We start from the raw sequence: 41,424 nt of genomic DNA, 5'->3' as shown, positions 1-41,424 counted from the left end.
ACCAGGTCGTCGGCCAGCACCACGGTCAGCGGCCAGCCGCGCGGATCGCATGCATCCAGCAGCGCACGCAGGCCCTTGCCCAGCGCATCCGGGGCGCCGGCTTCGACCGCCTGCAGGGCCAGCACTTCAGCGCCCGCGCGCGGCCAGCCGCCAACGCGCAGCAGCGCCAGGCCGTCGGCGGCCACCCCCAAGCGCAGGGACTGTCCGAACTTCCTACGCATGGATGGTCACCCGCTTGATCTCGTCGATGGTGGTGGCGCCGCGCTTGACCAGGTCGAGTGCGGCCAGGCGCAGGCTGCGGGTACCGTTGGCGTGGGCCGCGGCCTTGATGCGGCGGATCGGCTGCTTGTCGACGATCAGCTCGCGGATCTCGTCGTTCAGGGTCAGGATCTCGGCGATCGAACGGCGCCCGCGGTAGCCGGTGCCGCGGCAGTCGCCGCAGCCCTTGCCGCGCATGAAGACGTAATCCTGGGCGTCCTCGCGCGCCAGGTGTACCGAGGCGAGCTCGGCCTCGTCGGGTTCGTAGCGCGCCGCGCAGTGCGGGCAGTTCATGCGGATCAGGCGCTGGGCCCAGATGCCGTTCAGGGCCGACACGAAGGCGTAAGGATCGATGCCCATGTGGGTAAAACGGCCGAACACGTCGAACACATTGTTGGCGTGGACGGTCGTGAGCACCAGGTGGCCGGTCAGCGCCGACTGCACCGCGATCTCGGCGGTCTCGCGGTCGCGGATCTCGCCGACCATGATCTTGTCCGGGTCGTGGCGCAGGATCGAGCGCAGGCCCTTGGCAAAAGTCAGGCCTTTCTTTTCGTTGACCGGAATCTGCAGGATGCCCGGCAACTGGTACTCGACCGGGTCTTCGATGGTGATGATCTTTTCGCGGCCGTTGTGGATTTCGGTGAGCGCCGCATACAGGGTCGTGGTCTTGCCGGAGCCGGTCGGCCCGGTCACCAGGAGCATGCCGTAGGCTTCCTGGGCCAGCGTGCGCAGGGTGGCCAGCGAGGGCGCGTCGAAGCCCAGCGCCTCCAGCGTGAGCGCGCCATAGGACTCGATCATGGCGCGCTTGTCGAGGATACGGATCACCGCGTCCTCCCCGTGGATGCTGGGCATGATCGACACGCGCAGGTCGATGTCGCGTCCGCCGGATTCGACCCGGAAGCTGCCGTCCTGGGGGATGCGGCGTTCGGCGATGTCGAGTTCGGCCAGCACCTTCAGGCGCGAGATGATGTGCTCGGCCAGCTCGATGCCGCCCACCGTGGCCGCATGATCGAGCACCCCGTCCACACGGTACTTCACCGCCAGTCCCCCGGCCGTGCTCTCGAGGTGGATGTCGGAGGCGCCGGCTTTCAGAGCGTCGTACAGGGTCGAATTGACCAGCTTGACAGCCGGGCTGCCGCTTTCCGATACCGAGGCAAACGAGAGCACCTGGTTGACCTTGCCGTCGCGCCGCCCTTCCCCGTCGGCGCCCACCAGGCTGTCCACCGCGCGCGCCGATTCCTCCTGCTTGGACAGGTAGGCCTGGATGTCGGACTGCAGCGCCAGGCACAGGTCGAGCGGGCGCCTGGCGGTGGCGCGCGCCTGCGCGCCCAGCCAGGTCTGCAGGTCGAGGTCGAAGGGATCGGACAATACGCCGGTCAGCTGGCCGGATGCATCGCGCAGCAGCACGCAATGGCGCGACATGGCGCCGGCCAGCGGCAGCAGGTCGAATGCGGGAGCCTGCGCCAGCATGGCGGCGGTTTCCATCACCGGCAGGCCGAAGGGGGCCGCCAGCTCGCGGATGATCCGGCGCGGCTCCAGGCCGCTCAGGCCTTCGAGTTCGGCCACCAGGCCGCGGCGCGACTGCAGTGCCAGTGCCCGGGCGCGCGCCAGCAGCGCCGGATCGAGGGGGGCCTGGGTCACGGCATCGTCTTTCATCCCATGTCTCCGGCCAGGTCGAAGATCGGCATGTAGAGCAGCACCACGATGGCGCCCACCACCAGGCCGATGGCCGCCATCAAGAGCGGCTCGAACGTGCGGGTGAAGCGGTCGATCCAGCGCGTGATCTCGCCGTCATAGAAGGCGGCCGACTGGGTCAGCATCGGTCCCATGTCGCCGGTGCGCTCGCCCACGCGCAGCATGCGCAGCGAAATCGGCGTGGTCAGCCCGTTGGCTTCGAAGGCAGTCGACAGCGGCTGCCCCGATTCGACCGCGACGCGCGCATGCAGCAGGCCTTTGCGCACGGTGCCGGACACCATCGGCTGCACGGTCTCGATGGCGCCGACGATGGTGATGCCGCCTTCGGTGAGCATGCCGAGCGTCAGGTACAGGCGCGACAGTTCATAGATGCGGGCACGCTCGCCGATGCCCGGCAGGCGCACCAGCAGGCGGTTGATGCCGCCACTGCGCAGCAAATGGCGCACCCCGGCCACCGCGCCGACGATGGCCAGCAGTGCGGCCACCCCGATGGCGCCGCCGTGCTTCGATGCGAACTGGCCCCAGTCGAGCAGCAGCTGCGACATCCAGGGCAGCGAGCGCCCCGCGCCCTGGTAGACCTCGGCGAACTTCGGCACCACGTAGCCGATCAGGAAGCCGCTCACGCCGCCGCCCACCAGCAGCAGGATCACGGGATAGATCGAGGCGCTGACGATCTTGCTGCGCACGGTATCGATGCGCTGCTGGTAGTCGATGTAGCGCATTAGCGCGCGCGGCAGGTCGCTGGTGCCCTCGGCGGCGCGCACGATGCCGACATACAGCGGCGGGAACAGGTCGGGCTGGCTTGCTAACACGCTGGAGAAGCGCTTGCCTTCGCGCAGTCCTCCCAGCAGGCGTTCGAGCACGCTGCGCGCGCCCGGGCTGGCCTCCTTCTCGAGCAGTGCTTCCAGGCCTTCGACGATGCCCAGGCCCGCGTTGAGCAGGGCCAGCAGTTCTTGGCTGAACAGGACGATGGACAGCTTGCCGCCCTGCTTGCGTCCTTTGCCGGAGAACAACGCGGCGCGCGCCGGCTCGACCGCGCTGACGAACAAGCCGCGCGCCTCGACCTGGCGGCGGGCATCGAGAGCGTCGGCGGCATCCACGACGACGCTGGAGATCGACATGTCGGGCGCAAGGGTACGAACGGCAAACTGCATGGAGGCTGCCCTGCTTGGTACTGGGACGAGAGACCGAAGAATGGTTTATTGCGAGGAGATGTCGGCGTTATCGCCGGTGCCGCCCGGCTGGCCGTCCTTGCCGAGCGAAAGGATCTCGTAGTCGGCCTTGCTGCCCGGCGCACGGTACTGGTAGACGTGGCCCCACGGGTCCTGCGGCACGCCCTTCTTCAGGTAGGGACCGTTCCACTTCGCGCCCGCGCTCGGCGGTGCCACCATCAGCGCGTTCAGGCCCTCTTCGGTGCTGGGATAGCGGCCGACGTCAAGGCGATAGGTGTCGAGCGACTTGTCGAAGGCGTCGATCTGGGCCTTGGCCACTGTGACTTCGGACTTGCCGAGCTGCGAGAAATACTTGGGGCCGACATAGGCGGCAAGCAGGCCGATGATGACGATCACCACCAGGAGTTCGAGCAGCGTGAAACCATGGGCGCGCCGGCCCTTGATCTGGAAATCTTTCATTGCTGCATACATCTGACTGACTCCTCGATTGCCCCATCAATAAGACCTTGCGCGCCGATCGCACCGTGCGCGGCCGGTGCTGCGTACTTGCCGCCTGCGTGTCACGACGCGCTGCGCCGAGCAGGCTACCACGGGCCCATCAGTTGAGACAACTTTTCTTTCATGGCCGTCAAGCCTGACATCAAACAGGGCAGTCACGTGTAAAAAGCTCTGCCATAAAACAAAAAAGTGCGCCAGTGATGCACGCAAGGGCTGTCGCAATTTTCTTACATGTTCGCAATCTATTTCACATCCCACTTTATTAGGAGAAACAGAATTTAGTTGTGAAAGATTGCCTAACTAAAAAATTTTCCACGTTAAAATATTTTACTTTTTTGTTGTTTCCATTGATATATTTCATGACAACCCGCAACGGAAAATGTGGGCAATGTATGTTCAATTAGCAACAATCCAGCAACAACGGCACAGCATTTCGGCATTACCACATAACCCTAACGATAAAGGTAACTCGACTGATGAAACGCGATATCCGATCCACCGCGCCCTCCCTCCCCCTCGCCCTGAAAAAACTGCTGTGCGCATCCGCCATCGGCGCACTCGGCGCATTCGCTCCCGCGCACGCCGGCGTAATCACGTTCGAGGACGTGCAGAACATCGTGTCGGACCAGCTGAATGCGGGCGACACTGCCTACAACACGGGCGACGCCTTCATGAGCGACAACTACCGCCTGGAGGTCAGCAACAGCGCCACTGCGGAGCCTGACGAATGGGGCGGCGTCGGCGCCCGGATCGATTCGGAGAACGCGTTTGCCTGCCTGATCACGTCCTGCCCGGTCGGCGCCGACGGCAATTATTACGCCGGCCTCAACGATGGGCGGCTGAGCATCTTCAACACTACCGGCACGCAGACCTTCAGGTTCGAGGGCCTGGACTTCGGCTTCGTCGCCCCGGTCGGCGGCCTCCCCAACTTCAGCTATGGCCGGCTGATCCTGAGCGGCACCATCGCCGCAGGCGGTTCGATCGTCGCCGGCGCCGATTTCGCCGGCCAGAACAGCGCCGGCCGTTTCGTGTTCGACCGCTTCGACGTCGATGCCGCCTTCCGCTCGGCGGTGCTGAGCAGCCTGACCATCAGCGCCTGCCTGTTCGACGGTAACGGCGACTGCATCAGCGACCGCGCCTTCACCCAGAACCAGGCCCAGTTCGGCATCGACAACGTGCGCCTGGCCGACGTTCCGGAACCGGGTTCGATCGCCCTGCTGCTGCTCGGCATGGCCGGCCTGACCGCCACCTCGCGCCGCCGCGCCAAATAAACCGCGCCCCCGACAAGAACAAGGAACAAGAATGAAACTGCGTCCAGTATCCCTCGCCGTCCTCGCACTGCTGTCGAGCGTGGCAATGCAGGCGTCCGCCGATGAGGTGCGCCGCTCCTATATCGTCCAGCTGGCCGACAAGCCCGTCGCCACCTACACCGGCGACATCGCCGGCCTGCCGGCCACCAAGCCGGCCGCCGGCCAGCAGCTCAATGTCAACGCCGGCGACGTCCAGGCCTACATCAGCTACCTCGACCAGAAGCAGAACACCGTGCTGGCGAACGTCAACCAGGCCAACGTCACCCACAAGTACAACGTGGTCTTCAACGGCTTTGCGGCCCTGATGACCGACGACGAAGTCCGGGCCCTGAAGCGCGACCCGGCCGTCGCCGCCATCACCGCCGACGAAGAGCGCACCCTCGACACCAACTTCACCCCGACCTTCCTGGGCCTGGACAAGGCGCAAGGCCTGTGGAACCAGCAGCAGGGCGGCGTGGGCAAGGCCGGCGACGGCGTCGTGATCGGCATCGTCGACGGCGGCATCTGGCCGGAGCATCCTTCGTTCGCCGACCGCGTCGACGCCAACGGCAACCCGACCTTCGACGCTTCCGGGGAACTGGCCTTCGGTGCGCCCCCGAGCAGCTGGAAAGGCATTTGCCAGACCGGCGAAGGCTTCAGCGCATCGAACTGCAACAACAAGCTGATCGGCGCACGCTACTTCAACACCACCTTCAAGCAGAGCGGCCGGGTCCAGCACTGGTCCGACTTCACCTCGCCGCGCGACTCGGTGGACGGCCCGTCCGGCCACGGCGGCCACGGCACCCACACCGCCACCACCGCCGGCGGCAACCACGGCGCCCCGGTCACGCTGAACGGCGTGGCGATGGGCCGCGCCAGCGGCATGGCCCCGGCCGCACGCATCGCGGCGTACAAGGTCTGCTGGACCTTCATCGACCCGACCAACCCGGACGGCAGCGGCACCCGCAACTCCTGCTACAACTCGGACAGCGTCGCGGCGATCGACCAGGCCGTCAAGGATGGCGTCAACGTCATCAACTTCTCGATCAGCGGCTCGCAGACCAGCGTCACCGACCCGGTCGAACTGGCCTTCTTCGGCGCCTCCAATGCCAACGTGTTCGTCGCCGCGTCGGCCGGCAACAGCGGTCCAAACAACGCCGTGGCCCACCTGAGCCCGTGGGTGACCACGGTCGCCGCCTCGACCCACAACCGCTTGAACGGCGCCACCGCCATCACCGGCGCCAACATCAAGTACGTGGGCGCGTCGCTCAACACGACCGCGCTGCCGGCCACCCCGGCGATCTCGGCGCGCGATGCCGGCGTGGTGCCGTATGCCAGCCTGAACGCCGCCGACAAGGAGGCGCGCCGCCTGTGCTACACGGCGGCCGACCGCGTCAGCTTCGGTGGCGGCGCTGCGGCAGCGCTCGACGCCAGCCTGGTGGCGGGCAAGGTCGTCCTGTGCGAACGCGGCAACAGCGCGCGCGTCGACAAGAGCCGCGCCGTGGCAGAGACCGGCGGCGCCGGCATGGTGCTGATCGATACCGCCAATGCCCTCGTCTCGGAAGTGCACGCCGTGCCGACGGTCCACATCAGCCTGGCCGACGGCACCGCACTGCGCAGCTACGTGCAGGGCAACAGCAGCGCTACCGTCGCGATCTCGGCCTGGAGCCCGCAGGTTGGCAGCACCCCGGCGCCGGTCATGGCCAGCTTCTCGTCGCGCGGCCCGAACCAGGGTTACACCAGCATCCTCAAGCCGGACCTGACCGCGCCGGGCGTCGACGTGATCGCCGGCGTCACCCCGGTCAAGACCCAGTCCGAACGCGACGAGATCGCCAACGGCAGCGTCGTGCCGAACGTGGCATGGGCGTCCTACCAGGGCACCTCGATGTCGAGCCCGCACGTGGCAGGCCTGGCGGCGCTGCTCAAGCAGTTGCACCCGGACTGGTCGCCGGCGGCCATCAAGTCGGCGCTGATGACCACCGCCGCCGCGACCTTCCCCGACGGCCGCACCGGCGCATCCGCCGGCCAGCTGCCTTGGGGCCAGGGCGCCGGCCACGTGGTGCCGAACATGGCCACCGATCCGGGCCTGGTGTACGACTCGGGCGTGACCGACCATGTGCGTTTCGGGTGCGGCATCGGCGGCATGTTCACCGCTGCCACCTGCAGCGCGTTCGGCAGCATCCCGGCCTACAACCTGAACCTGCCGTCGCTGACCGCGGGCAGCGTGCTGGGCAAGATCACGCTGACCCGTACCGTCACCAACGTGTCGGACAAGTCCTCGACCTACAACGCCACCGCATCGCTGCCGGGCTTCACCGTGTCGGTGGTGCCGGCATCGCTGACGCTGGCGCCGGGCGCCAAGGGCACGTTCAGCGTCAATCTGACCCGCACCACCGCGGCGATGAACGCGTACAGCTTCGGCGCGCTGGAATGGCGTGACGGCGTCCACGTGGTGCGCAGCCCGCTGACCGCCCGTCCGCAGGCCTTCACCAACCCTGCACTGCTGCACAGCGAACAGGTGACCGGCAACCAGGTCTTCACCATCGGCAGCGGCTTCACCGGCAAGCTGACCTCGCTCAAGGGTGGTTTGAAGCCGGCGACCCTGGCGGAGCAGTCGGTCGGCCGCACCCTGGCGGCAGACGGCGGCGTGGCCGAGTGCAAGGCCGGCGGCTCGGCAGGCGTGACGGCAACCAGCGTCACGATCCCGGCCGGCACCATGGTGGCCCGCTTCTCGCTGCGCGACATCGACACCAGCGGCTTCAAGGCCGGCGGTGCGGATGACCTCGACCTGCTGGTCTACAACTCGGCGAACGCCGAAGTCGGCTACAGCGGCACCGCCACCTCGAACGAGATGGTGACGCTGATGGCGCCGGCGGCCGGCACCTACCGTGTCTGCGTGGCAGGCTACGCACCACGCGGCGGCAGCGCCACCTACACCCTGGCATCGTGGGTGGTCGGCAGCGCCGACACCGGCGGCAACCTGAAGGTCACCCTGCCAAGCAGCGTGTTCGTGGGCGGCACCTCGTCGGCAGTGGCAAGCTGGTCCGACCTGACCCCGGGCACCCGCTACCTCGGCGCGATCCGCTACCTGGACGGCAGCACCACGCTCGGCACCTCGCTGCTGGAAGTGGACGCGACCAACCCGGTCCCGACCCCGGCCCCGGCCGCCAAGCAGGTCAGGGAGGAAGGCTCGGCACTGGTCGCCGCAGCCGACTGAGTCGGCAAGGGCCGGCTCCTGGCCGGCCCGCAAATGAAAACACCCTGCAAGTTTCGGCTTGCAGGGTGTTTTTTCATGGCGCTGTCACCACTACGTGTTGGAGATCTTGAACTGTTGAGCTGGGCCGATGTCGAACCGCTGTCCGATCGACAGTGGAGGCGGCAATGCAGGCGGCAAGCTTCAAACCCTGGCTGGCACGTGTCGCGCAGCTGACGCGGCGCCAACGCGAACAATTGTTCGCGCTTTTGCGCCCGGCAGTTGGACTGGACCGTGTCTGTGCGGCGATCGAGGAGGCCAGGAGCCCATCTTCATGTCCGGCCTGTAAGGGGCGGCGGCTGCATCGCCACGGGCACGACCGCGGGGTGCAGCGCTATCGCTGCTGCGCCTGCGGCAAAACCTTCAGTGCCTTGACGGGTACGCCGCTTGCCCGGCTGCGCCACCGCGGCAAATGGCTGGACTACCTGGACGGAATGCTCGAGGGCCAGTCGGTGCGCAAGACGGCGGATCGGCTCGGCGTGCACCGCAACACCAGCTTCCGCTGGCGCCACCGTTTCCTGCACCTGGCCAAGGATGACCGACCTGCAGCACTGGTCGGCATCGCCGAGGCCGATGAACTGTTCCTGCTCGAATCCCGGAAGGGCTCGCGCAAGCTCGACCGGCCGCCGCGCAAGCGCGCAGGTGTGGCCAGCCGGCGCGGCATCAACAGTGAACACGTCTGCGTGCTGGTCGCCCGCGACCGCACCGGCGCCACCTTCGATTTCGTTACCGGCCGGGGCGCCGTCACCACGGCCCAGCTGCACCGCTACCTGCTTCCGGTGCTGGACAGGGATGTGCTGCTGGTCACCGATTCCCATCCTGCCTACAAGGCGTTCGCTCGCACGGCCGCCATCTCGCACGAAGCGGTGAACCTGCGGGCTGGCGAACGCGTGCGCGGCGCCGTCCATGTCCAGAACGTCAACGCCTACCACCGGCGCTTCCGCCAATGGCTGGCCCGCTTCAATGGCGTGGCCTCACGCTATCTGCCCAATTATCTCGGCTGGCAGTGGGCGGTCGACGGACGTCGTATCGGAACGGCGGAGGCGATGCTGCGAATAGCGCTGGGTACGTCCAACATCGAACGGTGACAGCGCCTGTTTCATGTCGGGTCGCCGTGTCCGCGCCTAGCGCGCCAGCGCCTCTCCGGTGCCCAGCTGGCAGCGCCCGGCCTGGCAGACCGCGCCCGGATCGGGCATGAACTGGCAAGTGGACATCATTCCGGATGCCTTGTTGGCTGCCCTGCGCTCGGCCTGGTAACGCTCGGCCAGGCTACGCAACTGGGCTTCGGATCCCTTTGCGGTCGAATACGCCAGGTAGGCCTCCGGCCCGCCACAGGCACGCGCGCCGAGCGGGAGCGTACGGCACTGGGCGCTGTCTCTGCAGGCGGCGTCGCCGGCCAATGCGCGCAGGCTGCCGAGGGTATCCGACGGGGCCGTGGCCGATGGGGCATTCGGGGAAGGTGCCGGTTGACGCAGCGGGTCCTGGGCCTGGGTGGTGCAGGCGGCGCAGCCGAGCAAGAAGACAAGGATGAGTTTTCGCATAGCTCCATCTTCCCTTCTTGCCAACATGTGGTCAAGTGAATCCCGTATGCACGGCTGGGCTTGCCAGGACGACAGCAAAACCGAGGTGACATCGTTATACGCTCACGCTTAATTGTTGCCGCAGAACATCAATTTCTTTGAAGAATTTTTTATTTCATTAAAAGCAGATGTGCTAACTGCGCTCAACGGCCACCAACTTCGCGCATTTTTCTTTCTAAATCTTAATATTTGCTGTTCACTAACGAAAATAATTGAGCACTGGAAAAATTTACTCACTACAATAGACCACGTTACAGACGAGTTCGCTCAACAGCACGATCATGAACATCTCCTTCCATACTTTCGCCGCCATTGCCCTGACCACCCTCCTGACCGCTTGCGGCGCAGGCCAGCACGAGACCCAGGCTCCGATGACGCTCGGCTCGGCAGTCCAGAGCGACCTGGGTGTCGCCGCAACCGCCACCGCGGTAGCCTCGTCCGCTGCCGTGTCGACCGGCCCGGCCGTCGCCGCCGCCGCCGGCCCGAACAACCCGACTCCGGACTGCGCCGCCGAAGGCTGCCGCAGCCTGCGCATCATCGACGGCAATGCCGAAGCCTACCGCATCGATGCGATGCGCCGCGCCGCTGCCGAAGGCAACGGTCCTACCCAGTCCTGATCTTTCCTGCTCCATCGCGGTGCTCCTGCACCGCTGCCCTTCCCCTTCTACAAATAAAAACACCTGCCCGTAGGCAGGTGCTTTGACACGCAGGAACAGATCAGCGGCGCGATTGCAGGCGGCGCATGCTGCCGATCAGGACCAGGCCGGTCAGGACCAGCGCCCAGTCCGAGGGTTCCGGCACGTCGTTGACGATCTGTACCGACGCCAGTTCGGCCCCGACGAATGTCACGCCGCCGCCCGGTGTGACGGTGAACGTCAACGCAGTATCGCCCCAGGTCAGCGGGTTCAGGTTTTCGTCCAGCAGCCCGATGCCGAAGTCCGAGGCCAGCCCGGCGGCGGCGATGTCGAACTGCAGGTCGAAGCTGAAGCTGTCGCCGAAGCTCACTGCCTGGCTGACCAGCGCCAGCGTATCGCCGGCCACCAGGGTAAAGCCCCCGGCGCGGCTGCCGTTGGCGCGCTCGCTGCCCTGGCCGCTGCCGTCGTCCGGCTCGAAGTACGGGTCGACCGTGGTGTCGAAGTCGCCCTGGAACCCGGTAACGCGCGCGACCGAACTGCCGGCGCCGATCAGGCCGCCGAAACTCAGGTCGAGGAATCCGCTCTGCCCGGCCCACCCGGTATTGAGCGTGACGCGGTAGATCGGACCCGCCAATGCGGCCGGGGCCGCTGCCAGGATGGAGAGCGCCAGCACGGCGCGCAGGAAGAAATTCTTGAAGTTCATGGTTGATTTCCCGATGGAGTGATTAGAACGTGCCCGAGAACAGCTTCGGCGTGTAGCCGATCGCTTTCTTGGCGGGATTGCTGAATGTCGTGGTCAGCGTCACGCTGGCGCCCGGCGCAAGCGCATCCGGCAGCGTCACATAGGGCGCGCCATTGAACGAGCCATCCGCACCGTCGAGGCTCACGCCATCGGTCAGGCCCTGCAGCACGAACTGCAGGGGCCCGGCCAGCGGGGTGGATCCGGTATTGGTAAAGATGATCTTGCCGGTGTACTTCAGGGTGGCGCGGTTCATCGTCAGGCCGCTCTGCGCCACCTTGACCGCGGCGGTTACGTCGGTGAAGCTGGGGGTCAGGTTCAGGCTGACCACCACCGGGTCATGGTCCGACGCGCGGTAGGCGTTCTTGACGTACGGATCCACGGCGTTGTCCCCCAGGTTGTAGTCGATCGCTTCCGGCTCGTCGGCATTGTTGTGCCACTCGGCCACGTCGGCCACCTGCGGGTCGAGCGAGGTGCTGGTCAATGCGTGGTCGAGGTAGCCGCTGAGGCCACCGAAGATGTACGAATAGGCGATGCCTTTCGGGCGCACGAAGCGTTCGATCTGGTTGACCAGGCCGTTCGAGGTCAGGTAGGTGATCGGGTTTTCGAAACCGTACGAGTTCAGGTCGCCCATCACCAGCACGTCGGGGTCGCCGGAAGCGGCAAGCACTTGCGGGATGAAGTAGCTGACCAGGCGCTGCGCTTGCTCGATGCGGGTCTGGTTCCAGCAACCCTGGCCATCGCCGCTATCGGTGTCGCCCGGCTGGGCGCCGCCGCAGCCGCCCTTCGACTTCAGGTGGTTGACGATCATCGAGAACTTCGCGCCATTGGCGGCCTTGAAGGTCTGGGCCAACGGTGGGCGGTTGTTGACGTCGTGGCCGTCCGACAGCGCGCCGCCGACCAGCGAGACCGCCGCCGGCTTGTAGATCATCGCCACGCGGATGGCGTCGGTCCCTAGGGCGGCCGGCTTGGGCACCACCGCATAGGTCGGCTTGCCATAGGCTGCGTTGAGCTGGTCGACCAGGTAGCCGACTGCGACATCGCCGTTGTTCTGGATCTCGTTGAGGCCCACGACATCGGCGTCGATCGCTTTCAGCGAGGCGACGATCTTGTCGCGCTGGCGCTCGAACTCGGCCATGTTGTCGGCGCCGCGGCAGTTGCTGGCGCGGGTAGTCGTGCCGACCGTACAGCCCTTCCCGGTGCCGCCCCAGGCATCGCCGCCGTTGGTGAAGGTGGTGAAGAAGTTCAGCACGTTGGCATTCGTCACCTTGACGTTGCCGGCTGCGAGCACCGGAGCCTCGGTGCGCGGATTGGTACGCGAGAACACCGGTGCTTCGGTCGGCTGCACCTTGAACGCCGCGCCGCCGCCGCCGATGGCGCCGAAATCGAGCACGCCGGTCAGGTCGCTGACGGTGTCGCCGGCGCGCACGGTGCCGTCGGCGAACAGGTAGGGAACCTGGGCCGGCGTGGTGAAGATGCCGTCGTCGAGCACGACCATATTGCGTGCATTCGCCGCTTCCAGAGCGATCGCATCGCTCGAGCCCGGTACGTAGCGGTTGGTCGGCAGTTCGCGGCGGCCATTGGACAGCGTCAGTTCGCCGCGCTCGCCGAGGTAGGCTGTCTGGTTGACGGTGAGGCCGCCCACGAAGCGCACCAGCATGCCTTCGTAACGTGCCAGGTCGGCGTTGGGGAGCTCGATGTTGGTGGGAGCCACGCTGCCGCCGGCACCGACGCGGGTCACGGAAGTAACGTTGCTCAGTTCGGTGTACGAGCGGGTCGCACCGTTTGGCGTGTATTCGAGGACGGTGCCGGTCACGCGCACCAGGTCGCCGACGGCGGCGGCGGTGGTGGCGCCGAACACGAACAGGCCGTCGGACGTTTCCGGGTTGCCGTCGCCGCCGGCGTCCTGGATGAAGAAGCCGCCGCCTGGGAGTTTGTGGGTGATCACGCCGCTCGTGGTCTGGACCGTGTTCCGATACTGGCTGGTGGCGCCGCTGCCCTGGATCTGCGGGATCGTCAGCGTGCCGCTCACGCTCACGCTCACGGTGCAGCTGGCTTCCTGCGCGTCGTTATTGGTGAACTTGACGGCGACCTGGTGGATGCCGCTGGCGACCGAGGCATCGGCCACCAGGCTGACGCTGGCGCTGGCGCCATTCGCGCCGGCCGCGCTGAAGTTGGCCAGCGAGATACCGGCAACGGCGCTGGAACTGATGCTGGCGGCGTTGACGATGCTGTCGGCGTCGCTCGCGCTCAGGGCTGCACTGAAGGCAGTTCCCTGCTGGCCGGTGACGCTGGCAGGGCAACTGGTCACGATCGGCTTCGGCTGCGGCGTCGGATCCGGATCGCCGCCACCAGGGCAGACATTGCGATCCGACGTGGTCCGGCGCGGACCAGTGACCGTCTTGGCCTCGAAGTCGGCAGCGTTCTGGTCTGTATCGGTACAGCCGAGCGCCCGGCGCTGGATGGAGTTGGTGGTCGATGGCGCCGGTGCGGCCGCGGCGCCTTCGTATCGGCTGGCCGTTCCAAACCCGACCAGGTCGACCAGCTTGCCGCCGCCGTCGGCGACGCCCAAAAGGGTGGTGGACTCGGCCAGCGCGATCTTGCCGGTGGTTCCGGACATGTTGATCGAGTTGGTGCTGTGGTCCACGTCACCGATCGAGGCGCCCACCGTACCGCCGGAAGCGGCGCCCACCAGGAAGTACTGGCCCGGTTCCAGCACTACGTTCGGCAATGCGGTGAACGACGCCCAGTTGCTGCTGGCGCCGGCAGCCTGGTATTGCAGGCTCAAGCCACCGAGGCTGACCGCCTTGTCGCTCCGGTTGAACAGTTCAATGAAATCGCGGTTCCAGGCGGCGTTGGCATTGCCGCCTGCGCCGTACACCTGGCTGATCACGACAGGGCTGGGCGCGGCGAAGGCAGGAGTAGCGAGGCCGGCGAGTAGCGCGGCCAGCACGGTGAGTCGCCCGGGTGGGCAAATCGGTGCAACATGCATTTTCATGAAAAGTCCTGGTCGAGTTGAACGTGGATAACGTTAGCAAAATGAAATTTACCATTAGCAAAATTGATAGTAAATCGACACGGTGACAAATTCATGACAGACAGGCGCGAGCAATCCTGCCCTTCTATTTACGGGCGGAAAGAGAAGCTGGTACTGCCGTGTATGTATGCTTAGTTTGCTGCTAACGTCCGCGATACGGTGCGGCGAGCGGTTCGCCGATAAATAGCCCCTGTGTTGGCCACGCAACACTCTTCCAGTAGGCTTCGATGGCGCTGTTGCCGCTCAGGTAGTGGCGCAGCAGGACGGAGGGATTGGGGAACTTCTGCCAGTGGTTGCAGGGTTCGCTGACGGTGCCGTAGCTGGCGGTGGCGCCGGCCTCGAGCCAGCGCAGGCTGCTCATCTGGCTGTTGCCGAGCAGGTCGCCGCCCAGCGAGGTCAGGTGGTCGGCCAGGGCGCCGGGCACGAAGCCGAGGGTCTCGAGCTTGGCAACTTGCGCCATCCCGGTCTGGTAGACCAGCACGTCCTTCGCCCCTTCCAGCACGTCGGCCTGCATGACGCGGGTAGCCAGGTGGCGGCCCGGGATACGGCCGGGACGCGGGAAGAAACCGACACGGGTGTTACGCGCCTTTTCCGAGGTGGCGAGATAGTAGGCGGTGGCGGGCACGGTGCGAAAGCCCGCCGCGACGCCGCGGTCGATCAGCGCTTTTGCCTGCTGCACGGACTCGGTGGGCAGCAGCATCGAGATCCGCATCCCGTGCTCGCTGAAGGGTTTCGCCGATTTGCTGTTGAAATAGGCACTCGGCTGGCCGGGCGCGCAGGTTTTGGCGCACTGGCCGCCGTCGAAGCCGAGCGTGTAGGCGCCGGTGATCGAATTGCAGTCCACCGCATAGGGCGCGGTCCAGACCATCAGCACGGCCTGGACCCCGGCACCGAGCTGGCTGTCGATCTCCTCCTTCAGCAGGCGGAACCGGGCCGGGCTGAGCGACTTCGGCTTGCCCGGAATGCGCACGTGCACCACGTTCGCGGCCGGGATATCGCGGCGCTTGCGGTAATAGGCGCCGACCGCGACGCTGTGCGGGTCTTCGTCATTGATGACGATGGCCAGTTGTTCGGGCTTGAGCGCGGAGCCGCCGGCGGCATGGGCGTCCGGCGCGTTGAGGACGCCGGCAAGGCACAAGGCCGCCAGGCAGCAGCAGAAGATGGCACGCAAAGGTGCACGCAAACGCGTTTGCAGGTTCAGTCGCATGGATCGGTCGCAAGGTGGACGAATGGCGGAGCCGGGCTCCGCCGCCATCATGCCACAGCTTGCCAAACCCTCAAGCGACGATCCGCACCCTGCCCTTCGGTGCTTTTCAGTGCTTGCGTGCCTTGCCGGCAGGGACCGCAGCGGCGCGCCGCCGCCATGCCGCCCAGCCCAGCACGCCCAGGCCGCCGACGAACATCGCCGTGCTGCCCGGTTCCGGCACCAGCGAGATCGAATACACCTCGAGCGCGTCGACCCGGAACAGCTGGCCGCCGGTGCTGCCGTCGATGATGCTGGTGCCCTCGGAGAGCCCGTCGCCATAGCTCACCTGCCAGGACAGCGCCGCGTTCAGGCGGTCGTTGACGAACAGGTCGGGCCCGGCGCCGAAGGTCGGGCCGTGGTTGGGTTCGTTGAAGGTCTGGCGCAGGCCGCGGTTCGGCAGGATGTCTTCGGACTGGACCTGGCGCCACAGCTTGGCGTCGGTGAAGTTGAAGATGAAGGCGGTGCGCTGCCAGTCGCGCGGGGTTTCGTGCCAGCCGTCGGTCGACGACCAGCTCTGCGGGTTGTAGCCGCCGACGATCCAGCTCTGGCCGAAATCGTTGGTCACCTGCAGCAGCGTGAAATTCATGCCGGCGCCATCGGCGGCCGCATGGAAATCGCGCGAATTGTGGCCCTGCTCGCGCGTGTAGATGTTGCGCAGGTCCAGCGGACCGGCGCCGAGCCAGCGCTCGAGCTGGCCGTACAGGGCCAGGTCCAGCAGCGGCGTGCCGTTCTGGGCATGCGCCGCAGGCGCAGCCAGGCCCAGGCTCATGCTGATGGCCAGGCTCGATGCCGCAAGCATTGTTTTCATGGATGCCCCCTCGCTCGGTTCAGTTGCGGGCATTGTATGCCCGCGTTCCGCAAGGGGTTCACACGGTTCCGCTATGCAAGCGGGCGCGGCCCTATCACGCGGCCGTATACGCAAGGTGGGCGGTCGCGCCGCCCACCTTGCTACAACACCGTTGAAGATCAGGCGCGCTGGTAGATATCCTCGAAGCGGACGATGTCGTCCTCGCCGAGGTAGCTGCCGGACTGCACTTCGATGAGGTGCAGCGGCATCTTGCCCGGGTTTTCCAGGCGGTGGGTGATGCCGATCGGGATGTAGGTCGACTCGTTTTCCGACAGCAGGCAGACTTTCTCGCCGCAGGTCACGCGCGCGGTGCCCGACACCACGACCCAGTGCTCGGCGCGGTGGTGGTGCATCTGCAGCGAGAGCTTCTCGCCCGGCTTGACGGTGATGCGCTTGACCTGGAAGCGGTCGCCCGCATCGATGCCCTCGTAGTGGCCCCACGGACGGTAGACGCGCGTGTGGTGCAGGTGCTCGGTACGGGCCTTGGACTTGAGGTGGTCGACCACCTGCTTGACGCGCTGCACCTGGTCCTTGTGGGTGACCAGCACCGCGTCCTGGGTCTCGACCACGACCAGGTCTTCCACCCCGACCACGGCCACGATGCGCGATTCGGCGCGCACCAGCGAGTTCTTCACGTTGTCCAGGTAGACGTCGCCGCGCTGGGCATTGCCGTTGGCGTCCTTCGGCTGGACTTCCCACAACGCCGACCAGGACCCGACGTCGTTCCAGCCGATGTCGGCCGGCACCACGGCGGCATCGACGGTCTTTTCCATCACCGCATAGTCGATCGAATCGGACGGGCTGTCCGAGAAGGCCTTTTCTTCCAGGCGGCAGAAGTCGAGGTCGCGGTAGCCCGTGCTGACGGCTTTCTCGGCAGCGTCGGCGATGGCCGGCGCGTGCTCCTGCAGCTCCTTGAGGAAACGCTCGGCATGGAACATGAACATGCCGCTGTTCCAGTAGTAGCCGCCCTCGTCCAGGAAGCCTTGCGCGGTGGCGGCATCCGGCTTCTCGACGAAGCGCGCCACCTTGTAGCAGTCGCCGCAACCGGCGACCTGCTCGCCGCGGCGGATGTAGCCGTAGCCGGTTTCCGGGGTCTTCGGCACGATGCCGAAGGTGGCCAGGGCGCCCTGGGACACCAGCGTGACGGCGCGCTCGACCGCGTCGCGGAAGGCGGCGCCGTCCTCGATGACGTGGTCGGCCGGCAGCACCAGCATGATGGCTTCCGGGTCGATCGCCTTCAGGTAGTGGGCGGCCGCGGCCACCGCCGGGGCGGTATTGCGGCCGACCGGCTCGAGCAGGATGCCGAGCGGGGTGATGCCGATCTCGCGCAGTTGTTCAGCCACCATGAAGCGGTGGTCGTTGCCGCACACGACCAGCGGCGCCATCACTCCCGGCCATTCAGCCACCCGCAGCGCAGTTTCCTGCAGCATGGTCCGGTCCGCTACCAGCGGCAGCAGCTGCTTGGGCAGCACGGCGCGCGACAACGGCCACAGACGGGTACCGGCGCCGCCGGAGAGGATGACTGGATAAATTTTCATGCGCTTACTTTCTCTTTGATCTTTTGAATTGCGTTCTGGGCTACGCCATCGATTTCCTTGCGGACCGAACGGCGGCGGTCGCGCGCATTCAGCCATTCCTGCGAAGAATACTCGGAGGCATGCTTCATCTCGCCTTTGCGGTCGACACTGTAGTCCTTGAAAACGATCATCTCGTGCAATGTTACATCATGCAACACCCGTGTGTATTCGAACAACACACTGCGCACGATCTCGGCGCCTTCGCAGATGTGGCTGCCGTGGCCGATCCAGGTCGGGCCGACGATGCGGGCGCCGGCTTCGATCTTGACGTTGGAGCCGATGTAGACCGGGCCTTCGATGGTGGTGCCTTCCCAGTCGATGCTGGTGTTCAGGCCGGTCCAGACGCCCGGCTCGATCTGGATGCCCGGCACGTCCATGTGGTTGACCTCGCCGGTCAGCACGGTCTGCAGCACTTCCCAGTAGTCGCTCATGGTGCCGATGTCGAGCCAGTTGAAGGGGCGGCCCTGGGCATAGAACGGCAGGCCGCGCTCGGCCAGCAGCGGGAACAGTTCCGAACCGATGTCGAACGGCACCCCACTTGGAATCATGTCGATGACTTCCGGCTCGAAGATGTAGATGCCGGTAGAGATGAAGTTGGACTTGGCCTCGGCTTCGCTCGGCTTCTCCTGGAACTCGGTGATGCGGCCGTTGGCGTCGGTGACCACCACGCCATAGGACGAGACCTTGTCCCACGGGACTTCCTTGGTGATGACGGTGGCCATCGCGCCCTTGCGGCGGTGCTCGAGCAGCGCGGCCTTGAGGTCGAGGTCGATCAGGGCGTCGCCGCACAGCACGATGGTGGTGTCGTCGAAGAAGCCGCCGAATTCCTGGATCTTCTTCATGCCGCCGGCCGAGCCGATCGGCTCCGGCACGATTTCGCCGTCGTCCTTGATATAGCCCTCGAAGGAGTAGCCGATCTGTACGCCGAACTGGTGGCCTTCACCGAAGTATTCCTCGATCTTTTCGTGCAGCCAGCTGACGTTGACCATGATTTCGGTCACGCCATGCTTTTTCAGGTGTTCGACGAGGTAGGCCATTACCGGTTTGCCCAGTAAGGGGATCATGGGTTTTGGCAGGTCATAGGTAAGCGGGCGCACACGCGTGCCCTTGCCTGCAGCGAGAATCATGGCTTTCATCAGACCGTCCTTTGCATATGGGTTGTTTGGCTGTGCTTACTTGGCAGTGGTTTGGTAGCGCCACACGTCGGCGCACATCTGGGCGACATCGCGCTCGGCAGTCCAGCCCAGCTCTTCGCGCGCCTTGGCCGGGTCGGCGTAGCACTGGGCCACGTCGCCGGGGCGGCGGTCGACAATCTGGTAGGCGATCTTGCGGCCGCTGGCCTGCTCGAAAGCGCGCACCATTTCCAGCACGCTGTTGCCGCGGCCGGTGCCGAGGTTGTAGGTGACGATGCCCGGCTCCCTGGCCAGGCGGTCGAGGGTTTTCACGTGGCCGATCGCGAGGTCCACCACGTGGATGTAGTCGCGCAGGCCGGTGCCGTCCGGGGTCGGGTAGTCGCCGCCGAACACGGACAGCTTGTCGCGCTGGCCGTTGGCGACCTGGGCGATGTAGGGAACGAGGTTGTTCGGGATGCCGTTCGGCTCTTCGCCGATCAGGCCGCTCTCGTGGGCGCCGACCGGGTTGAAGTAACGCAGCAGCGCGATGCGCCAGTCCGGCTCGGCCTTGGCCAGGTCGCGCAGGATATCTTCGATCATCAGCTTGCTGCGGCCGTAGGGGTTGGTGGCCGAGAGCGGGAAGTCTTCGCGGATCGGCACCGAGGCCGGATCGCCGTACACGGTGGCCGAGGACGAGAACACGATGGTCTTCACGCCGAACTTGGCCATCGTCTCGAACAGGATCACGCTGCCGTTGACGTTGTTGTCGTAGTAGCGCAGCGGCTGCGCCACCGATTCGCCCACCGCCTTCAGGCCGGCGAAATGGATCACGGCGTCGACCTTGTGGGCGCCGAAGATGCGCTCCATCGCCGCGCGGTCGCGGATGTCGGCTTCCTCGAAGACGAAGTTCTTGCCCGTGATGCGCTGCACACGCTCCTGCACCGACGAGACCGCGTTGGACAGGTTGTCCACCACGACCACCTCGTGGCCCGCGTTCTGCAGCTCGACGACGGTATGCGAGCCGATGTAGCCCATACCGCCAGTAACCAGGATCTTCATTGTGTTTCTCTCTGTGATATATGAAATGTATTAATAATGTGGCAATCAATGGCGTAGCATATCACCACCGTAGCGAAAACCCACGCACAAAACAGCGCCGGCCGCCTGAAGCGATCCGGCACGATGATGCGGTCTCCGCATATTCTTGTCTTGGGGTTTTTTGTATTCTTGTGTGGGCGGCTTCTGCGGCCGCCCTATCCCTGACCGGCCTGCCTGCCCTTGAGTGCTTCCTTGCAGAACAGTCCGATGAAGGCCATGTCTTCGATGAAGTAGCGCCGGAACATGCGGCGCGGCTCCTGCAGGAAACGGTAGAACCATTCGAGCCCGGATTTCTGCATCCATAGCGGGGCCCGCTTCACCTTGCCGATCGCGACGTCGAAGGTGCCGCCGACGCCCATCGCGAAGGGAATCCGCATATGGGCCTGGTACTTACCGAGGAACTGTTCTTTCTTGGGCGAGCTGATCGCCACGAACAGCAGGTCGGCATTACTTAGACGGATCTGCTCCGCCACCGCACGCTCTTCCTCCTCGCCTTTCCAGTAGCCGTTGCGGTAGCCCGCCAATACCAGGCGCGGGTACTTGCGGGTATAGGTCTCGGCCACCTTGCTGACGACTTCCTCGCACGCGCCCAGCAGGAACACGCGCCAGCCCTTCTCGCCGGCGCGCCGCATCAGGGCCTCGAACAGGTCGACGCCGGCAACCCGCTCCTTGAGCGGCTTGCCGAGCAGGCGCGATGCCCACACCACCGGCATGCCGTCCACGTTCACCAGCGCGCAGTCGTTGATGATTCTCCGCAGTTCCGGGTCGCGGCTGGCCTTGACCAGCTTGTCCACGTTGACCACCACGTGCTGGTGGGGCAGCCCCGACTGAATGAAGCCCTCGACCTTGCCCAGCGTTTCTTCCATCGTCAGGTTATCGACCTGGCAGCCCATCAGGGTGATGCGGTCGTGGGTGGCTTGCGTGGTGTGTGCGTTCATGCGGCTTCCTTTGCAATGGGGGTGGCATCGCGTGCCGCGAGTTCCCTTGCCAGGACCGCGACGATGCGCTCGGCCGCCCGGCCATCCCACAGCTGCGGCCGGCGGCCCTGCTTGCCCTCGCCGCGCAAGACCTTCCTGGCTTCGCGCACGATGGCTTCGGGATCGGTGCCGGCCAGCACGTTGGTGCCTTCGTCGACCGTCACCGGGCGTTCGGTGTTCTCGCGGATCGTGATGCAGGGCACGCCCAGCGCCGTGGTCTCTTCCTGCAGGCCGCCGGAGTCGGTGAGCACCACGGCCGCGTCCTTCCACAGGTTGAGGAAGGCCATGTAGGCCTGCGGACCGGCCAGGGTGATGTTGGGGCCGAGGTCGATGCTGAATTTCTCGATGTTGGCGCGGGTGCGCGGGTGGACCGGGAAGATCAGGGGCAGGTCCCGCGCGATCTCCTTGAGCGCGCCGGCGATGCGGGCGAAGGTGGCCGGCTCGTCGACGTTGCTGGGGCGGTGCAGGGTCACGACGCCGTAGCGTCCCTGCTGCGCCTTGAAGGCGCTGGTCTCGAATCCGGAGGTGTCGGCCTGGGTAAGCTTGTCCGCCTGGTACAGCACATTGTCGACCATCACGTGGCCGACGTAGTGCACGCTCGACTCCGCCTTGCCCTCGCGGCGCAGGTGCTCGCAAGCGGCCGGTTCGGTGGCGAAGAACCAGTCCGAGATGCTGTCGGTGACGAGGCGGTTGATTTCTTCCGGCATGGACATGTCGCCGCTGCGCAGGCCGGCCTCGACGTGGGCCACCGGGATCTGCAGCTTCTTGGCCACGATCGAGCAGGCCAGGGTCGAGTTGACGTCGCCCACCACCAGCACCGCGGCCGGGCATTCCTTCTCGCACAGCTCCTCGAAGGCCACCATGATCCTGGCGGTCTGCTGGGCGTGGCTGCCGCCGCCGGCGGCCATGAACACGTCCGGCTGCGGGATCCCAAGTTCCTCGAAGAACACGTCGTTCATCTCGCGGTCGTAGTGCTGTCCGGTGTGGATGATCTTGAAGGACAGGCCGTTCCCGGACTGGGACGCCTGCAGCGCACGCACGATCGGTGCGATCTTCATGAAGTTGGGACGGGCACCGGCAACGAGATATATCAGCATCGGGAATTTCCTAATGATAACTTTTTGTTAATGCAGGAACGTTATTGTAAACCTGCATTCGACGGGGACGGCGGACGATACCGTCGTGATACGAAGCACTTCGCAGGGGCGCTTCGACTCATAGGTGCGCGAGCACCAGCCGAGCGGCGGGTTCTCGGCGCCGCGCACCAGTTCCAGCTGCAGATCGGCGCCGCTGGCCTGCATCTGCAGCACGAAACGCTTGCCGCGCACCGACAGGCCGTGGCTGGTCAGGCGCACGTCGAGCTCGGGCGCGAAGTGCCAGAACAGCTCGACCTTGTGCTGCTTGCGCGCCGAGACTTCGTCGCGCACGGTCAGGGTATTGCTGGCGCCGTCGAAGCGCACGCTGCGCATGTGGCGCACCGGATCCGACAGGCGGGTGTAGCCATCGTGCGAGCCGCGGAAATCGAAGTCGTTCGGGCTGCTGGGCATGCGCTCGATCCGGGCCTGGGCCTTGCGCAGCCACATGAAGCGCCCGCCGCTGACGGACTGGTCCTGGCCGTCGATGCGCACCGTGTTGTGGCTTGACGTGCCGCGGAAATAATCGCGCCACTTCTGCTCCTGCCAGTAGGAATAGGTGCCGGGATCGATCAGACACTCCTCGCCGGCCACCGAGAGCGTCATCGCCAGCGCGTCGGCATGGCCGTGGGCGGCGATGCCGAGGTAGCCGAGCGGACCGCAGTCGAGCATGCCCTTGACTTCCTGGTGCTCGCCGAAATGGTTACCGAACAGCAGGTAGCCGCCGTCCGGGAAGGCCCAGCCGCTGTCGACCTCGTGCGGGTCGCAGTCCGGGCGCGGGCCGGGCAGCGCGTGCAGCAGCCAGCGCACGCCCGGATGGTTGTCCGAATGGGCGCCGAACACGGTGTCGCCCAGCGCCAGCAGTTGGGCGGCGCGGTCCATGCCGGAAGCGTCGAGGCGGAACACGCAGCCGTCGTCGGCATCGCCCACCGCCGGCAGGTTGCCGCCGACATCGCGCACCGAACGCAGGAAGCGCAGCGCACGCTGCAGCGACGCCCAGTACGGGCGCGGGAAGGGCTGGCCGCAGGCCTGGCCCATCAGGCCGGCGACGAACAGGAACTCGCTCGAGAAGATGTGGTAGGCGAAGGCCTGCTCGCGGTTGACGCCGTCGCGCGAGAACTGCAGCACGGCTTCAATCTCGAGCTCGCGGCGCGCCTGCTCCAGCCAGTCGGCCGACTCCTTCCAGCACGGCCAGGTGCTGGCGCCGACATACAGGCCGGCCAGCTCGCCGATCAGGTGGTTGTTGGCCGAGGAATGGCGCGACAGGTGGCGCGCGATGCTGCGGCAGTGGGCGTGGATGCTGCCCTGCCAGTCCTCGCGCAGCTTCTGCCCGGATTCGCCTTCGAACAGCGGGCTGTTCTCGCCACCCACCAGCTGCCAGACCAGGCTCCAGTTGATCAGGCGGATGCCCAGTTCCAGCGAACTGGTCCAGTTGGGACCGGTGAGCGGCGGGCACTGCTCCAGCCAGCTGCGCAGCTGCTGCTCGAGCGCGTGCAGCCAGCGCGGGTCGCGCGTGATTGCCCAGGCCTGGGCCAGGCGCACCAGGTGCAGGTGGCGGTTCAGCTCCCACACGTGCTTGATGTCGCCGACCAGCTCGCGGTTGGTGATCGGGATGTCGCCGGCATAGACCGAGGGGCCCACGACGCCGGTGTCGGGATCGCGGTTCCAGGCGGTGGGCACGCCGACGTCGAAGCGGCGCTCGGCGAACAGCACCACGTGGCCGGCGCAGATGCGGTCGGCATCGAGCAGCAGCGCATCGATCTCGGCACGCTCCAGGGTGGGGGCGCCGCTCACGGCCAGCGTGCGTGCGCGCGGCAGCGGCGCGGGCGCCGTGCGGCCGGCCATGCGCCGGCCCATTCTGGTGGCGGCCGCCTGGCGGACACGGTAGCCCACTTCGGCGACCGACATGCAGCGCAGCCGGTTCACCAGCCATCCCAACCTAACTGTTGCGTTCATAGCTCTCCCCTCGCCTTGCGAAGTTGTCGCGATGCTGCACTCAGCTGCGGCCTTGCCGCAGCTGTTTGTACACCGCTGATAGTTGTCCGATCACGACGCCGGACTCGAATTCCTGTTCGATGGTGGCGCGGGCGCGCGCACCCAGGCGCCTGCGCTCCTCCTCGTCGCCGAGCAGGCGTCCGAGGGCGGCCACCAGCGCGGCCACGTTGCCGGGCTCGACCATCAAGCCGTTGTCGCCGTCGCGCAACGCATCCGGGATGCCGCCGACGCCGGTGCTGACCACCGCCTTGCCAGCCGCCATCGCCTCCAGCAAGGCCATCGGCAAGCCTTCGGCATGCGACGGCAGGCAGAAGATCGAAGCACGCGCCAGCTCCTCCTGCTTGCGCTGGGCCGTGACCCAGCCCAGCTCGGTAATGCGGTCCGCCACGCCCAGCTCGCGGGCGCGGCGCCTCACCTTGTCCAGTTCGCCCTGGCCGCCGATCGCCAGGTGCGCATGCGGAAAACGCTCGCGCAGCAGCGCCAGCGCCTCGATCAATTCATGGATGCCCTTGCGCGGCTCGACCTGGCCGAGGAACAGGATGCGGCCTGGCTCGGGCGCTTCTTGCGCCGGCGGCGGCAGCGGCACGGAGTTCGGGATCACGACGACATGCGCGCACGGCGCGAAGCCCTCCAGGTAGCCGGCCCAGCGGCTGGAGAGCGCGATGACGACCGAGCTTTTCTCGAGCGTGTGGCGGATCCAGCGCTGCATGAGCGGACTGGAAGCCTCGATGAAGCTGTCGAAGCAGGCGCCGTGCAGGTGAAAGACGGTGTTGGCGCCGCTCGCGCGCGCCAGCGCCAGCAGCACCGACTTGCGCACGAAGCTGCCGTTCGAGGCCGCGTGCGCATGGACGACTTCCGGACGGCGCGCCAGGCACGCCAGGGTGCGCAGCAGGCCCTTGAAGGCGGCGCCAACCTTGGTGGCGCGGCTGCCTTCGGCATGGGTCGGCACGTAGCAGACGCCTTCGCGTTCGAACAAGCCGTTCTGGCGCAGCAGCGAGACCACGGTGGCGACACCGCCACGGCCGCCAGGCTCGGTACCCAGCATGAGCACTTTCGGCGATGCGTGCGTCGCCGCTGGCGCTGCTGGTGCCGATGCCCGGTTCATGCCATTCGCCCTTCCTTCAGGTCCCTGCAAATATATTTGCAATTTAGAAATTGTTTTGGATAGTACAACGGTATTTACTCCGGGAAGCGCACCATACGATGCCTGCCGGACTGAAGTGTTGCTTTTTCACTTCTAGCCGGGCAGGATTTTTGTGTACGTTTCTGCAACAATCCGACCCAGAATAGCATAGGTCCGGTGGCTTCTTACGTACGCTGGACCACGTTTCGCCAACTCGGCGGCGAGCGCCTTGTCATGCAACAGGCGCCTGACCGCTGCCGCGAAGGGGCCGGCTTCCATCGGCGCGCACAAGCCCGCCCTGCTCTCGTCGATGACCAGTTGCTGGTCCGGGATGTCGTTGGCGACGCTGGGGATGCCCAGCGCCAGGTACTCGACCAGCTTGGTCGGCGAAGAGACGTCGAACAAGGTGCTGCGCGGAATCGGCGACAGCCCGACCTCGGCCCGCACCGCATAGCCGAGCGCGGTGCGCTGGGGCAGCCAGCCGGTCAGCAGCACGTGCTCGTCGATGCCGCGGCGCGCGATCTCGGCGCGCATCCAGGCCATTTCGTCGTTCGAGGCGGCGTCGCCCGCCATCACCAGGAGCAGGTCGGGAAACTCGTTCTTCAGTTGCTCGGCCACGTCCAGCAGGAAGTCCGAGCGGCGGGCCTGGGCGATGCGGCCGAGATACAGGATGACGCGGCGGCCATCCAGGCGCGGATCGATGACCGGCTCGACCCGGTCCCGGTCGAACAGGCTTGCGTCGACGCCCATCGGCACGGCGGTCATGCGCGTGCGGTCGAAACCTTGACCCGCCATCCAGTCGGCCATGGCCTCGCTCTGCACGAAGATGTGGCGCGCTCCAGGGAGCACCAGGCGGTAGATGACGAAGCGCGAGGCCCAGGCGCGCAGGGCATGGCCGCACCACAGCAGCCCCTTGCCGCGGCGGCCGATCTCGTCGCGCCGCACCTCGAAGCCTTCGACGATCGGGAAGGACATCCAGTAAACAAAGGGCACGCGCAGCACGGCGGCGGCGATCCGCCCCAGCAGGCCGGAGGCGATCTTGTCGCGCACCTGTATACAGTCCGGCCGCCCGCGCCGCCAGGCGCGCAGCAGGCCGCGCAGGTCCCACAGGGGTGACAGGACGGCGGCGAAGCGCGACTTCAGGCTGCCCACCGTGTGCATGCCGCCCGCCGGCCACGTGCTGCCTTCCTCGCTGCCGGCCTGCCCGACCAGTTGGGTAGTCACCCCATAGCGCGGCATCTCGGCGCCGAACAGGGTGGCCAGGTCGGCACGCAGCGGCGGCAGGGGATCACGGACGATGAAGGCGATGGACAGGGGCTTGCGCATACGTTTCTCAGGATGAGCGAGGCCAGCCGATTCTAGCGCAAGCTCTTGCGAGCACGGGTCGGGTGCCGCACGCATATGTGCGCTACAGCACACAGGCGGGCAAAAAGGCGGCTTCGCGCCCCTAGCGCATCGATGTGCGCAGCGCCGACGCCTCGAAATAGATCTGGCGGATCACCGGATGCGCGCCGGCGACCGCGGTCTCGATCCGGGCGATCGCCTGCTCCACTTCGTCGATGCGCATGCCGCGCCGGAATTGCACCGACGCCGCCAGCAGCACTTCCTCGGGGCCCATCTGCATGGTGCGCAGGCTGCTCACGCTGTCCAGCGCCGGCTCGCGGCGGAACAGCGCATACAGCGCCGCCAGCTGGTCGCGGTCGATGCTTTCGCCGACCAGCAGGGCGCCGGTTTCGCGCGCCAGCATGATGGCCGCGCCGATCAGGAGGACGCCGATCAGGATCGAGGCGACCGGGTCGGCGTACGGATTGTCGAAATAATGCCCCAGCGCGATGCCGAGCGCGGCAATCGCCAGTCCCAGCAGCGCGGCCGAATCCTCGATGAAGACCGTGAAGACCGAGGCATCCTTGCTCGCGCGGACCGCCTGCCATAGCGTGGTGCCGGGCTTGCGCACGGCATTCAGGGCCTTGCGCGACACGTTCCAGCTATAGCCTTCGAACAGCGCGGCGACGCCCAGCACGACATAGTTCCACAGCGGGTCTTCCAGCGGCGGCGGGTTTTCCAGCGCATCGAGCCCGTGGTAGATCGACAGCCCGCCGCCCAGCGAAAACACCGACAGGGCCACGATCAGCGCCCAGAAATACAGCGACTTGCCATAGCCGAAGGGATGCTTGCGGTCGGCCGGGCGGCTACTGCGCCGCTCGCCCAGCAGCAGCAGGAATTCGTTGCCGGTGTCCACGGCCGAGTGGATGCCTTCGGCCACCATGGCGGCGCTGCCGGTGACGCCGGCGACGATGAACTTGGCGGTCGCGATCCCGAGGTTGGCGACGATCGCGGCATAGATGACCTTCTGGGATCCGCGCCGCGGCGTCTCGCCTGTGCGGCCGGACTCCTCAGGCGGCGGCACGGCTTTCCTTCCACTGCAGCAGTTGCGGCAGCAGCGCGGCGCTGGCCTGGCTGTCCAGCTTGCGGCAGAAATGGGCGTTCGAGGCGCGGATGCGCTCGAAGTCGCCGGCGTCCAGCACCTTGGGATTGCGCGCGCCCTGCTCCGGCCACTGCACGTAGCGGTAGTTATCCGACAGCACCCGGTCCGCAAAGCGCGAGCCCATCACCAGGGTCTGGAACAGCATCTCGTCGGGGCACTGCACGGTGCGCAGGAAGCGCATCAGGCGCGGGTGGGCGTCGGCCAGGCGCAGCACCTCGGCCACGCAGTCGCGCGACAAGGCCCACCAGGACGATCCCCCGTGCGGCGCGAAGCCGTCCGGCATGCTGCGCCGGCGCCCGGTGGCGCGCAGGACGCGGTTGGCCAGGCCGCAGGCCAGGCGCTCCAGCCGCCCTCCTCCTTCGCGGTAGAAGAACTGGTAGCGGAACGCCACGTTCCAGCCGCCCGGGCGGATCGGCGCCGTCTCCAGCAGCTCATGGTCGCGCAAGCGAAGGAGCTCGCGCTTGAGCAGGGCGTTGGGCAGCAGCGGGAAGTCCTGGGCCGAGAGAAAGATGAGCTTGTCGAAGTCGGGCTGCTCGCGCAGGATCTGGCGCAGCGATACCAGGGTCGCCTGCACCTGCGAGAAGCCGCCCCAGCGCACGTCGATGCGCGGCGCTACCAAGCGGGCCGCGCGATGCAGCGCGCCCGGGTCGAGCGTACTCTTGCGGTCGAGGTGGACGTAGATCGTGAAGTCGGGGTCGGACAAGGCCTCGACCAGCGCATTGAGCTGGTCGATGTCCTTGTGCGCACAGATCAGGAACACCTGCTTCATTGCCGACTCCGCAATTAAAAAAGCTCCTCGCGGCGCATGCCGCGAGGAGCCCGAGTCTAGCAGCTGCGTGAAGCGGACAGCGCTCGTTAGTTGATGGTCACCGACTGCCCGCCCACGGTGACGGTACGCACCGAACCCGAGGTCGAGATGTTCACGGCCGGCTTCTTGCAGCCGACGTCGAGCAGCACCAGGTACTCGGCGGTGGCGTTGGCATCGGCCTTCAGGTAGAAGGCGCCGTGGTCTTCCACCACGTTGGTCTTGGCGCCCGGGCCGATCCACTTGGCGAAGTTGGCGTTGCCGTTCAGCGAACGCAGGCACAGCGACTGGTTGCCGGCCACCACCTTGACGTTCTGGCCGTTCTCGACCGTCATGATCACCGGCGTGTGGATGTTCCACTCGTAGGTGCGGGCCACGGTGCTGGACAGGCGGTCGCGCACCAGGATGGCGTTGCCGGCGTTGCGCAGGTGCCAGACCTGGCGCTTGGCCATGGTCAGCTGGCCGCCATACGACGGGGTGGCGTCGCCTTCGGCATAGTCGTAGCTCGGCTGGGCGGTGAAGGCGGTGATCCGGCCGTTGCGCTGCAGCTGCTCGCGGTAGCCGGTCACAATCTGGCCCTTGCCGCCGTCGAAGGTGATCGCGTTCTGCGAGCGGGTCTGGTGGTACCAGTCGGTCCAGTACGGCGAGCCGTACCAGTCGTACCAGCCGGCCTTGACCAGCATCGGCTGGCCCGCGATCGACAGCAGCAGGCCATTCTGGTCGCCGTGGCTGTGGTTGAACGAGCCGTAGGGGCTGGACTTGAAGAAGGTCGAGATGCGCGAGCTCGAACCGAGGTCGCTGTGCATGGCGACCCAGCCGATGCTCGGGTAATAGGCCGAATTCTGCGGCGCCTCCAGATACGTGGTGTAGCTGACCGGCAGCGGGTATTCGGCCTGCAGCAGCGACATCGCGTCTTCCATGCCGGTGGTGTTCTTCACGTACCAGGCGGCGCGCGGCGACCACATGCGGGTGGCGAAGGCGCGGAACACGCGCGCGTCCGGCTTGGTCTCGGAGGCGTCGCCGAAGGCGTGGGTGCGCGCGCCCGGCGGGGTGAATTCCATCGCGAAATCAAGGAAGCCGAGGGTCCAGGGCTTGCCGAAGAAGTTCACGCCGCTGGCGTGGGTGAGCGGATCCCACAGGGCCAGCAGGTAGCCGGCCGCGTACTCGGCATAGGCGGTGCCGTTGGCGTAGCCGCCTTCCGGGCCGCTCCACGGGTTCGGGCTCAGCGCATAGGCGCGGAAGGAGAAGTCGAACCACTTTTCGGCGTCCGGGATGTCGCCCAGGGTCAGGGTCGAGATCAGGACCAGGAACACCAGGCTGGTGTTGCCGTGCGAGTCGAACGGATACTGGTCGAGGCGGCCGTTGTCGCCGGCCAGGTTGTTGTAGATCTCGGTGGTGCGGATCTTGATCGAGCCGAGCCAGCGCGCCTTGCGGGTGCCGTCCAGCGCGCCGCCCAGCAGGTCGATGGTCTTGGCCAGGCCCCAGGCGATCTGGCGGGTGGCCTGGTCCTGGTTGGCGTAGCTGGTCGGACCCGACGGATTGAGCGCAGCCAGTTCATCGCCGCGACGCAGGGCTTCGGTCAGGTAGACGGTCTCGCCTTTCAGCTTGTACATCAGCGCCGCCGCTTCCATCTGGCGGGTCGCTTCGTTGATGCGCTGGCGCACGTCGGTCTGCTGCGAGGCCATGGCGGCGGTCAGCGGCGAGCTGATGACGATGTTCCAGCGCGAGTCGGTCAGGCTGGGCACGGCGCTGACTTGCGCCTTGACTTCGTTACCCAGGCGGCTCAGGTAGGGTTCCAGCGTGGTGCGCTTGGCATAGTTCCAGGTCGAGAACGGGGTCACCGAGTTCGGCAGCGAACGCGGACGCGCTTTCGACAGGATGCGGCTGCGCAGGGTGGCGTTGTCCGGCACTTCGAACTTGGTCGACTTGCTGGTGATCGAGAAGTTGCGCGGGGTCGACCATTCGTTGCTGCCCACCGGGCGCACGCGCCAGGTGTAGTTGCCGAGGGCGAGCGCCTTGGTCGGCAGGTACCAGTTGCGGTCGACCACGGCGCGGGTCGGAGTGCCGCCCACCGGCGTGACCTCGACCTCGTAGCTGGCCGGACCGGTCGCGTGGCGGGCCCAGGTGAAGCCAGGAGGATTCTGCGCCTGCACCGAGTTCATTTCTGGCTTGGCCTGCACGACCAGGGGATCGGTCGACTGGACCCAGTCGGCACGCGCGGAAACGCTCGCGAACAGCGAGGCGACGGCGGCCATCAGGACCAGGCTCTTCCGTTGAAATTGCATGTGGGTACTCCGAAAAAAATCTTGAAATCCGTGCGCCTGGCCGGGCTTGCCGGCGGGGCTTGAGAACGCTTGATGCTCTGAAGAAACGACTTACTTGACAGCAGTTATGCTACCCCAAAGTAAGTTGAGCACAGGCAAATTCCCCAAAGAAATCACAGATTTTTTGCTTGCTTTGCAGAAATCCCACGACAGAATTTCAACTTTAACCGAACAATATTTGCAGGCTTTTAACGGTCGTAAACCGCCTGAAAAGATAAAACGGCAAAGCTGTCAGAAAGCTACCCTTTCATTGCGTCGGCACCGCGCGCGCCTCGGCCTGCAGTTCGCGCACCCGTTTCAGGTAGCGCAGGCAGTAAATACCGAAGGCAAGCGGCGCCTTGTCCATGTGGCGTCGGCGCACGTTGAATTCCTCCTGGCGCGCCTTCAGGCGGTTGGCCGAGGACACGCTGCCCGCATGGTCGCGGAACACGGTCAGGGGCTGGTCGATCATGGCCGGACGCGACTCGGCGCCCAGGCGCAGCCACAGGTCGATGTCCATCGCGTACTTGAGCTTCTCGTCGAAGGCGCCGACGCGCTCGAAGGCCGACTTGCGGATGAATACGGCCGGGTGCGGGATCGAGCTGCGGCCGGCCACATAGGCGCGGTAGGAGAAGGCCGGCATGGCATAGGGCGGCACCATCTTGCCGTCCTTGAGCACCTGGATGTTCCCATACACCCAATCCACCGGCCGGCCTGCTGCCTGGGCCTCGTCGAAGGCGCGCTTGACGGTGGCCAGCACGTCCGGCCCGTTGTAATAATCGTCCGAATGCAAATGGGCGATGTACTCGCCCTGCGCTGCTTCGATGCCCTGGTTCATGGCGCGGCTGATGCCGCCGCCGACGTCGCGCAGCACCCGCTTGTTGCCCGGATAGGCCGCGATCATGTCGAGGGTGCCGTCGGTGGAGCCTCCGTCCACGAAAATGTGCTCGTAGTCCTGGCAGGTCTGGGCCTGGACCGAGGCCAGGGTGTCTGCCAGGGTCGCGGCACTGTTCCAGGTGCAGGTAACAATGGAAAAAGTCGGCTTGGCGGCGACAGGGGTCGAAGCATTATTGTTCATAGAAGTCCACGATCTTGGGAAGGGCCTGGAAAACGTCCATCCCGGCGATTGCCGGCAATGGACGCGCCTGGGCCGGCTGCGCCAGTTCGTCGACCAGGAGCCCCACCAGCTCCTCCATCGACGTGGCCAGGCGCAACTGGCCGGAATAGGATTCGTAGACGGCAAGCTCCGGATTGCCGCCGCGCGACAGCGCCAGGCAGGGTCGGCCCAGAGCCAGCGCTTCGAGGATGGTGGTGCCGCAGGGTTCCTCCCACACCGAAGGCACCACGCAGGCATGGCTGGCGGCGGTCAGGGCCACCACGTCCTGGTTCGGCTGCCAGCCGAGGAAGCGTATCTGCTCGCTCGCATACTCGGCTTCCAGGCGCGCGCGCAGCGGGCCGTCGCCGACCACCAGCAGCTGCGCCCCGGCGGGCAGGCGTCCGCGCGCCGCGGCCAGGAATTCGGCGAAGCCCTTGCCGGTATCGATGCGCCCGGCCAACAGCACCTGCCCCGGCCTTGGCGCGCCGCTGCTGGCGGCCAGGCGCGCCAGCTTGCGGTAGTTGATGAAGTTGTGGATCACGCGCGAGCGCGACAGGTCGGCATGCGGCAGCGTGCGCAGGAACTGGCGGCGCAGGAAGTCCGACACGAAGATGGTTTTATGCTGCGCGAACGTGCGCTCGGTCTCGCCGCGGTAGCGCGCCACCGCGTGGCCCGAGAGCAGGCTGCGCAGCGGCCCCGGCGCCGCATGGGCGCAGCCGGCGCAGGCCCGCGGCGAGGTTTCAAGGCACACCGCGTCGTCCTTGAAACGCAGGTGGGTCACGCATTCGCTGCCCTGGTCATGGCGGGTCTGGACGAAATTCAGGCCAGGGTCGACGTACAGCCCGGTCATGGGCAGGTGGCCGTGGTAGTGCACCACGTCGTAGTTGCCGATCCTGCGGGCATGCTCGGACAGCGCGCGCGCCACCCTGGCGGCGAACCAGGGCCGCTTGGCGGGATTGAAGAAGCCGAGCTGGGCTTCCTTCCAGCCGACCCGGCGGAAGTCGAAACCGGGAATGAACCGGCCCTGGAAGCCGATCTCCTCGGCGCTCCTGGGGTGGGCCCGGTCGGAGCGGCCCATGATGTCCACGTGGTGGCCTTCTTCGAGCAGGGCATTCGACAGCGTGACGACATGCTTGGCCAGGCCGCCGAGCTGGGCGCCCGGCAAATCTTCCGAGACCATCAGTATCCGCAAATCTAGGCTCCTTTCGCCTGCCAGCGCGACCAGCCCGACTTCAGGCGCGCCCACGCCATCATCCGGTCGTCGCGCTCGACGACGAACAGCGCACCGTGCACGCCCAGCAGCAGCACGGTCACGCCGAGAATGAACACGAAATCCCAGGCCCCGCGGTCGAACAGCTGCTCGGCCGCGGTGGCGGCGACCGCCACCAGGGCGACGCCGAACAGGCCCGGCGCATAGCCCTGGCCCAGCAGGCGCCCGAGGGTGGTCGGCACCGTGCGGCCATGGACATAGACCAGGAAGATGCTGGTGAACACTACCGACGCCACCAGGTGGCCCCAGGCGGCGCCGTCGATGCCCCACCCTGCCACGCCGGTGTAGACGATGGCCAGGCCGGCCAGCGCGCGGGTGACGGCGAACAGGCCGGACACGCGCGGGTGGCCCATGCCGTCGTTGACCAGCGACGGCAGGCTGGTGAGCGAATCGACGAACTGCGACAGCGCCATCACGGCCAGCACCAGCGCACCGGCGCGGGCAAAGTCCTCGTTCATCCAGTAGCCGAGGATCTGGTGCGCGAACACGGCCACCAGCACCAGGATCGCGGCGTTCAGGAAGACCACGTAGCGGGTCGCCTTCAGGTAGACGCGGTCCAGGCGCGCATATTCGCCGCTGGCCGCTAGCGCGCTGGCCGCCGGGAAGAACACGCCGGACAGGCGGAAGGTCAGGCTCAGCACCCGGTTGGCGAGCGTGGCCGCCACCGTGAAATAGGCCAGCCCGGTGACGCCCACCAGGGCGCCGATGATCAGCTTGTCGGCATGGGCATACGACAGCGTGGCAAAGCGCGACAGGAAGGAATAGGCCGAAAAGCCCAGCAGCGCATTGCGGAATTGCGCTCCCGGCCAGCGCCAGCGCAGGCCGGGCAGCAGGCGCCGGATCGCGCCCCACAGGATCGCGCAATGCAGGGAACTGGCGGCGACGCGCAGCAGGATGACCTCGAACAGACCGTAGCCGAGCAGCAGCACGCCGACGGTGGCCAGGGGCACCAGGGTGCCGAATACCATTTCCAGGCGCGCCGAGATGTCGTAGCGCATCAGCGATTGCGGCACGCTGTTCAGGTAGCTCTGCAGCTGGCCAGCCAAGAAGCCGAGCGCGGCCAGTTGCAGCGTGGCGGTCGCTTCGGGGATCAGGCGCTGCGGCACCGCGAACACGCCCTGCACCAGCCAGCCGGCGCTGAAGAACAGGCCGAGCGCGCCCAGCAGGCCGATGCCGGTGTAGGTGGCCAGGCCGAAGGAGACGGTCTCGAAGATGCGCTCGTCGTCCTTGCGCGCATTGTGCTCGGCGATGTACTTGACCGAACCGGCGGTGACGTTGATGTCGATGACCGCGAAATAGCCGACGATGGCCGTGACCAGCGAATACAGGCCGTAGCCGGCGTCGCCCAGTCCCTTGACGACCAGCGGTACGGTGCCGAGCATGACCAGCGCGGGGATGGCCGCGCCGAGCAGGTTCGACCAGGCGTTACGGGCGAGGCGCAGGTTCATCAGGCAGGCACCAGGTGGGGACGCGGCGGCGTGAAGGGTTTCATTGCGGGCCTGGTCACCGGCGCCGCCCTGGCCACCGCCATCGCCAGGTAAGGCAGGGCAATGCAGACGGCCAGCATCTGGCTGGTACGCACCTGCGGGAACGGCGTGCCGATCAGGAAGTCGGGAATCATGAAGGCGAGCCCCGCCACCCCGGCGGTGGCCAGGCCGAGCAGTTCGGGCGGCAGTTGCTTGAGTGCGCGGCGTGCGAACAGTACGAAGGTGATCAGGGTGCCGAACAGCAGCACGGTGCCGATCAGGCCGCTCTTGAGCGCGATGTGCAGCACCCCGCTATGCAGGAACAGGCCGCCGTCCGGATTCTGCTGCCACGAGATGTACTGGTAGCCGGTGTACCTGCCCCAGGTGCCGATGCCGGTGATCGGGTTGGCCAGGAAGTCGCCCAGCGCGAACTTCAGCTCCAGCACCCGCTCGCTCTCGGGACCGAAGCGCTTGGACTGCATGTCGTAGACCAGGCTGGACAGGCCGGTGCCGGCCCCCTTGGTCTGCGACAGGCGCTGCACCGCGACGTAGGTGAGCGCGGCCCCGACCACCGGCAGCCCGGCCGTCATCAGCTGCATGCGGCGCTTGAGCGGGAAGCGCATCATGATCACCAGGAAGGCCAGCATGAAGCCGATCCAGGCGCTGCGGCGGTAGGACAGCAGGATGCACAGCGCGGTGGAAATCAAGGTCATCCACTCGATGCTGCGCCAGAATTTCGGGCGGTCGGTCTTGACGGTCTGGAACAGGTGGACGGCGGCGATCGCAAACGCGATGGTGCACACCAGACTGTCGTTGATGTCGAAGAAGGTCAGGCGGATCTTGATCGCGTTCAGGTTGGCGTACACGTTGTTCGGGTCGCCCCCGAAGGCGGCCCAGCGCACCAGGCCGAACAGCGAGCGGCACAGGCCCACGATCAGGATGAAATGGGTCAGCTCGATCAGGTGCTCGCGGGTGCGGAAGGACAGCAGCATCAGCGAGATCAGCGGCGCCATCCAGACGATGTTCGAGAAGCCCTGCGGGGTCAGCGCCTCGGCCACGGTGACGCCGTTCATCAGGCCCACGGCGAGGTGGCCGAGCAGCAGCACGAACCAGGCCCAGAACCAGGGCCGCAGGTTGCAGGACGGGGTCGGGTAGCGCTGGAAAGTGGCGGCCACCCGCGCGCAGGCCCAGGCGCCCAGCACGTACCACAGCACCAGGCCGAACAGCAGCAGGCCGGAACCGCGGCTGTAGATGCTGCGGGTGGCGAAGATCGCCATGTTCCCGTAGCTGGTGGAGTTCATGCAGAAGTAGACCGCCAGGTAGGGGTAGACCAGGAAGCGCGGCCATGCGATGCCGATGCCGATCCCCGCGACGGCTGCGATCGACAGGCCGATGATGAAGGCCCACGGCAGCGAATAATAAATGTATGGGAGGATCGTGTTCATCGGCGCTCGTTACCTTCTCCCTGTCTCAGCCATGTGCCGGGCCATGCGCCGCGGGCGCCGCGGCGGCCGCCTCCGGCGCCGCTTCCGGCGCACCTGCCAAGCCGGAGCCCAGCAGGCGGCTACGGTCGCGCGGCGCCATGACGCCCAGCATCTCGGCGACGAAGCGGTCCTGCACCCCGTAGGCCTGGGTCTCGTTGGACTGGATGGTCGAGACGCGCACCAGCATGCCGTCCGGGATCTCGCCCGACAGGCCGTAGGCCAGGCGGTGCAGCTTCTGCTGGATGCCCGCGCGCGAGGCGTGCTCGCCGATCGTGATCCAGTAGGTGATCGGCTCGTTGCGCTCGTGCAGGCGCGCCACCAGGCGTTTGACCGGCAGCTCGCCGAAGCGCGTCGTCAGGCTGTCCTCGGCGTCCTTCTGCATCTGGAAGCCCTGGGCCACGTAGCAGACCTCGGGCAGGTGCAGCTGCAGCGCCTTACTCTGGTCGCCGCCGTAGGCGATCGACAGCATCACGCGCTGTCCCTGGCTGTTGATGTAGGTGCGCGACAGGGTCTGGTCGTAGATCTTTTCCAGCATGCTCTGCTGCTCCGGATCGGGCGCGAGCGGCACCACCGAGGGGTCGATGCGCCAGTCGGCGAAGCGCTGCGGGATCATCTGTTCCAGGCTGAACTGCTCATGCGGCTGCAGCACCCGCGGCTTCGGGGTGAGCGCCCCGGTCAGGGCCGAGGTGCCGGCCATGGCCAGGCCCAGCACCAGGCTGATGGCGAAACGGCGGTTCATGTTGCCTCCTTCAGAGTGACGGGCATGCGGCGGCCGCCGCCCGCGCCCGGGCCGCCGCCGCGATTGCCGCGGCGCTTGATCCACCATTGCAGGCCGTTGTCGACCGCCAGGATCAGCAGCAGCGCGGTCACGAACAGCACCATGCCGGCAAAGCCGTGCAGGAAACCCTGGCCGGCGGCGTCGCCGAAGTAATAGGTGATCAGGGTCAGCGCGATCACGCGGATCACGTTGGCCGTGAACGAGATCGGGACGATCAGGATCGCCAGCGTGATGTTGCGGAAGGCGGACGGGTGGCGCATCAGGTTCAGGTAGAACAGGCCGAGCGCTTCCAGCGTCAGGAGGGTCTGCAGGCCGGCGCAGGCATCGGCCACCAGCAACTGGTACTGGCCCATCTGCAGCACCACGCCCGAGCGCGAGATCGGGTAGCCCAGCGCAAACAGGATATGCTCGGTCACCCAGGACACCGCCATCTTCATCGGCATCGTTACCGCCGCCACCAGCTCGCTCGGCAGCGGGATCAGGAACAGCATGAAGAAGAACGGGAACCACAGGGTGCGCAGCGCTCGGCTGCCGAACTTGAGCAGCACCAGGGCCGCCATCACCACCACGATCGAGGCCACCTCGAACATCAGGATCTTCTGCGAGCGGCCCAGCAGGTGGAACATCAGGCCGATCGCCAGCACCGGCCAGCCGGTCCAGCTGCCCTCGGGCCTGGGACCGACCGCGGCCATGACTTCGGGCCATTTGCGCCAGATGAGCCAGAGCGCCAGGAAGAAGATGATCGGCCCGTGGCCCTGCTCTTCGCTGATCCAGGCGCCGGTGAACAGGCTGTAGAAAGTGGGGCCGAACAGGATCGCCAGGCCGGCATACACCGGCCACCATTCGGAAACGGAGCCCTTCAGGCCTTCGAGGGTCCCGGCCAGGGTCGGAGGCGGCAGTTCCGCCTGCGCCCTTGCGTGATCTGGTGCCGCCGTCGCCATCTCAGAACTCCACCACCACCGAGCCGACCACTTCGGCGCCGGATTCGGCCATCTGCTCGGCCATGCGGCTGATGTTGGCGATACGGGTGCGGTGCTTGCAGGCCACCAGCAGCACGCCGCCGGCGCGGCCGGCCACCGCCAGTGCATCGGCCCCGCTGGCAAACGGCGGCAGGTCGTACAGCACCACGTCGTAGCGCGACTCGAGCTGGGTGTTCAGGTTGCGGAAGCCTTCGCGCGCCAGCAATTCCTGCGGGTTCGGCGGCAGCGTGCCGGCCGGCATCAGGGACAGGTCGACGAAAGCGGGAACGCGCTGGATCACGTCGAGGTCGGCGCGGCCGGCCAGCAGGTCGGACAGGCCCTGGCGCGGCTTGACGCCGAACATCTCCTGCTGGCGCGGGCTGCGCAGGTTGGCGTCCACCAGCAGGGTCTGCTCGCCCAGCTGGGAGAACACCACCGCCAGGTTGGCCGCGAACAGGCTGGAACCGTCTTCCGGGGTCACGCCGGCGATCGCCAGGGCGCGCCGGCCGCGGGCGAACCAGCGCAGCATCAGCTGGCTGCGGATCGCGCGCAGGGCCTCGACCTGGGGCGAGAACGGGTCGTAGGCGGCGACCAGCTTGGGCGACAGGTTGGCCTGCCCTTTCTGCAGGTAGGGATAGGAGAACTGGCGCGCCAGCACCTGCTGGATGTCTTCCTCGCTCACCAGTCCCAGGCGCACCGCGGCTTCGCCGAAGCGGATCCCGAGGTCCTTCTGCATGCGCAGGACACGCTCGGCACTCTCGGGGGTGAGCTTGCCGGAATCGAGCAGCAATGCGCCCATGCTCGAATCGGCCTGAGCCCCGTTGTGCAGTGCGCCCTCGTGGGGTGCACCGGTCGGCAATGCGGATAGCACGGATGAATTCATGGTCGTGTCCTATTCTTTTCTGGTTCGGATGCGCGAGCGCCGCGCGCCTCAGTTCAAGCGCAGCAGGCGGCGCGGGGTCATCAGCGCACGGATACCGCCGCTGCGCGGGCGCTTCATGCGCCATTCGATGGTGCCGAGCACCGGGATGCCCAGCATGTCCTTGACGTCGCCGGTCGACCGGACCGGGCGGTTGATCAGTTCCAGCAGCAGGGCCAGGCCGACGCCGAGGATGGTGCCCAGCAGGATCGAGACCAGGGTGTTGAGCAGCACGCGCGGACCGGCGGGTTCGGTCGGCGGCACCGCCGGGTTCAGGATCGAGATGTCGGACTGCTCGGCCTGGGCCTCGATGCGGGTCTGCGAGAAGCGGTTGCTGGCGGCGTCGAAGGCGCGCTGGGCGCTGTCGAGGTCTTTCAGCAGCACACCGAGTTCGTCGCGGGTGCGGTTCAGCTCGAGCACGCGGGTCTTCTGGGCGGCCAGTTCGGCGCGCAGCTCGGCCTCGCGCTGGCGGTAGACCTGGGCATTGGCGCCCACGCTCTTCGACACGCTGCCCAGGGCGGCATTCAGTTCGGCGCGCATCTTGCTCACCTCGGCCTGGGCCGACTGGTAGGCCGGGTGGTTGCGGCCGTAGCGCGATGCGGCTTCGGCCAACTTGGCTTCGCCGCTCGCCAGGCTCACGCGCAGGCTCTGCACCAGGGCGTTGTTGGCGACGTCGGGCGAGCCGACACCGGTGGCCATGCGTTCGCGCGAGCTGGCTTCCATGGCCTGGGTCTGGGCCGCGACCAGCTGGGCCGACAGGTCGCTCAGGCGCGACAGCTCGACGTCCACGCGGTTGTTGTCGAGGCTGACGATGCCCTTCTCCTGCTGGTATTTCGACAGGCGCGCCTGCGCGGCTTCCAGGTTGTCGCGCAGCTGCTTGGTCTGTTCGTTGAAGTAGGACGAGGCTTTCTTGGCCGGCTCGGTCTTGAGCTGGACGCTGATCTTCTGGTATTCGTCGGCGAAGGCATTCGCGACGGCGGCGGCGAAGGCCGGGTCGGCGCCCTTGAAGCTGATCTCGACCACGCTCGATTCGCGCGAGGGCATGATCTCGAGTTTCTTCAGCAGCAGGTCGGCCAGCCAGTCGCGCACCGAGCCCTTGCCTTCGCTCGCTTCGCGCCACTGCGCCTGCACGGCCGGGCTCGATGCGAGGCGCAGCGAGTCGACCACGCGCAGGGCCACGTTCTTGCTGGTGATGATGTCCATCTGGGTCGCCATATAGCCCGGCATCAGGTTGCCGGGCATGGTGAGCCCGCTCACCGGGTCCACGCCCTTGTAGTTCAACAGCACGGATGCGGTTGCCTTGTAGGTCTTCTGCTGGATCAGGCTCCAGCCCAGCGCGAGCAGGACGGTGACCAGCAGGGTTCCCAGGATGATCTTCTTCCTGGCAAGCAGGATCAGCAGGAATTGATGAACGTTCATGGCCTTACCTTTGCATCAGATGCCTTGACAGCGGGGTGGACAAAACGGCGGAGCTTTAAACGGTTGAAGCTTTTAAACAATGAATTACCAATAGCGCATCGGGGTGCCGAGAAACCGTAGCGAGCGGAAGCGCTGGCGCTCGAGAAGCGCAGCCGTACTTACGGTACGGCGAGCATCGCAGGGCGTCAGCGCGACGCGCAGTCGGTTTATCGGCATCCCCTCAGAACCAGGACTCGCGGACAACGATGACATCGTCAACCTGGACCGGATCATGTGCCTTGACATCAATCGTGACCGGGTTGCCGCTGGCATCCTTGCGGGTGACTTTCATGCCGTTATTGCTGCCACGCATGCTCAGGCCACCGCCGGCCGAGACGGCCTGCTGCACCGTCATGCCGCGCTCGAGGCGGAACGGCCCCGGGCGCTGGACTTCGCCGGTGACGTAGGCACGCGGGGCGCGCTCGACATAGATGATGTCGCCGCCGGCCACTTCGTAATCCTTGTTCAGCTCGCCCTTGCGGACCATGTCGACCACGTCGATGGTCTCGCGCGTGGTGTTGCCGTCGCGGGTGCGCACCAGATTGATGATGTCGCCGCCGTCGCCGTGGATGCCGCCGGCCATGGCCAGCAGGTCGAGCACCTTGCGGCGCCCCTCCACCGCGTAGCGGCCCGGGCGGTTCACATAGCCCAGCACCGACACCTGCTGGCTGGCCAGGGTGGTCACCAGCATGTTGACCTGGGCCTTCTTGAGGTAGCCGCCCTTCTCCAGCATGTCGCCGATCTTCTTCTCGGCCGCGGCCACCGACAGGCCGCCCACCGCAACTTGGCCCAGCAGCGGGAAGGTGATGTTGCCGCTTTCGCTGACGCGGGTTTCGAGCGAGAGGTCGGGGCTGCCGTAGACCGACAGCTTGACCACGTCGCCCGGTCCCAGCAGGACTTCGGCGGCAGCGGCGACACCCATGCTCAGGACGAGCGCGGTGGCCATCATCCACTTGACGAATCGTTTCATGATTGCTCCTTCTATTTGTTTTTGGGTCGATGAGTCGATGAGTTCGATTACTTCAGTCCGGCGACGCCGCGTTCGAGCGCCGACTTGTCGGTGGTGGGGCCGCTTTCCGGCGGCGGCGCCACCGAGGACTGGCCGGCCGGCGCCGTCGCCACCGCGGTCGCGGCCGG

General features: G+C 66.4%; 32 protein-coding genes and 1 pseudogene. 4 read left to right on the top strand and 29 right to left on the bottom strand.

What is annotated here, in order from left to right:
• From B2R83_RS02020 to gspG, 4 genes and pseudogenes are all read right to left on the bottom strand, one after another.
• A pseudogene (locus B2R83_RS02020) lies at positions 1–221 on the bottom strand (hypothetical protein); the annotation flags it as partial.
• A complete protein-coding gene (locus B2R83_RS02015) occupies positions 214–1,914 on the bottom strand; it encodes a GspE/PulE family protein (RefSeq protein WP_292038030.1) in 1,701 nt (566 codons plus the stop codon). The pseudogene B2R83_RS02020 and the gene B2R83_RS02015, both read right to left, overlap by 8 nt.
• The gene (locus B2R83_RS02010) at positions 1,911–3,107 is read right to left on the bottom strand and encodes a type II secretion system F family protein (RefSeq protein WP_292038029.1); all 1,197 of its coding nucleotides are present in this window, start codon (positions 3,105–3,107) and stop codon (positions 1,911–1,913) included. The genes B2R83_RS02015 and B2R83_RS02010 overlap by 4 nt, the downstream gene beginning before the upstream one ends.
• Positions 3,108–3,152: 45 nt before the next feature.
• A complete protein-coding gene (gspG, locus tag B2R83_RS02005; RefSeq protein ID WP_292038028.1) occupies positions 3,153–3,584 on the bottom strand; it encodes a type II secretion system major pseudopilin GspG in 432 nt (143 codons plus the stop codon).
• 515 nt (positions 3,585–4,099) lie between these two features.
• Here gspG and B2R83_RS02000 point away from each other — a divergent pair.
• From B2R83_RS02000 to B2R83_RS01990, 3 genes are all read left to right on the top strand, one after another.
• Complete coding sequence (locus B2R83_RS02000) at positions 4,100–4,894, top strand: NF038120 family PEP-CTERM protein (protein WP_292038026.1); 795 nt, start codon at positions 4,100–4,102, stop codon at positions 4,892–4,894.
• 31 nt (positions 4,895–4,925) lie between these two features.
• Complete coding sequence (locus B2R83_RS01995; protein ID WP_292038025.1) at positions 4,926–8,129, top strand: S8 family peptidase; 3,204 nt, start codon at positions 4,926–4,928, stop codon at positions 8,127–8,129.
• Positions 8,130–8,293: 164 nt separating this feature from the next.
• Positions 8,294–9,253, top strand: coding sequence for an IS1595 family transposase (locus B2R83_RS01990; protein ID WP_292038024.1), 960 nt, complete (start codon positions 8,294–8,296; stop codon positions 9,251–9,253).
• Between the two features lie 36 nt (positions 9,254–9,289).
• On the opposite strand, the gene B2R83_RS01985 is transcribed toward B2R83_RS01990, so the two are convergent.
• Entirely contained in the window at positions 9,290–9,706 is a 417-nt protein-coding gene (locus B2R83_RS01985; protein ID WP_292038023.1) for a hypothetical protein, read from the bottom strand.
• A gap of 320 nt (positions 9,707–10,026) precedes the next feature.
• On the opposite strand from B2R83_RS01985, the gene B2R83_RS01980 reads away from it, so the two are divergent.
• The gene (locus tag B2R83_RS01980; protein WP_292038022.1) at positions 10,027–10,362 is read left to right on the top strand and encodes a hypothetical protein; all 336 of its coding nucleotides are present in this window, start codon (positions 10,027–10,029) and stop codon (positions 10,360–10,362) included.
• A gap of 100 nt (positions 10,363–10,462) precedes the next feature.
• Here the strand turns inward: B2R83_RS01980 and B2R83_RS01975 are convergent, their stop codons facing one another.
• The 24 genes from B2R83_RS01975 to epsE all read right to left on the bottom strand — a co-directional run bounded on the left by B2R83_RS01975 (position 10,463) and on the right by epsE (position 41,257).
• Positions 10,463–11,083, bottom strand: coding sequence for an NF038129 family PEP-CTERM protein (locus B2R83_RS01975; protein WP_292038021.1), 621 nt, complete (start codon positions 11,081–11,083; stop codon positions 10,463–10,465).
• Positions 11,084–11,105: 22 nt separating this feature from the next.
• A complete protein-coding gene (locus tag B2R83_RS01970; RefSeq protein WP_292038020.1) occupies positions 11,106–14,117 on the bottom strand; it encodes an ExeM/NucH family extracellular endonuclease in 3,012 nt (1,003 codons plus the stop codon).
• A gap of 181 nt (positions 14,118–14,298) precedes the next feature.
• Positions 14,299–15,339 carry a TIGR03790 family protein gene (locus B2R83_RS01965; RefSeq protein ID WP_292038019.1) on the bottom strand — a complete coding sequence of 347 codons (1,041 nt, stop codon included), beginning with the start codon at positions 15,337–15,339 and terminating at the stop codon, positions 14,299–14,301.
• Positions 15,340–15,469: 130 nt separating this feature from the next.
• Entirely contained in the window at positions 15,470–16,210 is a 741-nt protein-coding gene (locus tag B2R83_RS01960; RefSeq protein ID WP_036216259.1) for a PEP_CTERM-anchored TLD domain-containing protein, read from the bottom strand.
• A 158-nt stretch (positions 16,211–16,368) separates the two neighbouring features.
• Positions 16,369–17,787: a mannose-1-phosphate guanylyltransferase/mannose-6-phosphate isomerase gene (locus B2R83_RS01955; RefSeq protein ID WP_292038017.1), complete on the bottom strand. Its 1,419-nt coding sequence runs from the start codon at positions 17,785–17,787 to the stop codon at positions 16,369–16,371.
• Positions 17,784–18,962, bottom strand: a complete 1,179-nt coding sequence (locus B2R83_RS01950) for an NDP-sugar synthase (protein ID WP_285378691.1) — start codon at positions 18,960–18,962, stop codon at positions 17,784–17,786. Before B2R83_RS01950 ends, B2R83_RS01955 begins: the two co-directional genes overlap by 4 nt.
• A gap of 36 nt (positions 18,963–18,998) precedes the next feature.
• A complete protein-coding gene (gene galE, locus B2R83_RS01945; protein WP_292038015.1) occupies positions 18,999–19,997 on the bottom strand; it encodes a UDP-glucose 4-epimerase GalE in 999 nt (332 codons plus the stop codon).
• Between the two features lie 194 nt (positions 19,998–20,191).
• On the bottom strand, positions 20,192–20,974 hold the full coding sequence (locus B2R83_RS01940; protein WP_292038014.1) for a WecB/TagA/CpsF family glycosyltransferase: 783 nt from the start codon (positions 20,972–20,974) through the stop codon (positions 20,192–20,194).
• Positions 20,971–22,110, bottom strand: coding sequence for a non-hydrolyzing UDP-N-acetylglucosamine 2-epimerase (wecB, locus tag B2R83_RS01935; RefSeq protein ID WP_292038013.1), 1,140 nt, complete (start codon positions 22,108–22,110; stop codon positions 20,971–20,973). Before wecB ends, B2R83_RS01940 begins: the two co-directional genes overlap by 4 nt.
• Positions 22,111–22,137: 27 nt before the next feature.
• The gene (locus B2R83_RS01930) at positions 22,138–24,102 is read right to left on the bottom strand and encodes a heparinase II/III family protein (RefSeq protein ID WP_292038012.1); all 1,965 of its coding nucleotides are present in this window, start codon (positions 24,100–24,102) and stop codon (positions 22,138–22,140) included.
• Positions 24,103–24,142: 40 nt separating this feature from the next.
• A complete protein-coding gene (locus B2R83_RS01925; RefSeq protein WP_292038011.1) occupies positions 24,143–25,246 on the bottom strand; it encodes a glycosyltransferase family 4 protein in 1,104 nt (367 codons plus the stop codon).
• Positions 25,247–25,378: 132 nt separating this feature from the next.
• A complete protein-coding gene (locus tag B2R83_RS01920) occupies positions 25,379–26,590 on the bottom strand; it encodes a glycosyltransferase (protein WP_292038010.1) in 1,212 nt (403 codons plus the stop codon).
• 121 nt (positions 26,591–26,711) lie between these two features.
• The gene (locus tag B2R83_RS01915) at positions 26,712–27,671 is read right to left on the bottom strand and encodes a cation diffusion facilitator family transporter (RefSeq protein ID WP_292038008.1); all 960 of its coding nucleotides are present in this window, start codon (positions 27,669–27,671) and stop codon (positions 26,712–26,714) included.
• Positions 27,658–28,518, bottom strand: a complete 861-nt coding sequence (locus B2R83_RS01910; protein WP_292038007.1) for a beta-1,6-N-acetylglucosaminyltransferase — start codon at positions 28,516–28,518, stop codon at positions 27,658–27,660. Before B2R83_RS01910 ends, B2R83_RS01915 begins: the two co-directional genes overlap by 14 nt.
• A gap of 86 nt (positions 28,519–28,604) precedes the next feature.
• Positions 28,605–30,839, bottom strand: coding sequence for a DUF4962 domain-containing protein (locus B2R83_RS01905; protein ID WP_292038006.1), 2,235 nt, complete (start codon positions 30,837–30,839; stop codon positions 28,605–28,607).
• A 286-nt stretch (positions 30,840–31,125) separates the two neighbouring features.
• On the bottom strand, positions 31,126–31,935 hold the full coding sequence (locus B2R83_RS01900; protein ID WP_292038005.1) for a glycosyltransferase family 2 protein: 810 nt from the start codon (positions 31,933–31,935) through the stop codon (positions 31,126–31,128).
• Positions 31,925–33,133, bottom strand: a complete 1,209-nt coding sequence (locus B2R83_RS01895) for a glycosyltransferase family 4 protein (protein ID WP_292038004.1) — start codon at positions 33,131–33,133, stop codon at positions 31,925–31,927. The genes B2R83_RS01900 and B2R83_RS01895 overlap by 11 nt, the downstream gene beginning before the upstream one ends.
• 14 nt (positions 33,134–33,147) lie before the next feature.
• Positions 33,148–34,671, bottom strand: coding sequence for an oligosaccharide flippase family protein (locus B2R83_RS01890; protein ID WP_292038003.1), 1,524 nt, complete (start codon positions 34,669–34,671; stop codon positions 33,148–33,150).
• Positions 34,671–36,134: an O-antigen ligase family protein gene (locus tag B2R83_RS01885; protein ID WP_292038001.1), complete on the bottom strand. Its 1,464-nt coding sequence runs from the start codon at positions 36,132–36,134 to the stop codon at positions 34,671–34,673. Before B2R83_RS01885 ends, B2R83_RS01890 begins: the two co-directional genes overlap by 1 nt.
• 25 nt (positions 36,135–36,159) lie before the next feature.
• Positions 36,160–36,912: an exosortase-associated protein EpsI, B-type gene (gene epsI / locus B2R83_RS01880; RefSeq protein WP_292038000.1), complete on the bottom strand. Its 753-nt coding sequence runs from the start codon at positions 36,910–36,912 to the stop codon at positions 36,160–36,162.
• The gene (gene xrtB, locus B2R83_RS01875) at positions 36,909–37,892 is read right to left on the bottom strand and encodes an exosortase B (RefSeq protein ID WP_292037999.1); all 984 of its coding nucleotides are present in this window, start codon (positions 37,890–37,892) and stop codon (positions 36,909–36,911) included. Before xrtB ends, epsI begins: the two co-directional genes overlap by 4 nt.
• 1 nt (position 37,893) lies before the next feature.
• The gene (gene epsG, locus B2R83_RS01870) at positions 37,894–38,793 is read right to left on the bottom strand and encodes a chain length determinant protein tyrosine kinase EpsG (protein WP_229413036.1); all 900 of its coding nucleotides are present in this window, start codon (positions 38,791–38,793) and stop codon (positions 37,894–37,896) included.
• A gap of 48 nt (positions 38,794–38,841) precedes the next feature.
• A complete protein-coding gene (epsF, locus tag B2R83_RS01865; protein ID WP_036216231.1) occupies positions 38,842–40,248 on the bottom strand; it encodes a chain length determinant protein EpsF in 1,407 nt (468 codons plus the stop codon).
• Positions 40,249–40,468: 220 nt separating this feature from the next.
• Entirely contained in the window at positions 40,469–41,257 is a 789-nt protein-coding gene (epsE, locus tag B2R83_RS01860; protein ID WP_027864765.1) for a polysaccharide export protein EpsE, read from the bottom strand.
• Positions 41,258–41,424 lie beyond the last annotated feature (167 nt).

The sequence above is a fragment of the Massilia sp. UBA6681 genome (genome assembly GCF_002454935.1).
GTDB classification, from domain to species: Bacteria; Pseudomonadota; Gammaproteobacteria; order Burkholderiales; family Burkholderiaceae_D; genus Telluria; species Telluria varians.
This window is presented reverse-complemented; position numbering and strand designations above follow the sequence as displayed.

Excerpts from the sequence above, each read along its gene's own strand:
- wecB (WP_292038013.1), bottom strand. The coding sequence starts at position 22,110 with ATGCTGATATATCTCGTTGCCGGTGCCCGTCCCAACTTCATGAAGATC.
- B2R83_RS01920 (WP_292038010.1), bottom strand. The coding sequence starts at position 26,590 with ATGCGCAAGCCCCTGTCCATCGCCTTCATCGTCCGTGATCCCCTGCCG.
- epsE (WP_027864765.1), bottom strand. The coding sequence starts at position 41,257 with ATGAAACGATTCGTCAAGTGGATGATGGCCACCGCGCTCGTCCTGAGC.
- B2R83_RS01955 (WP_292038017.1), bottom strand. The coding sequence starts at position 17,787 with ATGAAAATTTATCCAGTCATCCTCTCCGGCGGCGCCGGTACCCGTCTG.
- gspG (WP_292038028.1), bottom strand. The coding sequence starts at position 3,584 with ATGAAAGATTTCCAGATCAAGGGCCGGCGCGCCCATGGTTTCACGCTG.
- B2R83_RS01940 (WP_292038014.1), bottom strand. The coding sequence starts at position 20,974 with ATGAACGCACACACCACGCAAGCCACCCACGACCGCATCACCCTGATG.
- epsG (WP_229413036.1), bottom strand. The coding sequence starts at position 38,793 with ATGAATTCATCCGTGCTATCCGCATTGCCGACCGGTGCACCCCACGAG.
- B2R83_RS01980 (WP_292038022.1), top strand. The coding sequence starts at position 10,027 with ATGAACATCTCCTTCCATACTTTCGCCGCCATTGCCCTGACCACCCTC.
- B2R83_RS01995 (WP_292038025.1), top strand. The coding sequence starts at position 4,926 with ATGAAACTGCGTCCAGTATCCCTCGCCGTCCTCGCACTGCTGTCGAGC.
- B2R83_RS01975 (WP_292038021.1), bottom strand. The coding sequence starts at position 11,083 with ATGAACTTCAAGAATTTCTTCCTGCGCGCCGTGCTGGCGCTCTCCATC.
- B2R83_RS02000 (WP_292038026.1), top strand. The coding sequence starts at position 4,100 with ATGAAACGCGATATCCGATCCACCGCGCCCTCCCTCCCCCTCGCCCTG.
- B2R83_RS01905 (WP_292038006.1), bottom strand. The coding sequence starts at position 30,839 with ATGCAATTTCAACGGAAGAGCCTGGTCCTGATGGCCGCCGTCGCCTCG.
- B2R83_RS01925 (WP_292038011.1), bottom strand. The coding sequence starts at position 25,246 with ATGAACCGGGCATCGGCACCAGCAGCGCCAGCGGCGACGCACGCATCG.
- B2R83_RS01910 (WP_292038007.1), bottom strand. The coding sequence starts at position 28,518 with ATGAAGCAGGTGTTCCTGATCTGTGCGCACAAGGACATCGACCAGCTC.
- B2R83_RS01960 (WP_036216259.1), bottom strand. The coding sequence starts at position 16,210 with ATGAAAACAATGCTTGCGGCATCGAGCCTGGCCATCAGCATGAGCCTG.
- B2R83_RS01930 (WP_292038012.1), bottom strand. The coding sequence starts at position 24,102 with ATGAACGCAACAGTTAGGTTGGGATGGCTGGTGAACCGGCTGCGCTGC.
- xrtB (WP_292037999.1), bottom strand. The coding sequence starts at position 37,892 with ATGGCGACGGCGGCACCAGATCACGCAAGGGCGCAGGCGGAACTGCCG.
- B2R83_RS01950 (WP_285378691.1), bottom strand. The coding sequence starts at position 18,962 with ATGAAAGCCATGATTCTCGCTGCAGGCAAGGGCACGCGTGTGCGCCCG.
- B2R83_RS01895 (WP_292038004.1), bottom strand. The coding sequence starts at position 33,133 with ATGGTCTCGGAAGATTTGCCGGGCGCCCAGCTCGGCGGCCTGGCCAAG.
- galE (WP_292038015.1), bottom strand. The coding sequence starts at position 19,997 with ATGAAGATCCTGGTTACTGGCGGTATGGGCTACATCGGCTCGCATACC.
- epsF (WP_036216231.1), bottom strand. The coding sequence starts at position 40,248 with ATGAACGTTCATCAATTCCTGCTGATCCTGCTTGCCAGGAAGAAGATC.
- B2R83_RS02010 (WP_292038029.1), bottom strand. The coding sequence starts at position 3,107 with ATGCAGTTTGCCGTTCGTACCCTTGCGCCCGACATGTCGATCTCCAGC.
- epsI (WP_292038000.1), bottom strand. The coding sequence starts at position 36,912 with ATGAACCGCCGTTTCGCCATCAGCCTGGTGCTGGGCCTGGCCATGGCC.
- B2R83_RS01890 (WP_292038003.1), bottom strand. The coding sequence starts at position 34,671 with ATGAACCTGCGCCTCGCCCGTAACGCCTGGTCGAACCTGCTCGGCGCG.
- B2R83_RS02015 (WP_292038030.1), bottom strand. The coding sequence starts at position 1,914 with ATGAAAGACGATGCCGTGACCCAGGCCCCCCTCGATCCGGCGCTGCTG.
- B2R83_RS01900 (WP_292038005.1), bottom strand. The coding sequence starts at position 31,935 with ATGAACAATAATGCTTCGACCCCTGTCGCCGCCAAGCCGACTTTTTCC.
- B2R83_RS01885 (WP_292038001.1), bottom strand. The coding sequence starts at position 36,134 with ATGAACACGATCCTCCCATACATTTATTATTCGCTGCCGTGGGCCTTC.
- B2R83_RS01970 (WP_292038020.1), bottom strand. The coding sequence starts at position 14,117 with ATGAAAATGCATGTTGCACCGATTTGCCCACCCGGGCGACTCACCGTG.
- B2R83_RS01990 (WP_292038024.1), top strand. The coding sequence starts at position 8,294 with ATGCAGGCGGCAAGCTTCAAACCCTGGCTGGCACGTGTCGCGCAGCTG.
- B2R83_RS01985 (WP_292038023.1), bottom strand. The coding sequence starts at position 9,706 with ATGCGAAAACTCATCCTTGTCTTCTTGCTCGGCTGCGCCGCCTGCACC.